The 57,671-nt window shown below is 41.5% G+C and carries 60 protein-coding genes and 2 riboswitches (1 of these 62 running past the window's edge); of the genes, 18 read left to right on the top strand and 42 right to left on the bottom strand.

What is annotated here, in order from left to right:
* The 6 genes from AB1K91_RS08535 to solA all read right to left on the bottom strand — a co-directional run.
* Positions 1-241, bottom strand: the start of a protein-coding gene (locus AB1K91_RS08535) for a nucleotidyltransferase domain-containing protein (RefSeq protein WP_413089367.1). It extends 539 nt beyond the left edge of the window; the window shows 241 of its 780 coding nt (coding positions 1-241); it begins with the start codon at positions 239-241; its stop codon lies off the left edge, out of view.
* 82 nt (positions 242-323) lie between these two features.
* Positions 324-1,754: a murein hydrolase activator EnvC family protein gene (locus tag AB1K91_RS08530; protein ID WP_413089366.1), complete on the bottom strand. Its 1,431-nt coding sequence runs from the start codon at positions 1,752-1,754 to the stop codon at positions 324-326.
* A gap of 776 nt (positions 1,755-2,530) precedes the next feature.
* Complete coding sequence (locus tag AB1K91_RS08525; protein WP_413089365.1) at positions 2,531-2,701, bottom strand: hypothetical protein; 171 nt, start codon at positions 2,699-2,701, stop codon at positions 2,531-2,533.
* Positions 2,702-2,770: 69 nt separating this feature from the next.
* Positions 2,771-3,115, bottom strand: a complete 345-nt coding sequence (locus AB1K91_RS08520; protein ID WP_413089364.1) for a GNAT family N-acetyltransferase — start codon at positions 3,113-3,115, stop codon at positions 2,771-2,773.
* 30 nt (positions 3,116-3,145) lie between these two features.
* On the bottom strand, positions 3,146-3,346 hold the full coding sequence (locus AB1K91_RS08515; RefSeq protein WP_413089362.1) for a hypothetical protein: 201 nt from the start codon (positions 3,344-3,346) through the stop codon (positions 3,146-3,148).
* Positions 3,347-3,371: 25 nt separating this feature from the next.
* Positions 3,372-4,490, bottom strand: a complete 1,119-nt coding sequence (gene solA, locus AB1K91_RS08510) for an N-methyl-L-tryptophan oxidase (RefSeq protein ID WP_413089361.1) — start codon at positions 4,488-4,490, stop codon at positions 3,372-3,374.
* A gap of 194 nt (positions 4,491-4,684) precedes the next feature.
* On the opposite strand from solA, the gene AB1K91_RS08505 reads away from it, so the two are divergent.
* The 3 genes from AB1K91_RS08505 (at position 4,685) to AB1K91_RS08495 (ending at position 5,703) form a co-directional block, all read left to right on the top strand.
* Positions 4,685-4,825, top strand: a complete 141-nt coding sequence (locus AB1K91_RS08505; RefSeq protein ID WP_413089360.1) for a hypothetical protein — start codon at positions 4,685-4,687, stop codon at positions 4,823-4,825.
* A 109-nt stretch (positions 4,826-4,934) separates the two neighbouring features.
* Positions 4,935-5,216, top strand: coding sequence for a hypothetical protein (locus tag AB1K91_RS08500; RefSeq protein ID WP_413089359.1), 282 nt, complete (start codon positions 4,935-4,937; stop codon positions 5,214-5,216).
* 100 nt (positions 5,217-5,316) lie between these two features.
* Positions 5,317-5,703 (top strand): hypothetical protein, encoded by a 387-nt coding sequence (locus AB1K91_RS08495; protein ID WP_413089358.1) that lies wholly within the window; start codon positions 5,317-5,319, stop codon positions 5,701-5,703.
* Positions 5,704-5,733: 30 nt separating this feature from the next.
* Here AB1K91_RS08495 and AB1K91_RS08490 read toward each other — a convergent pair whose 3' ends face one another.
* Positions 5,734-6,390 carry a reverse transcriptase-like protein gene (locus AB1K91_RS08490; protein WP_413089357.1) on the bottom strand — a complete coding sequence of 219 codons (657 nt, stop codon included), beginning with the start codon at positions 6,388-6,390 and terminating at the stop codon, positions 5,734-5,736.
* Between the two features lie 153 nt (positions 6,391-6,543).
* Between AB1K91_RS08490 and guaC the strand changes: the two genes are divergently transcribed.
* On the top strand, positions 6,544-7,527 hold the full coding sequence (gene guaC / locus AB1K91_RS08485) for a GMP reductase (protein WP_413089356.1): 984 nt from the start codon (positions 6,544-6,546) through the stop codon (positions 7,525-7,527).
* 164 nt (positions 7,528-7,691) lie between these two features.
* A complete protein-coding gene (locus tag AB1K91_RS08480; protein ID WP_413089355.1) occupies positions 7,692-8,009 on the top strand; it encodes an antibiotic biosynthesis monooxygenase in 318 nt (105 codons plus the stop codon).
* Between the two features lie 40 nt (positions 8,010-8,049).
* Here the strand turns inward: AB1K91_RS08480 and lacZ are convergent, their stop codons facing one another.
* From lacZ to AB1K91_RS08435, 9 genes are all read right to left on the bottom strand, one after another.
* Positions 8,050-11,091 carry a beta-galactosidase, LacZ type gene (lacZ, locus tag AB1K91_RS08475; protein WP_413089354.1) on the bottom strand — a complete coding sequence of 1,014 codons (3,042 nt, stop codon included), beginning with the start codon at positions 11,089-11,091 and terminating at the stop codon, positions 8,050-8,052.
* A 26-nt stretch (positions 11,092-11,117) separates the two neighbouring features.
* A complete protein-coding gene (locus tag AB1K91_RS08470) occupies positions 11,118-11,942 on the bottom strand; it encodes a carbohydrate ABC transporter permease (RefSeq protein WP_413089353.1) in 825 nt (274 codons plus the stop codon).
* Complete coding sequence (locus tag AB1K91_RS08465) at positions 11,939-12,787, bottom strand: carbohydrate ABC transporter permease (RefSeq protein ID WP_413089516.1); 849 nt, start codon at positions 12,785-12,787, stop codon at positions 11,939-11,941. The genes AB1K91_RS08470 and AB1K91_RS08465 overlap by 4 nt, the downstream gene beginning before the upstream one ends.
* A gap of 156 nt (positions 12,788-12,943) precedes the next feature.
* Complete coding sequence (locus AB1K91_RS08460; RefSeq protein WP_413089352.1) at positions 12,944-14,218, bottom strand: ABC transporter substrate-binding protein; 1,275 nt, start codon at positions 14,216-14,218, stop codon at positions 12,944-12,946.
* 211 nt (positions 14,219-14,429) lie between these two features.
* Positions 14,430-16,199, bottom strand: a complete 1,770-nt coding sequence (locus tag AB1K91_RS08455; protein ID WP_413089351.1) for a sensor histidine kinase — start codon at positions 16,197-16,199, stop codon at positions 14,430-14,432.
* 13 nt (positions 16,200-16,212) lie between these two features.
* A complete protein-coding gene (locus tag AB1K91_RS08450; RefSeq protein ID WP_413089515.1) occupies positions 16,213-17,676 on the bottom strand; it encodes a response regulator transcription factor in 1,464 nt (487 codons plus the stop codon).
* 484 nt (positions 17,677-18,160) lie between these two features.
* A complete protein-coding gene (locus AB1K91_RS08445) occupies positions 18,161-19,027 on the bottom strand; it encodes an SDR family oxidoreductase (protein WP_413089350.1) in 867 nt (288 codons plus the stop codon).
* A 99-nt stretch (positions 19,028-19,126) separates the two neighbouring features.
* The gene (locus AB1K91_RS08440) at positions 19,127-20,434 is read right to left on the bottom strand and encodes a CitMHS family transporter (protein WP_413089349.1); all 1,308 of its coding nucleotides are present in this window, start codon (positions 20,432-20,434) and stop codon (positions 19,127-19,129) included.
* A gap of 122 nt (positions 20,435-20,556) precedes the next feature.
* Positions 20,557-21,426: a LysR family transcriptional regulator gene (locus AB1K91_RS08435; protein ID WP_413089348.1), complete on the bottom strand. Its 870-nt coding sequence runs from the start codon at positions 21,424-21,426 to the stop codon at positions 20,557-20,559.
* A 137-nt stretch (positions 21,427-21,563) separates the two neighbouring features.
* Here AB1K91_RS08435 and AB1K91_RS08430 point away from each other — a divergent pair, with 137 nt between their 5' ends.
* Positions 21,564-22,688 (top strand): 2-methylaconitate cis-trans isomerase PrpF family protein, encoded by a 1,125-nt coding sequence (locus AB1K91_RS08430; RefSeq protein ID WP_413089347.1) that lies wholly within the window; start codon positions 21,564-21,566, stop codon positions 22,686-22,688.
* A gap of 89 nt (positions 22,689-22,777) precedes the next feature.
* Here AB1K91_RS08430 and AB1K91_RS08425 read toward each other — a convergent pair whose 3' ends face one another.
* Positions 22,778-23,227: an NUDIX hydrolase gene (locus AB1K91_RS08425; RefSeq protein ID WP_413089346.1), complete on the bottom strand. Its 450-nt coding sequence runs from the start codon at positions 23,225-23,227 to the stop codon at positions 22,778-22,780.
* A gap of 229 nt (positions 23,228-23,456) precedes the next feature.
* On the opposite strand from AB1K91_RS08425, the gene AB1K91_RS08420 reads away from it, so the two are divergent.
* Positions 23,457-23,792 (top strand): MmcQ/YjbR family DNA-binding protein, encoded by a 336-nt coding sequence (locus AB1K91_RS08420; RefSeq protein ID WP_413089345.1) that lies wholly within the window; start codon positions 23,457-23,459, stop codon positions 23,790-23,792.
* A gap of 159 nt (positions 23,793-23,951) precedes the next feature.
* On the opposite strand, the gene AB1K91_RS08415 is transcribed toward AB1K91_RS08420, so the two are convergent.
* The 4 genes from AB1K91_RS08415 to AB1K91_RS08400 all read right to left on the bottom strand — a co-directional run bounded on the left by AB1K91_RS08415 (position 23,952) and on the right by AB1K91_RS08400 (position 27,832).
* Positions 23,952-25,010, bottom strand: a complete 1,059-nt coding sequence (locus AB1K91_RS08415; RefSeq protein WP_413089344.1) for a YkvI family membrane protein — start codon at positions 25,008-25,010, stop codon at positions 23,952-23,954.
* Positions 25,011-25,091: 81 nt separating this feature from the next.
* Positions 25,092-25,715 carry a trimeric intracellular cation channel family protein gene (locus AB1K91_RS08410; protein ID WP_413089343.1) on the bottom strand — a complete coding sequence of 208 codons (624 nt, stop codon included), beginning with the start codon at positions 25,713-25,715 and terminating at the stop codon, positions 25,092-25,094.
* A 112-nt stretch (positions 25,716-25,827) separates the two neighbouring features.
* Positions 25,828-27,027 carry a M20 family metallopeptidase gene (locus tag AB1K91_RS08405; RefSeq protein ID WP_413089342.1) on the bottom strand — a complete coding sequence of 400 codons (1,200 nt, stop codon included), beginning with the start codon at positions 27,025-27,027 and terminating at the stop codon, positions 25,828-25,830.
* A 256-nt stretch (positions 27,028-27,283) separates the two neighbouring features.
* Positions 27,284-27,832: a class I SAM-dependent methyltransferase gene (locus AB1K91_RS08400; protein ID WP_413089341.1), complete on the bottom strand. Its 549-nt coding sequence runs from the start codon at positions 27,830-27,832 to the stop codon at positions 27,284-27,286.
* Positions 27,833-27,964: 132 nt separating this feature from the next.
* Here AB1K91_RS08400 and AB1K91_RS08395 point away from each other — a divergent pair, with 132 nt between their 5' ends.
* Positions 27,965-28,435 (top strand): GNAT family N-acetyltransferase, encoded by a 471-nt coding sequence (locus AB1K91_RS08395; protein ID WP_413089340.1) that lies wholly within the window; start codon positions 27,965-27,967, stop codon positions 28,433-28,435.
* A gap of 336 nt (positions 28,436-28,771) precedes the next feature.
* A complete protein-coding gene (locus AB1K91_RS08390; RefSeq protein WP_413089339.1) occupies positions 28,772-29,158 on the top strand; it encodes a nuclear transport factor 2 family protein in 387 nt (128 codons plus the stop codon).
* An 11-nt stretch (positions 29,159-29,169) separates the two neighbouring features.
* On the opposite strand, the gene AB1K91_RS08385 is transcribed toward AB1K91_RS08390, so the two are convergent.
* Positions 29,170-29,739, bottom strand: coding sequence for an HAD-IA family hydrolase (locus tag AB1K91_RS08385; protein ID WP_413089338.1), 570 nt, complete (start codon positions 29,737-29,739; stop codon positions 29,170-29,172).
* A 275-nt stretch (positions 29,740-30,014) separates the two neighbouring features.
* Here AB1K91_RS08385 and AB1K91_RS08380 point away from each other — a divergent pair, with 275 nt between their 5' ends.
* Positions 30,015-30,860 (top strand): nucleotidyltransferase, encoded by an 846-nt coding sequence (locus AB1K91_RS08380; RefSeq protein WP_413089337.1) that lies wholly within the window; start codon positions 30,015-30,017, stop codon positions 30,858-30,860.
* A gap of 82 nt (positions 30,861-30,942) precedes the next feature.
* On the opposite strand, the gene AB1K91_RS08375 is transcribed toward AB1K91_RS08380, so the two are convergent.
* From AB1K91_RS08375 to AB1K91_RS08345, 7 genes are all read right to left on the bottom strand, one after another.
* Entirely contained in the window at positions 30,943-31,965 is a 1,023-nt protein-coding gene (locus tag AB1K91_RS08375) for an NADH:flavin oxidoreductase/NADH oxidase (RefSeq protein ID WP_413089336.1), read from the bottom strand.
* Positions 31,966-32,096: 131 nt separating this feature from the next.
* Entirely contained in the window at positions 32,097-32,516 is a 420-nt protein-coding gene (locus AB1K91_RS08370) for a MarR family winged helix-turn-helix transcriptional regulator (protein ID WP_413089335.1), read from the bottom strand.
* A gap of 110 nt (positions 32,517-32,626) precedes the next feature.
* Entirely contained in the window at positions 32,627-33,526 is a 900-nt protein-coding gene (locus AB1K91_RS08365) for a macrolide 2'-phosphotransferase (protein WP_413089334.1), read from the bottom strand.
* A 102-nt stretch (positions 33,527-33,628) separates the two neighbouring features.
* Positions 33,629-34,444, bottom strand: a complete 816-nt coding sequence (locus tag AB1K91_RS08360; protein WP_413089333.1) for a MetQ/NlpA family ABC transporter substrate-binding protein — start codon at positions 34,442-34,444, stop codon at positions 33,629-33,631.
* Between the two features lie 20 nt (positions 34,445-34,464).
* The gene (locus AB1K91_RS08355; protein ID WP_413089332.1) at positions 34,465-35,124 is read right to left on the bottom strand and encodes a methionine ABC transporter permease; all 660 of its coding nucleotides are present in this window, start codon (positions 35,122-35,124) and stop codon (positions 34,465-34,467) included.
* Positions 35,096-36,127, bottom strand: coding sequence for a methionine ABC transporter ATP-binding protein (locus AB1K91_RS08350; RefSeq protein WP_413089331.1), 1,032 nt, complete (start codon positions 36,125-36,127; stop codon positions 35,096-35,098). The genes AB1K91_RS08355 and AB1K91_RS08350 overlap by 29 nt, the downstream gene beginning before the upstream one ends.
* Entirely contained in the window at positions 36,124-37,527 is a 1,404-nt protein-coding gene (locus AB1K91_RS08345; protein WP_413089330.1) for an LLM class flavin-dependent oxidoreductase, read from the bottom strand. The genes AB1K91_RS08350 and AB1K91_RS08345 overlap by 4 nt, the downstream gene beginning before the upstream one ends.
* 91 nt (positions 37,528-37,618) lie before the next feature.
* A riboswitch (SAM riboswitch) is annotated at positions 37,619-37,721 on the bottom strand.
* Positions 37,722-37,848: 127 nt separating this feature from the next.
* Positions 37,849-37,954, top strand: a riboswitch (SAM riboswitch).
* A gap of 73 nt (positions 37,955-38,027) precedes the next feature.
* Here AB1K91_RS08345 and AB1K91_RS08340 point away from each other — a divergent pair.
* Positions 38,028-39,176: an acyl-CoA dehydrogenase family protein gene (locus AB1K91_RS08340; protein WP_413089329.1), complete on the top strand. Its 1,149-nt coding sequence runs from the start codon at positions 38,028-38,030 to the stop codon at positions 39,174-39,176.
* A 121-nt stretch (positions 39,177-39,297) separates the two neighbouring features.
* On the opposite strand, the gene AB1K91_RS08335 is transcribed toward AB1K91_RS08340, so the two are convergent.
* From AB1K91_RS08335 to AB1K91_RS08300, 8 genes are all read right to left on the bottom strand, one after another.
* Complete coding sequence (locus AB1K91_RS08335; RefSeq protein WP_413089328.1) at positions 39,298-39,756, bottom strand: DUF4306 domain-containing protein; 459 nt, start codon at positions 39,754-39,756, stop codon at positions 39,298-39,300.
* Positions 39,757-39,855: 99 nt separating this feature from the next.
* On the bottom strand, positions 39,856-40,059 hold the full coding sequence (locus AB1K91_RS08330) for a TM2 domain-containing protein (protein ID WP_413089327.1): 204 nt from the start codon (positions 40,057-40,059) through the stop codon (positions 39,856-39,858).
* Positions 40,060-40,147: 88 nt separating this feature from the next.
* Positions 40,148-41,155, bottom strand: a complete 1,008-nt coding sequence (locus tag AB1K91_RS08325; RefSeq protein ID WP_413089326.1) for an ROK family transcriptional regulator — start codon at positions 41,153-41,155, stop codon at positions 40,148-40,150.
* Between the two features lie 15 nt (positions 41,156-41,170).
* A complete protein-coding gene (locus tag AB1K91_RS08320; protein ID WP_413089325.1) occupies positions 41,171-41,728 on the bottom strand; it encodes a maltose acetyltransferase domain-containing protein in 558 nt (185 codons plus the stop codon).
* Positions 41,729-41,740: 12 nt separating this feature from the next.
* Complete coding sequence (locus AB1K91_RS08315; RefSeq protein ID WP_413089514.1) at positions 41,741-42,121, bottom strand: VOC family protein; 381 nt, start codon at positions 42,119-42,121, stop codon at positions 41,741-41,743.
* A gap of 57 nt (positions 42,122-42,178) precedes the next feature.
* Positions 42,179-42,982, bottom strand: coding sequence for an HAD-IIB family hydrolase (locus AB1K91_RS08310; protein ID WP_413089324.1), 804 nt, complete (start codon positions 42,980-42,982; stop codon positions 42,179-42,181).
* Positions 42,983-43,465: 483 nt separating this feature from the next.
* Complete coding sequence (paiA, locus tag AB1K91_RS08305) at positions 43,466-43,981, bottom strand: spermidine/spermine N(1)-acetyltransferase (protein WP_413089323.1); 516 nt, start codon at positions 43,979-43,981, stop codon at positions 43,466-43,468.
* A 22-nt stretch (positions 43,982-44,003) separates the two neighbouring features.
* Positions 44,004-44,456, bottom strand: coding sequence for a MarR family winged helix-turn-helix transcriptional regulator (locus AB1K91_RS08300; protein WP_413089322.1), 453 nt, complete (start codon positions 44,454-44,456; stop codon positions 44,004-44,006).
* A gap of 977 nt (positions 44,457-45,433) precedes the next feature.
* Between AB1K91_RS08300 and AB1K91_RS08295 the strand changes: the two genes are divergently transcribed.
* A complete protein-coding gene (locus tag AB1K91_RS08295; protein ID WP_093726991.1) occupies positions 45,434-45,625 on the top strand; it encodes a DUF4177 domain-containing protein in 192 nt (63 codons plus the stop codon).
* Positions 45,626-45,686: 61 nt separating this feature from the next.
* Here AB1K91_RS08295 and AB1K91_RS08290 read toward each other — a convergent pair whose 3' ends face one another.
* Entirely contained in the window at positions 45,687-47,048 is a 1,362-nt protein-coding gene (locus AB1K91_RS08290; RefSeq protein ID WP_413089321.1) for an amino acid permease, read from the bottom strand.
* 132 nt (positions 47,049-47,180) lie between these two features.
* Here AB1K91_RS08290 and AB1K91_RS08285 point away from each other — a divergent pair, with 132 nt between their 5' ends.
* The gene (locus AB1K91_RS08285; RefSeq protein WP_413089320.1) at positions 47,181-47,525 is read left to right on the top strand and encodes a hypothetical protein; all 345 of its coding nucleotides are present in this window, start codon (positions 47,181-47,183) and stop codon (positions 47,523-47,525) included.
* Positions 47,526-47,608: 83 nt separating this feature from the next.
* Here AB1K91_RS08285 and AB1K91_RS08280 read toward each other — a convergent pair whose 3' ends face one another.
* The gene (locus tag AB1K91_RS08280) at positions 47,609-48,790 is read right to left on the bottom strand and encodes a DUF4885 domain-containing protein (protein WP_413089319.1); all 1,182 of its coding nucleotides are present in this window, start codon (positions 48,788-48,790) and stop codon (positions 47,609-47,611) included.
* 727 nt (positions 48,791-49,517) lie between these two features.
* Entirely contained in the window at positions 49,518-50,114 is a 597-nt protein-coding gene (locus AB1K91_RS08275) for a Type 1 glutamine amidotransferase-like domain-containing protein (protein WP_413089318.1), read from the bottom strand.
* A 1,100-nt stretch (positions 50,115-51,214) separates the two neighbouring features.
* On the opposite strand from AB1K91_RS08275, the gene AB1K91_RS08270 reads away from it, so the two are divergent.
* The 4 genes from AB1K91_RS08270 (at position 51,215) to AB1K91_RS08255 (ending at position 54,826) form a co-directional block, all read left to right on the top strand.
* Positions 51,215-51,823, top strand: coding sequence for a hypothetical protein (locus AB1K91_RS08270; RefSeq protein WP_413089317.1), 609 nt, complete (start codon positions 51,215-51,217; stop codon positions 51,821-51,823).
* A gap of 222 nt (positions 51,824-52,045) precedes the next feature.
* Entirely contained in the window at positions 52,046-52,654 is a 609-nt protein-coding gene (locus AB1K91_RS08265; RefSeq protein WP_413089316.1) for a hypothetical protein, read from the top strand.
* Between the two features lie 6 nt (positions 52,655-52,660).
* Positions 52,661-54,487 (top strand): DUF6792 domain-containing protein, encoded by a 1,827-nt coding sequence (locus AB1K91_RS08260; protein ID WP_413089315.1) that lies wholly within the window; start codon positions 52,661-52,663, stop codon positions 54,485-54,487.
* A gap of 3 nt (positions 54,488-54,490) precedes the next feature.
* Positions 54,491-54,826, top strand: a complete 336-nt coding sequence (locus AB1K91_RS08255) for a hypothetical protein (RefSeq protein ID WP_413089314.1) — start codon at positions 54,491-54,493, stop codon at positions 54,824-54,826.
* Between the two features lie 199 nt (positions 54,827-55,025).
* Here AB1K91_RS08255 and AB1K91_RS08250 read toward each other — a convergent pair whose 3' ends face one another.
* Complete coding sequence (locus tag AB1K91_RS08250; RefSeq protein ID WP_413089313.1) at positions 55,026-55,352, bottom strand: hypothetical protein; 327 nt, start codon at positions 55,350-55,352, stop codon at positions 55,026-55,028.
* Between the two features lie 388 nt (positions 55,353-55,740).
* Here AB1K91_RS08250 and AB1K91_RS08245 point away from each other — a divergent pair, with 388 nt between their 5' ends.
* Positions 55,741-56,520, top strand: coding sequence for an aminoglycoside 6-adenylyltransferase (locus tag AB1K91_RS08245; protein WP_413089312.1), 780 nt, complete (start codon positions 55,741-55,743; stop codon positions 56,518-56,520).
* A 97-nt stretch (positions 56,521-56,617) separates the two neighbouring features.
* Here the strand turns inward: AB1K91_RS08245 and AB1K91_RS08240 are convergent, their stop codons facing one another.
* Complete coding sequence (locus AB1K91_RS08240) at positions 56,618-57,286, bottom strand: Type 1 glutamine amidotransferase-like domain-containing protein (protein WP_413089311.1); 669 nt, start codon at positions 57,284-57,286, stop codon at positions 56,618-56,620.
* Between the last annotated feature and the right edge of the window lie 385 nt (positions 57,287-57,671).

The following is a 57,671-nucleotide window of genomic DNA, read 5'->3' as shown; positions in this document are numbered from 1 at the left end:
TCAGCTGTGGTGCGATGATGACTAGCTCTTCACTATATAGAACATCCTTATAAGCCGAAAGCAGGGCCAATCTTTTTGGCAGGAATTTTGTTACGTCTTTTTCATCAACCAAACAATATAAATCAATATCCGAATACAGATCATCTTCTCTCCGCCCGAATGACCCTTTCACGAAAACAGCTTTGACCTCCTCTTCATTTGCGAGGATATCCACCAACTCTTTCAATGCTGCTTGCTGCATCTAGCATCCCCCTTTTCCATATATTCCTACAAGCTTATACTAACTAACAAAAAAATCCAACACCCATGGGTGTTGGATTTCATCAGTTCAAATACGGTATTGGATTCACTGCATTCGATTTGCTTCCATTCCAAGGACCTGTGTGCAATTCGAAATGTAGATGCTGCCCTTGAGACATACCCGTGTTCCCCATTGTTCCAATCTGCTGACCTTGGGACACGCGCTCACCTGTACTTACATGCATAGATGTCAAATGGGCATATACCGTTGTATATGTTTTACCATCAATGGAATGGGTTACAAAAATTACATTTCCATAGCTGGAAGAATAGTAGGCCCGTGACACTGTTCCAGAGGCTGCAGCCCAAATCGGCACATTGGAACCGCGTTTGGCAATATCGATTCCGTAATGGAATGTGCCCCACCTTGGACCAAAACCAGACGTGATGCCACCCGGCGCCGGAGTGATGAAAGTAGCATTGGTCGCAGGAGCCTGAGAGGTTTGCTTCTCTTGTTTTGGCGCAGAATACGTCTGCGATGGCGATGACTTGGACGCTGTCTTCGTGTCAACCGGTTCCTGCTTCGACTCTGGTTTTGCCGCCTGTTCACTAGCAGCGGATGCAGCTGCTTTTTCCTGTTCCGCCTTTGCCGCTTCCTCTTCAGCCGCCATCCTGGCAGCTTCTTCTTGCTCTGCACGCTGACGCTCTGCTTCTTTGCGGGCTTCTTCCTCTGCCTTTTGTTTATCACGGTATGCTGCTTCAGCCGCAATCGCTTCTTCCTGCGCCGCAAGCAAATCAGCTTCCTCGCCTAAACTGATAAGCTCCTCGGATGTAACATCGTATTCTTCCATGACATCCGCAATCAGCTTGTCCTTCTCTTCCTGCTGAGTCGTCAAAGTCTGCTTTGTCTCTTCCAAAACAACTGCCTGTTTCTCTGCACGTTCAAGTTTTGTCTGATGTTCGGATTTCTTCGATTCGACGTCTTTCAAATCCTGCTGCTGCGCTTCCATCAATTCCTGATCCGCACCCATGATAGTGCTGACAGCATCTACTCGATTCAGGAAATCCGAGAAGCTCTTGGATTCCATGATGACATCCAAATAACTTACTTGCCCGCCGTTTTTCTGCAAAGAATGTATCCGATCCTTCAGTAAGCCATGCCTTTCTTCGATGCGGACTTCCAAATCGGCGATTTCACTTTTCAGCGTTTCAATATCCTGCTCCAATCCAGAAATTTCTGATTCCGTATCTTCCAGCTTGGTGTTCGTTTCACCGATTTCACCATCTATTTTTTCAAGCTCAGAGCGGAGTTTTTCTGCAGCAGCCTGTAAATCGTCCTGCTTCTCTGCTTTTTCGGATTGTTCCTTATCGTTCTCCGATTTTTTCCGTTCGACTTCATTTCGTTGTTCATCCAAATCTTCATAGGCGTATGCAACATTTCCTGATACCGGCAAGGCTAGTGCAGCAGTTCCGATCACTGCAGCCAAACTGATATGCAGCCATTTTTTTCTCAATTTTGTTCCCCCTGTGAATCTATCATTTATTGGTTTTCATAGCCCTGGTACGATTAATCTGTAATGAAATAGAAAATAAAGTAATCTCCGGAAATAGTATACTATACGAAAGTGTGACAAAACATTACAATAATATTTCAATTAAGCTATCTATAATAAAAAATATTACGTCTACTGTAGAAAAACAAAAAAGCATGCACCATTTTGTTGCCGCTAAACTTGCAACAGCGGGTCGAAATGGCCAAAGATAGTTCTCCCTGCAATGGAGGTATGTATGAATATGCCCGAGTATATATAGACTCCCCAGCACTACTTTCGCAAGTCGATAGGCATAGAGTATTTTACTGAAAATAATCAGTACGAACTTGCAACCTATTCTTTGGCTCTACTACAATAGGAAAGTATTAAATGAAGAAGCTTTTTTTCACTTGTACTTATCGGCACAATTGTGGTCAGCGGATTACTTGGATACGACGAATTGAAAAATACTGTGGCAAAAGAAGGAGACGCTGGAACTATGATTTTCACGAAAGAGCCTGGGCCATAACTAGCCAAACGCATTGAAAAAGATCGCCCTCACCGATTTTGGTGATCACGATCTTTTTTTATTGATTGTTCTTTTGAAAATTGTATAGTTAACCGCAAGAAAGGTGAATCCTAATTCGTTTTCTACCTTCTCTTTTAAACGAATGAATGCATTCATAAAAAAATAGGCAGGCATCTCCGAGAATTGGAGATGCCTGCCTATTTTATGGGATTTTGCCCTAACCCCTTTGTCAAATAATAAATAATACAACGAATGACACGATATAAATAAATGCCAAAAATATTGCTAAGATGGTGAAAGGCACCCGCATCTGCTTACTCTTTACAGCTCCGTAAACCAAGAGTCCGACAGTAAGCAAAGCAACTGCCATGATCAGAATCAAACGCACGCCTGGTGGCATGATACAGCATCTCCTTACAAATAATCTATTTCTTCATTATAACATGTTAAAGAATCCCTTTGCTTTGATTTATGTCCATTCTTTAACAAAACGGCTGCATACATGCGCTCTGCTATGCTCCTGCTTCTGCCGTTCAATGTCTGCTCCCGTGTAATGGGCGTACGTATAGATTGCTTTGAAAGGAGGCTTTAATGATCCTGTCACTTCACCATTTTCCAGAAATACTTGGAGATAAGGCGCTCCCTGCTTGAATCCTTCTTTCTTATACCAATTACATATCCAATCATCATCTCTCGTCCAAGCTTCCAAGTACGTGATACCATACTGCTGCAACTTTTCGACTGCTTTTTTCAAGAGCATTGCCGCCACACCTTTTCTTTGATGATCTGGATGTACAGCTATGTTCCATAACATGGCACCGGCTTGGTTGGAAAAGGTACAAAATTATTTGGCTCGATTTTCCATTTCTATATCCAATAAGCCAATGACAACATCATTTTCCAATACAACAAGTTCCAAAGAAGGATTATCATACTTTGGCTTTGCTTGGACTACATCATCAAAATAAGCTGTATGTAAAAATGCCAAGACTCGGCAGCGCAGCCAACTTTCTTCGTACTTTGATGCATACGCTTTTACTTCCATCTATACCTCCTGTAGTTAAACAGTTTCAGAACCTTTCCAGCCGAAAAGGCCACATATCCACTGTCGTGTCTTTGTCCATTGCCATCTCACTCAGAGCTTCGCCTACAGCACTCGCAAATTTGAATCCATGACCTGAAAAGCCAAGAGCGAACATGACTTGAGGATGCTCCGGATGATGATCGATGATGAAATCTTCATCTGGTGTCATGCTGTACATGCATATTTTCCCTTCTCGCAGGCGGAATGTCCCATTGCCCATGAACCGGGATAGGAAGCCTAACAGCTCTTCTGTGTCTCCATTGTGGAAAGGAACTCCTTTTTGGTCCGGATGGATCGGCATGCCGGTGTCATGTCGTCCGATTTTCAGTCCAGTACCATCGATATCCGGAAATCCATAATACGTACCCATTTCTGTATCAAAACTGAAACAAGGAAACTTGCTTTCTCGGAAACTCTCATCTGCATGCAGCCAAGCAAACGTCTTACGGATAACAGTAATCGGGAGCTGCAGCCCTAGCTGCAATAGCACTTCCCTACCCCACGCTCCAGCTGTCACGACCAGCTTCTTTGCCTGGTATTTCGTCTCTTGTGTTTTCACCTCGACAGTGCCTTCGTTGATTTGTACCTCTTGTACACGCTGCCCGCCCGCTAATACAGCTCCATTAGAAGCAGCCAGCGCGGCATAACCGTTCAAAATCTGATTCGTCCGCAGATAACCTCCATCCTTTTCGTAGACGCCGATATAATTGTCTGGAACGGTCAATCCCGTCCATCGTTTTTGCAGCTGTCGAGAAGAAAGTTTTTCCACTTGCAAATCGTATTTATCTCCACTCTTCCATACATTTTGGATGAAAGGGCTCCACTCTGGCCCGCTGTTCAGTACCCCTGTTCCCACTAAGATGGATTGACCGATTGTTTGCTCCAGATCCTTCCACAATTCTTTGGAACGGAGCGTAAATGGTACATATGCTTCGCCTTCTCCGTATGCATAACGGATGATCCTTGTTTCGCCATGGTGGCTGCCATGAACATGCGGAGGATGATAGCTGTCCACCATCAATACCTTCTGCCCTTTCCTTGCCAGCTGATATCCAGCACTCAATCCCATTGTTCCTGCTCCAAGTATGATGACATCGTATAACATTTGTTCACCTCTGAAATTCTGATGAATCAAGCATAAACAAAGAGGAGTTCGCAAACAAGCTCTAGAAACATAATAGTTCCGGTAAACAAGCTGCATTTTGCCTAGTATAAAGGATGCAATTATGTGCCATCATACTGGAAGTGATAACAAATCCGGGTAGTAGAGAAATCCTATGGAAGGGGAGAGCAGATAAAATGGATTATCAATTGGACAAGGCTATCAAATATATTGATAAAACACTGGCGGAGGGGCAATTTGATCCGATGATGCGGCAGGAAATGCTAGAAATGAAAAGTATGCTTGAACGAGTCGCAAATCAGGAGAAAAGTCCCTGAAACGCCTCTACATCAACGTTTTCAGCATAACTGGCACTGGTTGAATTAACAGAAACTATCCATTATAGTTATTTCTGTCATTATTTATTTAGTTCAGGAGTGATTGTGAATGGAACCTCAACAAATGCAAAATCAAAACAACGGCCAAATGAGGATCATGCAGTGGGTATGGACATTGGTACTGACGGGAATTCCAATTGTCAATATCATCATGCTGATCATTTGGGCCGCTGATCGAGCAAATCCGAGAAGGAATTATGCCATTGCCACGTTTATCGTTATGGCCGCACTTATCGTCATTTATTTCATTATCTTCATGATTTTCATGATCATTGGTGTTGCTCTAATCCCAGATACAGATCCAACCTATTCTGACACCTACTATTATTAAGAACTTGTCAGAAAGTTAGCAATTCTAACGCTAGCCTTCTAAAATCTGCGAAAATATCATATGATAGAGGTTGCAGACAATAATAGAGGAGTTTTTAGTCGTGACAGTACTTACGAAAACCGAAAGTCTGGATAAAGTTCTTGCTGAGATGAACATGCGTTCCAAGAAAAAACGTGCACGCAAAAAGTTCATCAAGCAGGCAATGCAACAGCTGGCAACTGAAAATCAAACAGTAGCAGCTGATACGCCAGCCGAAACTAAAGCAGCATATGCTTATGATAAGCTCCCTGTAGGATTCATGATCAAAACTGGTAAACAGCACTTCCCTGAAGAAGCTGTCTTCCGTTTCTATTACAATCAGAACCATCCGCAGGAGTATAAAAACAAGGAATTGCTGACAGAACGTTTCCAGACATTAGTGGAAGCAGCAACTGGTTCAACCAAAACTAGTTTGACTGAAGCTATCAATCAACAGACTTCCAAATAAAATGACCGCCCGGGCCTTTGCCTTGGGCGGTCATTTTTGAATCGTGCTGTCGATTTGAATATCATTCAAAGCTTGGCTCGCAAGCTGATCGGCTTCTTTGTTCTGCTTTCTCTCTATATGGACATATTGCACCGTAACACCGAGCCCTTTAACTTCCTCATCCACTTTATCCGCCCAATATTTCAACTCCTTTTCATACATCGGCCACTCCTCTGCCATCTGATTGACGACGATGCGGGAATCCATGTACACCTCGATTTCCTGGTCTTTCACACTCAATTCTTTTAATAAACGGATGGCAAAATGCAATGCGGCATATTCTGCTTCGTTATTGGAAATCATCTGTTCCATCGCTTGATTGCGACGAAGCCGGAATTCCTGCTGATTTTGTTCGTAATAGATAACGCAGCCTAGACCAGCTCTGCCTGTTCCTTTATCAAATCCCCCATCTGCATATATCCGGACATGATGCGGCTCTGTCTCCAATTCCTTCATGTACCTTCTCAGTTCTTTTATAGACCATTCCGTCTCATACTGATCTAAAACTTCAACTTTAGGAACCCTGCCGCTCTGCTGCATATCTTCCATGAGCAAAAGCACAGCTCCTGCCGGCAAATAATCCGATAGGAATTCTGCTTCCGTGCCTTTGGATGTGCGGTACATCATTTTCATACGTAGTTTCATCATGTCACTCCTCGTTCCTATTCTACCCCATCTGCTCATTTTTTTATTTTTTGAATAAAAACCTTTGCTTTGTTTTCAGAATTATTGTATAGTACCAAAGGGCGAACAAAACAAAAGACTACACTAAAAATAATTCGCCTTTAGAGGGGTATAACCATGGAAAATGTATTTGATTACGAAGATATTCAACTAATTCCCACAAAATGCGTAGTAGACAGCCGTTCACAATGTGATACTTCTGTTACACTTGGAAACCATACATTCCGTCTGCCTGTCGTACCGGCAAATATGCAGACGATCATTGACGAAAACATTGCCGCTTATTTGGCAAAAAATAATTATTTTTATGTGATGCATCGCTTCGAGCCAGAAACGCGGGAAGCATTCATCCGTAACATGCAGGAACAGAATCTGATTGCCTCCATCAGTGTTGGCGTCAAAGAAGAAGAATATGGATTCATCGAGTCACTGGCAAGCAAGTCTTTAATACCTGAATTCATCACGATCGACATTGCACACGGTCATTCCAATTCCGTCATCCGTATGATCCAGCATATCAAGAAACACTTGCCAGATAGCTTTGTCATCGCCGGAAACGTAGGTACGCCGGAAGCTGTACGTGAACTGGAGAATGCTGGCGCAGATGCTACGAAAGTTGGAATCGGACCTGGTAAAGTTTGTATCACGAAAATCAAAACAGGTTTCGGAACTGGCGGCTGGCAGCTTGCTGCATTGCGCTGGTGCGCAAAAGCAGCAAGCAAACCGATCATCGCCGACGGCGGTATCCGCACACACGGCGACATTGCTAAATCAATCCGCTTTGGCGCATCGATGGTCATGATCGGCTCCTTGTTTGCCGGCCATGAAGAATCTCCTGGTGAAACGGTCGAGAAAGACGGCAAACTTTATAAAGAGTACTTCGGATCTGCATCCGAGTTCCAAAAAGGTGAAAAACGCAACGTCGAAGGTAAGAAAATGTTCGTCGAGCATAAGGGATCCCTTCAGGATACATTGACAGAAATGGAACAGGACCTTCAGTCTTCCATTTCCTATGCTGGCGGTACGAAATTGGATGCCATCCGTAATGTTGATTATGTTGTCGTTAAAAACAGCATTTTCAACGGAGACAAAGTATATTAATCAAATGAAAGCTGCTGGGGAACTCCCGGCAGCTTTTTTATCTGCAAAACGTTTCAGCCCAATCATCTCGCTTCTACGCCCACTATTGATAATCATTCTCATTGACTGTTCCTCAAAATTCTGGTAGCGTTAAAGAAGAACAAGTTTGATGAGGAGGCAATCCTATGTTTGTCAATCAAGTCATTTTCGAAGGCGCAATCGACGCTGAAGATAAAATCATAAATAAAGTGAAGCATACGATGGAAGAGCTGACTGACGTAGCCGGCTTGCATTCAGCCGAGTGCTGGAACAAAGATACGAAAAAAAGCGATACAGTAGCTTACGCCATTGTAACGAAATGGGATAAAAAAGCAGATTTTGTCGCTTGGATCTCCCGGGAATCCCATGTGGCAGAGCACCGTGCCATGCGTAAAGAGAAAAAGGACCAAGCGCCTGTCATGACAAAAACTTTGCTGCAATATGAGGAAGCAAGCTTCGCTTAAATAGTATAAACCCCTTCTGCTATAACAGAAGGGGTTTTCTTCATGCTCTATTTATCGTGAATACAAAACTATGATCATCTCCAGAAGATAACCTATGCTCTGGATGTACTGGTGCCCCCCAGCTATCATCTCCTCCCACACCCATCTGCTTGCCGGATACATTCAGCACAGTATAATGAACCGGCGGCAGTTCATAGGCATGATCCGCTTGCTCGATTTCCAGCGCAGTATGCGGAGAAACATTACATGTGAGCGGCAAATCATGTGCACGCAGCTCCAGTCCTCTTCCTTTCACATTAGTGACTTTCAACCATCGCACTCCAGTCCTTGTACCGGATTCCTGTGGACGCACATACACTGTACCATTCGTTTTGACCGTATTCTGGAAGCGGCTTAGTCGTGCTCCATGATTGCGGTCTTCATAATTTTCTTCAGGTCCATTTGCAAACCATTCCAGACCACTGTAATCTGCAGAAGTACGGAATGAAAGAGCAAACGTCGGCAAATCCGGTAGTCCTTCCGCCCCTTGGCAATATGCCTTCACTCGGATGCCCCCATCAGGGAAGACCGAATATATTGTTTGAACGTGCAGCTTTTCTGCTATGGAAAAAGCATAGGTAAATGTTACATCCACTTGCTCCTCCAAAACATCCACCGTTACATCCGTACACTTTCTCGCCACACTTGCTGCCAGCCATACACCAGCAGTATAGCTGTGCTGGTATCCGTTATCATTATCTGTACTGGCTCGCCAAAATGTTGGATAAGGCGGTGTCTCGATCAATTCCTCCCCATCATAACAAAGGGATGTCAAGCTCCCTGCTGCTTTTGAGAATTCGACACTGAAATCATGCCCATGCACGCCGATATTCACATCACCTTCGACAACACGAAGCTTGCCTGCTGCTTTAGGAATATCAACTTTCTTTTCCCATACGTATTGCCCGAATGCGACTTCGAATCCTGCCTCGGCCCAACTAGACGCCTCCCTCAGTCTCATGCTGGCATCGATCGTATAGGTGCCTGGTTGTACTGTCACATTTGCTGGCAAATCGATTGTGAATTCCGCTTGCTCACCAGCTGTTACCAACTGATCGATGTTGTCTTCATAGCAAGCTATACCATCTCTTCTGACTGTCCAAACCAAATCGAAAGCAGATGTATCAGCAAAGAGGTTTTCATTGCGCAGCACGATACCCTTATCGTTTACATCCAGTTTGATATTCTGATACAAATATTTCACTTCCTGCATCTTTGGTGAAAGCTTGCGATCTGCAAACACGATGCCATCCGTGCAGAAGATATAATCTGTCGGCCGATCATGGAAATCCCCACCGTAAGCAAGGTACTCCTGCCCCTCCCGATTCTTCTTCCAAAGCGCCTGGTCGATATAATCCCAAATGAAGCCGCCCTGATACATCGGATACTTATTCTCCAAATCAGTATATTTGTACATCCCGCCCAATGAATTGTTCATCGCGTGGGTATATTCACAGTTGATGAATGGCTTTTCGGGATCACTTTCCAAATATTCGATAATATCGGCAACCTTGGCGTACATGCGGCTTTCCATGTCACTTGCTTCGTCATATTCGCGTGCGTGGAACACACCCTCATAATGGACGAGCCTGCTGGGATCCTTATCCCGGAAATAATTCGCCACATTGACGATCACCTCACCTGCATATGATTCGTTCCCGCAAGACCAAATCAGGATGGAAGGATGGTTTTTATCTCGTTCCAGCATCGAAATGGCACGATCCATGACGATATCCTGCCATTGGGCTAAATTACCCGGTATGTTCCAGGATGGTTCCACCTGCCCGAGCTTTTGCCAAGATCCATGTGTTTCAAGGTTCATCTCATCGATGACATACAATCCATATTCGTCACATAATTCATACCAGCGGGTCTGGTTCGGATAATGGGAAGTACGGACAGCATTGATATTATGCTGCTTCATCGTCTTGATATCCCACAACATATCCTCTTCGGTGACGACACGTCCTGAGCGCGCATTGAATTCATGGCGATTGACACCTTTGAAAACGATTCGTTTGCCGTTCAGGCACATCACTTTATCAATCATTTCGAAGCGGCGGAAGCCAACGGTTTGCGGAATGACCTCGACAAGCTGATCTTCCTCATTGAAGATTTGCAAGTAAAGGGAATACAGATATGGATCTTCTGCACTCCATAACTTGGGCTGATCAACTTTGAACGTAACAACAGCAGTCTGCTCCTGAAATAGCCCTTCTGCCTCCTGTATCAAGCGGCCATTTTGGTCATATAAGCTCCCCGTAATCTTCGCTCTTGCCGGGATTGTTTTTTGAAATAGCATTGCTGCCTTCAAAGAACCTTTGCTATACGTATCATCCAATCTCGCTTGCACAGACAAATCAAAAACATGCAGTTCTGGCGTCGTGTACAGATACACATCGCGAAAGATGCCGGAAAAACGCCAAAAGTCCTGATCCTCCAGCCAAGCTCCAGTGCTGCGCTGGTACACTTCGACTGCCAGTTTGTTTTCTCCAGGCTGGAGGTAGTCTGTCAGCTCGAAGTCTGCCGGTGTGAATGAATCCTCGCTATAGCCGACAAATCGACCATTCAGCCAAACATAGAAGGCAGACTCTACGCCTTGAAACGAAATATACAGCGGCATATCTTCCATATGTTCTGGTACACTAAAGTTCCGGACATAGCTGCCGACCGGGTTATCCTCCATTGGCACCTGCGGCGGACGGATATCATGCACACCATCCCAAGGATACATCGTGTTCACGTACTGCGGTTTCCCATACCCTTCCAGCTGGATATGAGCTGGAACCGAAATGGAATCCCAGTAATTGCAATCAAAATCAGTTTTATAAAAATCGACCGGCCTGGAACTTGGGTTCTTGGCATAATGAAACTTCCATTTACCATTCAGGCTTTGGCGCCATGGCATGTTCCCTTTTGCCTCTGCCTGTTCCAACGTTTCGTAGTACACATGATCCGAATGTGCAGGTACGCGATTCACCGCAAACACACTCGTATCGACAAGCCAATCTACACTTGGTTTAATATTCGTATTGATTGTCATTCGCTATTCCTCCCTCTACATATTTGTTATTTCACAGAACCCATCATTCCTGCGACGAAATGCTTCTGCATGAAGAAGAAAATGATCGCTGTCGGTAATGTTGCAATCACGATTGCCATCATGATCATGCCGTAATCTGGCGAGTAGCTGGAACCAAGATTCGAAATAAGCAACGGAATCGTTTGTTTATCTGGTGATTGCAGGACAACGAGCGGCCAGAGGTAATTATTCCAGCTGGCCATGAACGTAATGATGGCTGCCGCCGCATATGTCGTTTTCATCGTTGGTACATATATTCGGAAAAAGATGCCGATTTCCTTCAAGCCATCAATCCGCCCAGCCTCCAAAATCTCTTTCGGAAACATCTTCGTACTCTGACGGAAAAAGAAAATCAGAAAGGCTGTCGTGACTGTCGGCAACACGACTGCAGATAATGTATCGATCCCGATGAACGGCAAGACCGGCGTGATGGAACCGAACATACGGAACAGCGGAACCATCAATGCTGCAAATGGAATCATCATGGACAAAAGCAAAATATTGAAAACGACATCCTTCGCTTTGCTGCGATAGATTTCAAATCCATAACCTGCCAGGGAAGCGATCAGTAAGCTGAGCACTGTCGTCGCGACAGCGATGATCGCCGAGTTCGTCAGTGCTGGCACCAGATCAACCGACTGCAATAAATTTTTAAAGTTCTCGACAAAATGCCCGCCCGGAAGCAATTTCCCCCTTGTCACATCTGCTGACGTGTTCGTCATACTGACGACCATCCAGTAAAATGGAAAAATGGAGATGATCGCACAGATGCTGAGGAACAAATAACCAATCACTTTATTGGATAGTTTCATTTCTTATCACCTGCCGCTTTGAATTGGATGATCGAGAAGATCACAATCAGGATCACGATGGCATAGGAAACGGTCGCTGCATAGCCAAAATCAGGCGTATACTTGAAGGACAGATTATAAATATATTGCGAAATGGTCATCGTCGCATTACCCGGTCCGCCTGCTGTGATATTCATGACTTCATCGAATAATTGAAGCGTACCGATCGTCGAAGTGATCGATGTGAAAAGAATGATCGGCTTCAGCATCGGGATCGTAATCTTGAAAAACTGCTGGATAGCGGAAGCACCATCAATTTTGGCAGCTTCATAGATGGATCGGTCCACGTTTTGCAGAGCAGATAGATAAAAGATCATGTTGTAACCAGTCCATCTCCAGGTAATCGCCAAGATGATGGTGATTTTTGCCCAGAAAGGGTCTGTCAGCCATTGAATCGGTTCGGAAACCAGATTGATCTTCATCAGTGTCATATTTACGATTCCATCCGGCGCAAACAAGTATTTGAATACGACCGAATAGGCTACAAGCGACGTTACGCATGGAAGGAAAATGGCAGTACGGAAAAAGCCCTTCCATTTCAGCGTCTTATTATTCAGCACAACCGACAAGAATAACGCCAGCAAAATCATGACAGGTACTTGGATTATCAAGTAGACCACTGTATTTTTCACCGTTGTCAGAAACACAGGATCCTGGAATAAGCGGATATAATTCTCGAATCCGACAAATGACAGATTCACGCCGCTGCCAGATTGGAACGACAGTATCAACGCCTGTACCATGGGGAAGAAATAAAAGATTCCGATCAGCAGGGAAGCTAAGGTAACAAATGACCAGCCGACCATTGTATTTTTCAGCCGAAGGGAATGAGCTGGGCGCGGTGCCGGTTTTTTTGCAAGTTTTTCCGGCCCGAGCTTATCAGGGATATTCATGAAGGCGGACTCCTTTCGAAAGAAGCCCCAGAAGCCAGCATGCATTGCGGCGTCCCAGGGCCATGGATTTTACTTCGCTTGCTGTTCTGCCAGCGACTGTGCATTTTCTAAAACTGTATTCAAATCCTCCCCGTCCAGATATTTCTGGATTTCATTCGCTAGGATATCTTCGATCACATACGTGTGCAGTCCATAGTTAACCTGCGGGATTTCTTCTGTCCAAGCTGCGAAATCAGATAATATCTTCTGACCTCCGAAGAATTCATCTTCTGCCTGATATGCTTCCCCTTCAGCTGCAGGCTGGTATGTTCCCAGACCGCCGACCTCTTCGACGAACTGCTGATAATAGTCAACATCTGCCCCGAATGTCTTGCCCAAGAATTCAGCGGCCTTTTCCTTTCCAGGAACGTTCAGTACATACCAGGAGCTTCCCCCAAGGTTCGTAGCATTGACGGACTCGATGCCAGGAAGTTTTGGAAAAGGTGCGACTGCCCATTTCCCTGATTGTGATGCTTCCGCTTTGATTGAAGGGGTGATCCAGTTACCGCTTGGCACCATGGAAATATCACCATTATTGATTGCCGCGATGAACTGGCTCCAGTCGGAATGCGGCTTCACTAAGTCTGCATCAATCATTTCCTTGTACAGGCGAAATGCCTCTTTCAACGCTTCGTTATCAGCAATGTCAGGCGTTACACCGTCTTCATCCAAATACCAAGCTCCACTTGACTGAATCATCATACGCAGCAAACCAAGGTCTTTTGGATCTTGCGTGATCATTTGCTTACCCGTTGCCTCTTTGACTGCTTTTCCAATTTCAATTACTTTCTCCCAATCTGCGCTTTGCAGATCATCTATACTGTAGCCTGCTTCTTCCAAGTAGTCCGTGCGTACATACAGCCCAGCTACACCGGAATCGAACGGAACACCATATTGCTTGCCCTCGAAGCTGGTGGTTGGAATTTTATATTTTGCAAAATCATCGGTGGAGATGCTATCGTCGACTGCATAAAACATATCCGGATAGGACTGGAGGAAGCTTTGCGCCCGGTAGTCTTCAATCAAAACAATATTAGGAAGACCTTTTGTCGTTCCAGAGCTGAGACTTGTGTTCAGCTTTTGGATGATATCATCCTGGGCGTTCTCAATGATTTCGATATTCAGCTCACTGTTTTCTTCTTGATAAGCTGTTTTTGCAAGCTCCATCGCTTTTATGTTGAAGTTCGGATCCCATGCCCAAACTTTGATATCGTTCGTATCAGCATCGGCTTCCGAGCTGGATCCCGAGGAACATGCAGACAGAACGAGCAAACCAATAAATAAAAGTGCAAAAATTCTCTTCATCTCTTTTACCTCCTATTTTTGTAAGCGCTGTCTTTATGGTTTTATCGTAGCATGCACTTCACTGCTTCCGTTAGGAGATTATTAAGCTATCTTAGGATTTAATCCCTTATTTGTTAGCGCTTACATTAGAGGGTTAGGATTATTTTTCGTTAATTGGATTATTTTTTGTCTGATAATATGAACTCCAATACCTCGAAAAGCTCCGTTAATTCTAGATGATGTTTCTTTCGCTTTCTTTTGACGCAGGCAGTCTCAGTTTGACTCTCGTTCCCTGTCCCTCTTGACTAGTGATGGAAACCCCGTAGTCGGGCCCATACAATAGCTGAATTCGTTCGTGGACATTCTTCACGCCAATACCGGAAAACAGCTGCCGATTGCGATTCGTATTAGGAAGGTCTTCAGTGTGGGCGGCCATTCCGTCTCCATCATCCGCGATTTCACATAGAAGATCATCTGACTCACGCCAAACGAGCACAGAGATGGTGCCCTCAGCTGTCTTATTGAAAGCATGGAAAAATGAATTTTCGATAAAAGGCTGTAAAATCAACTTTGGAATACGGTAATCCATACAATCCGGTGCAATCATGAATTGAACCTGTATCCTATTCCCGTATCGTTTCTGATTGATCAACACATAGTTTTTCAGATTTTCTACTTCCAGCTCCACCGTGACCGCCTCATCTACATTGCCAATCGTATTTTGAAGCAGGGTAATGAACGCATCAATCGTCCTTTCTGCTTCTTCACGTTCTCCCATCATAACCAAGAACTTGATCGAAGCCATCGTATTATAGAGAAAATGCGGATTTATCTGCTGCTGCAATGCAGCCAATTCAGCACTGCGCTGCTGTCTTTGTGCCTCAATCAGTTTTTCCACATACACTTGCAGTTCATCCATCATACTGTTGAAAGCCAGTCCAATCTGTTTTGTTTCATATGTTCCTTCATATAATAGCCGTCGCTGGAGACCTTTCTTCGGTACTGCTTCAATATCCTGGACAAGTTTGGAAAGCGAGTTGGTCAAACGCTTCGTTACAAGGAATACAATGATCAGTGCAAGAAAAACAACACCTGCAAGTAATAGCACTATCTGTTTCGTATCGATTAAATTCCCGACAGCGGTTTGTTTGTCCACCATATTGACAAGGTACATATCGAAATAAGGCAGGTACTCCGCCAGCATAATCTGATTGGTATCCTGGAATTTGACTTCCCGGTACGTCTCTTTGGAAGCTTCCATATTTTTCGCTTGTTCACTAAGTTCCGGCAGCGATTCTCCAATCACGCCTGATGAGCTGCTGGAAACCACTTTGCCATTGTTGTCGACCACATAAAAGTCATTTCCTGGCTTTACGTAGTCCATATAGAAGGATCGCAGCTGGCCTTCTTTGATTGGAAAGTACACAGCACCAAAGGATTGATTTGTTTCCCGATTGTACAGAGCCTTCGCTGCAATCACATAATCATCATTTGCTTCCTGCGAATCTTGAAAATAAAGCAGCTTGTTCGGCTGGTCTGTGATCGTTTCCGTAATGTCATGTCCGCGGATCGATCCAGGAGCAACCGGCCAATACGTAAAATTCGTTGTATACGTGATTTTCTCCTGATTAGCTATGGCAATCTCAACATTCTGATCTCCCAGCCGCTCCCTGAGATGATCCACTTGCTGCATGACATGAAAAAGGCTTTGCATACGTTCATTGTCCGGTTCTTCCTTGGATAAAAATGCCTCGATCGTGCTGCTTTGATCCACATCGGAAGCCGCCATCACAATACTGTAATTCAATTCCTCAAAATCATACTGAATCTGATTGATGATCTGTGAATTTGTAATACTGAACTTTTCGACGAAAAATTGCTCGGCCATCCGGATTATCGCAAACGTCACTGCAACAGCTACCAAAATGATGAGTGCAACAGTCACAAGGAACATCTTCATGAATAAGCCGTTTGGATGAAGACGGTCTTTGATCAACTCCATCAGCCTCCCCTCCTCAACCCATTATCCGTTTTCGCCGGTATTGTGAAGGAGAATAGCCTGTTTGCTTTTTGAAAACACGACAGAAATAACTGTGATCTGAAAATCCGACTTGTTCACTGATTTTTGAGATAGGTATATCATTTTTTCTTAGCAAGATGATAGCCGCCTCTATCCTGATTCGATTCAGGTAGCCGCTGAATCCTTCTTTGCTGTGCGCAGAAAAGTAGTTGGATAAATAAGAAGGACTGAAATGAAAATGGTTCGCAATATCAGCTAATGATAGTGCCTCATGATAATGCGCTTTGATGTATTCCGTCAGCATCCGCATATGTCCTTGTCTTTCTTCATTCTTTACAATCCCCCCCACTTCCCCCAAAAAAGATTCAACCGTTTCATTGGCTCCATATACATCCTCTGCTTGGCCGACGCGCTGGAAATAATCATATTTCTTCTTCTCAAGCAACCCTGTTTCATATTTCAAATTGCCAAGGAGGACGATCAAGTTGAACATGATATTATTGAGAAAAGCTTTGTACTCGACAATATCCTGTTTATAATTTCGCACTGCCTGGTTCATATGCTGCTTCAAATAACTGAATGCCTCCTGAAAGTTATCCCGTTTGCACTCCTCGATAAAGCAGTCCATTTGAAATACATGTTCTGTAACAGGATTTGGGGGCAGGATTTCTTCCGAAAGATACACCCAATCTGGAAAATAGAATCGATAACTCTCCACTTTTTCGAGTTCCTTCTGTTTATCTTTCAGCTCCAAAATATTTTGGAAAGACTCTGTGACACAAATGCAAGCTGACTTCGGAAGATCCGAGAACATATTTGCATCAAGCTTTTTTCCACCATTCCACAAGTAAATTTTGCAATCTGCACTTAATAAGATAGGTGAAAATATCCCGTTCCGATCCGGAAAATCTTTAGGAAGATGCACGGCATTTAGATACCTGACACTTAATACTTGGAAATACTTATGCGGGAAATAAGCTGCTGCTTCTTCATTAATAGAAATATCTGATCCTTCATAAAGACGCCGCAGTTTTTCCATTAAGGTCTGATCATGTTCGCCGGTGCCAAGGTGAAAATCCTCCAACTGCCCTGCTGCAAGTCGCAATGCTTTCAGCAGCACATCTGCATTCAACTTCGGTTTCAGGATATAATCGATGACTCCGTTCTGAAAAGCTCCTCTTACATAATCGAATTCGCTGAAACTGCTAAGTACGATAAGACCGATATGCGGGTATTTTTCTTTCATGATCCTAGTCAAAGCTTCTCCGTCCATGATCGGCATCACGACATCTGTGACAACAATATGCGGATCCAGCTTCTCGATCAGCTCCAAGGCTTCTCTTCCATTGGAAGCCTCACCGACAATTGTGAATCCTTCTTGTTCCCAGTCCAGATAGTGTTTTATACCTTGCCGAATAAGAATTTCATCATCAACGATCAGCGTCCTGCACAATTCCATTGTATCCAAGCATGACACTCCTTTTTCAAGCCATTGCCCGCTTTTAGAAAGCGCTTTCTTTCATAGTGTTCCAGATAGCTCTTCCTGTCAAGGCAGCCATGATAAACCAGACCATTGTTATCTATTCTGTTATGATGAAGGAAACGAAAAAAAGGAAGGCAATCTAGTTTATAGTCGAACTTCTGCTCTGGGGGCCGGAGCTGCTTATCTTGCCATTCCGCTTGCTGCTTTGAATTGGCCGCGGCATCATGCGGCTACTGTATAGTGGTCCTTCCAGAAAGGAGATTTACATGGGGAATATTACCACAACATTCATTATTGTATTAGCTCTCGGAACTGCAATCTACTTCGGAATCCGCTCGCTTTGGCGGCGCTTTGGTCCCAAGTGATGATTGTCTCATGTGTTTTGGTATTCGCAAGGCAGGACACAATTTAAAATGCATAAAAATGAGCACCAGCATGGAAGCGGCTGGTGCTCATTTGTTCAGGAGGAAGTCCATTGCCCTCCATTGATATGGATCGTCTGGCCCGTCATATAAGAGCTCTCGTCCGAAGCAAGCATCACATACGACCATGCATGCTCAGACGGTTGACCAGGCCGCCCCATCAAACTGCTCTGGCCAAAGTCTTCGATATGATCAGCTGGAATGGAAGCTGGGATAAGCGGTGTCCATACCGGACCCGGCGCAACAGAATTCGCACGAATCCCTTTGCCCGCCAGACTCTGTGCAATACTGCGGATCCAAGCCGTGATGGCACCCTTTGTAGCGGAATAATCCATGAAGATCGGATTCCCCTGGAAGGCATTGATGGAAGAAGTCGCTATGATGGAATCGCCTTCTTGCATATGTTTTACACTAGCCTTTGTCAAATAGAACAAAGGGAAGAAATTCGTTCGGAACACCTCTTCAAACTGGGCGCTGGAAATCTCCAGCACATCGTCCACCACATATTGTATAGCTGCATTGCTGACCAGTATATTGATTTTGCCGAATTCCTCCACAGTCTTTTCGACCAAATCGATGCAATGCGACTCATCCTTAATATCCCCAGACAGCAGCAAGCATTTCCGCCCCTCTGCTTCGACTAAACGCTTTGTCTCTTCGGCGTCCTCTTGTTCGTCCAGATAGGAAATGGCAACATCTGCCCCTTCCTTGGCATACAAGATCGCCACCGCCCTGCCGATTCCCGAATCGCCGCCTGTGATGAGTGCTGCCTTGCCCTGCAGTCTGCCAGCACCTTTATAATCATACGGCTGATGCGGAAGCGGCTCCATCTGCGCTTCTATACCTGGCTGACGGCCTTGTTCCTGCTTCGGTGTACCGTCTGTTTGCATATCATTCGGTTCCATGATCATGTCTCCTTTGCTGAGTTTTGTCATGGATACATGTTCCACCTTTCACTGAATATGAAACGGAGGAGTCACAAAAGGCCAACCTTGGATACTTTTCTATCTGAATGAGATAGCACCTGTCACTATCGCTACCAAAATGATAAACAAAGAGGTCAAAACAGCCCATTTGACGGCATAACGCTGGAAGGCACCAAGGTCGATTTTCAGCATGCTGACGAGAAGGATGGTGGAGGCAACCAGCGGACTCATCAGATGAACTGGCTGCCCCAGGATCGATGCCCTGGCGATTTCGATTGGATCAACACCATAAGCTGATGCTGCTTCTGCGAAAATCGGTACCATTCCAAAGTAATAGGCATCGTTTGAAAGGACAAAGGTCAATGGCAGGCTTGTAATGGCGACAACCAATGGGAAAAGCTCTCCCATGGAAGGCGGAACGACTGCCACAATCGACCCGGCTATGGCATTCACCATTTCCGTTCCGGACAAAATACCAGCAAAAACACCCGCTGCGAATACAAGTAAAACAACAGTTATCGCATTGCTGGCATGTTCGGCGATGCGTTCCTTCTGTACCTGCAGATTTGGGTAATTGATGGACAACGCCAGTACAAATCCGATAAGGAATAAAACTGCAGGATGCATGATCCCCATGACAAGCAGCGCCAAAATAGTAATCACAAGGAATAGGTTGATCCAGCGCAGCTTTGGTCGTTTCAGCAAATCTCCTTCCAAGGCTGCTGCCATATATGGTTCTGAATCATAAGCATTTGTTTCTATTTGTGATATACCAATACGTCTGCGCTCCTTAAGCCCGAGCATGAAGGCAGTAAAGATGACGAAAATGATACCTCCAATCATTGTCGGAAGAAGCGGAAGGAAGAATTCAGACGGATCCAGCCCTAATACCGCAATAGCTCTAGTCGCTGGCCCTCCCCAAGGCGTCATGCCACTGATGATACTCAAAGCCAGCATGGCAACTGTCGCCATAACCAAAGGATTCATACCGATTCGCTTGTACAAAGGCAGCATGGCAGAGACGGTGATCATATAAGTTGTCGTTCCATCCCCATCCAAAGCAATCAGCATAGCCAGGACAGCCGAACCAATGGCAATCTTGACGGGATCGCCCTTTACCACTTCCAAGATCTTTTTTATCAAAGGATCAAATAGTCCGGCATCAATCAGGATCCCAAAAAATAAGATGGCAAACAGCAGCAGGGCTGCCGAGCTGGCTACAGTCTGCAATCCCTCCAAAATCATCTCCCCTAGACTTCCTCCGAAACCGCCAATCAAAGCAAAGAAAATCGGCGTGATCGTCAGGGCAACAATGGGAGATAGCCTCTTGGACATAATCAAGACAGTAAACACGATCATCATGGAAAACCCTAGTAGTGTCAGCATGTTCCTTCCCCCCCTCTTTGAATACGCTTTCATAAATTACTTGAAGAAGCATTTGACATAGCATATTACACAGCAGGAGATAAGTTAAATATAACTATTTTTGCAATACTCATAAGTAAATTTTATATTGTTACATGCTGTTCCTGTCTTAAGAAACTGATAAATGCCTTTACGACTTGAAGTTCAAGCGATTTTGGATCGTACATCAGCCATGTCTCCCGTAGCAAGGGTTCCCTCTTTTCATTTGTCAATCCAATACGATGCAGCTCGTCGGATTCACGAAGACATATCTCAGGTACAATGGAATATCCCAGCCCATGTTTGACCATTTCTTTACAGGTTTCCTGCCGATCCACTTCCATTGCCGTAAGCGGTGCGTGCTGCAGATGCTCATGAATCCAGCCATCGATTATTGTCTTCAACGATGTGTCTGTATTGTATTTAATGAAAGGAAGCAGCGGCAGCTGACCGATGCTGATTTTTTGTTTTGAGATAACGTACAGCTGTTCTCTTGTCAAAATCTCCTTGTTCCCTTGCCAGCGATGGTTTCCCCGCAGGATACCTAAGTGTACATCTCCTTCATCAAGTAATTTCATCACCCTTGTGCTCCAGCCTGTCTGTACATTGTATTGGACATTCGGGTAGATGGAAGAGAATTTCGCCAATAATCCCGGCAGTTTATATTGGGCGAAGTTACTGGAAACCGCCAAACGAAGCGTGCCTTGTACTTCCTTTCCCAGATTCGCCAATGCATCCTTTGTGTCTTGCAGTTTTCGCAGCATCTCCACAGCGTAATCCGCAAGATATTCCCCCTCAGCCGTCAATGTAATTCCCCTGTTCCGCTTGGTAAACAGCTTTACATGAAAGCTCTCTTCTATCTTTTGAATTCTGTACGTCAAAGAAGGCTGAGATGTGAATAATCTCTCGGCTGCTTTTGTGACACTCTTTTCCTCTCCTAACAGCTTTAATAAAATCCAATCTTTCTCATCCATTATGCAACCTCCTAGGTACTTTCTCACAGTTATAAAAAAAATCTTAACTAGAGGAAAAATAATTGTATTTTATTTTATCAGTGCTCGGGACTATGCTGTCAGTATAAACCAATTCCTGCAAAAAAGGATGTGAGCAGATGGATAAAATTCCTGTTGTCTATATGCGCGGCGGTACAAGCAAAGGTGTTTTTCTTCATGAGAGAGACATGCCTGCGGAAAGGAAAGACTGGACACCATTCCTTCTCGACTTGATGGGAAGCCCGGATAAACGGCAAATTGATGGATTGGGAGGAGCCAATTCGCTGACCAGCAAAGCTGCCATCATACGAAAAGCAGAACAAGAGGAAGACTTCGATGTCTACTACACCTTTGCTCAAGTAAGTATTACAGATGAAACAGTTGATATGAAAGGAAACTGCGGTAATATTTCTTCAGCGGTAGGTCCATTTGCCATTCAGGAAGGACTTGTAGCTATAACCGAACCGGTGACGACTGTAAGAATATGGAATACTAATACACAAAAATTGATTGTTGCGGAAGTAGCGGTAATGGATGGTGAAGTTCAAACTTTGGGGTCGACATCCATACCTGGAGTACCAGGCTATGGCTCTGAAATAGCCTTGACATTCTGTAATGCCGAAGGATCCGTGACGGGTGAATTACTGCCTACAGGAAATAGTACCGATGTACTGGATACCAGTTTTGGCACTATTGCTTGTTCCATCGTTGATGCAGCCAATCCTCTGGTTTTTATTGAAGCTGCTTCTCTTGGCTTGGAAGAAACCATCCTGCCTGCTACGTTTACGGAAGCAAAACTGCAGCAATGCGAGGAAATACGCGCTGCCGCTGCTGAACACTGCGGTTTTGCCAGGAGGGGTCAAGCTACCAAACTGTCTCCGGCAGTACCGAAATTAGCGTTGATAGGAAAACCGAAAGAATATACCGATATGAACGATAACTTCTATTCCGTTCAAGATATGGACATACATGTGCGTATGCTATCCATGCAAAAGCCCCATGAAGCACTAGCCATAACTGGTGCAATTTGTACGACCGCCGCTTGCGCCATTCCTGGCACGCTGCCACAAAAAATTGCAAGAAAGACAGCCGGCAACAACCTGCGCATTGCCCATCCATCAGGTATCACCGAAACAGCATACGCCAATCTAACAGAGATAAAAGTAATCCGCACGGCCAGAAGAATTATGGAAGGTAATGCTTATGTAAAACATAACTACAACATAAGAGAAGCAACCCTTTGAAGAAGCAAGAAAAGCTGTCTATTGTGACAGCTTTTCTTTAGGTACAAGTTGCTACCCATTTGGAGAAAATCATAGTCTACCTTGTCACTTCAGCTTTTCTCAACACTGGAGTACACTTTTGAGGTGAGCTTATCTGCGGCCAGTGAAATATTCTTCTTTAAATAAGAAGGAGTATCATGATGTACCAATATATCCTCTGTGGTCATCCAGTTAATCTCCCCGACCTCATCCTCGCTCTTTGCATAAGGTTCCCCAGTTATACGCTGACAAAGGAATACAATATCAATCACATGTACCCCTCCTTCCGTGACAAAAGAGGAACTGTTCACATAAGTCAGGCCTTCCACTTCAATTCCAATCTCTTCGAATATTTCCCGTTTCAATGTCCTTTCCAAGATATCAGAAGATGCATCTTCCAATTCACACTTACCACCGACCAAGGAAAGACATCCCGCTGCATGTTCTTCTTTTTCACCTCTTCTGATCAACAACCACTTACCATCGTGGTTGATAGCACCTTCAACGTTGACAATAAACATCAGAACTAACTCCTTTAAATTCAATTTGATATAATGAACTTACCATACGCTCTCTTTTGCTGGATGGAATTCACATCCATTGAATTGGCCAAAGCCAAGCAAGAGCGTGATTATATTCGAAATGAATCTCCATTTAAAGCTCATTAAGCGTTACAGAACCAGCTAAAGGAGATGAAAATTAAATCAACCATCTATTGAGAAATTTCACCTGTACGAAAAGAGGGACAACATGAGGACGAGAGATGAAGCAATCGCATACTGTTTAAGCCTTGGTGATGCTTACCTTGATAAGCCTTTTCAAGACCAGAATTGGTCGGTTGTGCGGCATGAATCAAACAAGAAAATATTTGCCTGGATTTTTGAAAAGAATTCGTATATCTGGATCAATGTAAAGTGTGAACCTGGTTTCCTTTATTTCTGGAGGGATAAGTACAATTCCATCGTCCCCGGCTTTCATTTAAATAAGGATCATTGGAATTCCATCATACTTGATGGGACCGTTCCAGAAGAGGATATCTACGACATGATTGAGCGAAGTTATACACTGACAGAATCCAAGAAGTAACGATATATCTTTAAGAAGAGGAAAAAGAGGGGTACATATGACTTTACCCCAATTTCTTCGGTTTCATATGGTCCTGGTTGACCGTTCAAATTCCTTTTCGTATAAAATGAAGTACTCTTCGGTTAGAGACCACCTTACTGATGGAATTCCCAACCCACTTCAATTTCTTGTACCTTCTCTCTTGATCATATATGGAGCTATAACTAAAGCCGCCATCAATACGATACCTAGGTAGCCAATCAATGGATAAAAATAGCTTACTAAGTCGGTGAATCCGACATAACTTGCCAAATATCCGATAACCATGGTGACAATGAAAACAGTCCTAAATTTATTTGTTCCGATTTTCGCAAATCTAGCTGTAAAAGAAAAGAACATTCCAATAGCTGTATTGTAAATCATCCCAAATATGACAATTGCCATGATAATGCCTAGTACAGGCGATAAATTACTTACAATCCCTAACATAGGCATGTCCAAACTGCCGACTTCTTCGATTTTTGAGAATATAGCCAAGTGGCTTAAAATAATGAGGACCCCTAGAACAAGTCCTCCTGCCAATCCGCCGATTGCGGCTGTTTTGGGTTTCTTTTCCGCACCTCCCATTACAATGGACATCGAAGCTCCTACTGCAATATTGAAGGAAACATAGTTGATACTGGATATAAACCAATTTGGCAGCGTAGTTGGTATGGATTGTGCTTCTTGATCAAGGGTGGCGACAGGTCCTTGCATCGTTATCAAGCTATAAATGGAAATAAGCACAACAAAGAAAATCAGGAATGGTGTTATGCTTCCAATGATGGAAACCACACGATTGACTTTTAATAATCCTGTTAAAATCACTAGTATGGTCATTACCGTCGTACCCACAAAGTATGGCAGTCCAAACTGTTGATTCAGATTGGAGCCAGCACCTGCAATCATGACGACCCCGACTCCAAATAGTGTAAAAATAATGACATAGTCAATCACTGTTCCTAGGTAACGGCCGCTTATTCTGTGAATGGCTTCTTTATGCGATGTTGTTTTTGTCCGACTACCCAGCCAAACAAGAACCATACCAAGATAGGAAAAAAGAACAGTTGCCGTAATGGCTCCCAGAATACCCATCAATCCAAAACTGGTAAAGTATTGTAAGACTTCTTGTCCAGAAGCAAACCCAGCGCCTACTATAACCCCTATAAAAGCGCTTCCAATTCTTAAGATATCTTTCATTTTGATTCTCCTTTAAAACACAATTGAATGAAGTATACACTTCAGCATACTATACTTTTTGGTGTTTTTCGATGATGTTTATCAATTATCCCTGTTCATTTTCGTATCCATTTCAAAATGATGAGGCAAATTCCACTCATAGTGGACGGATAACATCCTCAGCAGGACGATGGCGATCAAGAGAAAATAGGTTATGAAGGGGCCCTGTATCCAATCCAATCCGATGATTAAACCTGCTGATGCTGCCCATAGAGCATAAATTTCCGAGCGAAAGATCATCGGTTTTCGGCCTGCAAATACATCTCGTATCATCCCGCCTCCTGCACCTGTCAAAGTAGCTGCTATGATAACGGCAATCAACGGTGAATCGATGGAAACTGCGTAGTTTGCACCTTGGATGGCGAATGCGGCTAAGCCAATCGCATCAAAGAAGACCACCCACTTTTTCCATCGATCAATCCAATTATTCGGCAGCACAAAGACAATGGTAATAACCAAAAAAGCAATGACAAAAAGATAATCCTGCTTCCAAATGTTTTCTGTAGGGATGCCGATCAAGAGATTACGAATAAGACCGCCCCCGAATGCAGTTGTAAACCCTAATACGTAAATACCTAAAATATCGTACTCCTCTTCCCTTGCAACAAGCGCACCGCTTATCGCAAAAGCGAAGGTACCAAGAATGTTAAGGATCTCCCATGTCAAGGCAATCTGCTCCTTTTATCTTCTAATGAAAAATAGTCCGCTTAATCCAGTCAATGAATTAAACGGACTCCTATACTTTCCTAAACCCAAAGCAAAAACTATTTTCAGTTCTTCACTCTGATTTATTGGAGCCACAGTAAGATACAACAACAGCAGCCATGGCCTTGGCACTTATGATAAGACTTTTTTCATTTATATCGAATTTCGGGTGATGATGCGGGTACCATTCCTGTGTTTCTGGCATGGCCCCTACATAGAAGAAGCAGCCCGGCTTTTCTTTCAGGTAATAAGCGAAATCTTCCGATGGCGGCAGCGGGCCTGTTTCCTCCACGGATTCCACTTCTGGGATAGAAGCCTCTACCAAGGCATTTCGCACATGTTCAGTCACTTCGGGGTCATTATATAGCACTGGATAATCATTCTCATAGTCCAAGGTTGTCTCAACTCCATAGGAGGATTCCAACCCTTTTGCAAACTGTCGAACTTGCGCCTCAACGATTTCCCGTGCTTCTTGGGACATCGTACGAACATCCCCTTCCAGCGTCACGGAATCTTTGATCACATTAAATTGGCCTTTTCCGTCAAATGAGCCGATCGTTACAACCGCTGTATCAAAAGGATCAACTCTGCGACTTACAATGGTTTGACAGTTCATCACAAATGCACTTGCTGCAACAATGGCGTCATTCGCCATATGCGGAGATGAACCATGTCCCCCTTTCCCTTGAATGGTCAGCTTAAAGTGAGACCGTCCGGTTTGGGTATTGCCGCTTTTATAATAAATATGACCTGTCTCCATCATGGACATGACATGAATCCCAATCACTGCATCCACCCCATCCAAGACCCCTGCGTCAATCATACCAATCGCTCCTCCAGGAGGCATTTCCTCAGCTGGCTGATGAATGATTTTTATCATCCCTGTCAATTGATCTTTTACCTCTGCTAATGTCTCGGCTAATACAAGCATATATGCGGTGTGCCCATCATGACCGCATGCATGCATGACACCTTCATTTTCAGAAGCATATGGGTGGCCTGTTTCTTCTTGAATCGGCAGCGCGTCAAAATCCGCTCGAATCGCAATCGTTTTACCTGGCTCAGCACCTTTTATCGTAACTGCTATACCTCTGTGTCCACCTACATTCGTTTCCACTGCATCCACCGGAACTTCCCGATAAAAATCCTTGATATAAGCAGCTGTCTTTTCCTCTTCGAACGAAAGCTCCGGATGTGCATGAAGATGGCGTCGAATATCAATGACACGTTCTTTTTTTGCATCTAATCTTTCCATTATATCTTTGATGAGCATTGGATGATCTCCTTTTTAAAGCCTTGTTTTCACCGTATAAATTGATATATCATAAGCTGTAACTATACCCTTCATAAGCTAAAGCTATACAAAGTGATGATAAAGATAGCTCAAAACTTATCATTCAGCTTAAATTTATAGGAAAAACTCAAAATTGCAATCAATTCCACCAAACATATGAAATCTTAATCAGCGATTTCATCTGTATCATGTCTCCTGAACCTTGTGATGCAGCTTTACCAATATCGGCCATCTGTTAGATTTTATATGCATCAGCTATCAATGATGGAAAGCTCAGGTTCCTGCCCTGATTTCTAGGATCATATTTTTTCGAACGAAAAATCACACCATCTCTTCCATCCCAGTATTCCTCATGAAAATTGCCATCTTCATCAAAATACTCAAGTAATCTAATCTTGAACCCTGCTGCTTCAAACATCTTGGTAAATGTCCGATAGGTATATACGAATTTATGACCGGCTGCAGGGTGATCCTTAGGTCCGGGACCACCAACCTTCACGATATTCTGGTAGCTTTCATCTGGAAAATATCCATCAGGAACAGCGCATCGAATATAACCATCCGGCTGTAAAAAACGTAAGCAAGTCTTTGCTGCCTTTACACCTTCTTCATATGTGAGATGCTCCCATACATGCTCGGCTAAAATGGCTTTTAAGGACTCTTCGTCGAACCTATTCTCCCATGTTCTCTCGTCCAATAAGTCCAATTCTTCCTCCTGTGTATGAATCCAGCCAGGGTTATTCATGTATGAACCAGCACCGATAACTACTTTTATATCTATCATAATCATCCCCATTCCTATCGACAATGACATTCAATCTAATAAATATGAATTTTTGTATAATTAGTTTATCATATAAATAGGAAGAAGTTGTAAATATAGTAAGCATTCAAAATAACAAGAGGTACATAACTAATGGAATTCTTTATTAGAAGACGAACGAATGAGGACATCAATGAATTCATCCCTTGGACTTATGAGGGAATATATTCATCCTACGATAATAACATTCAGCAGGAAAAAATCGACGCGCTAAAAAAAAGCGTAAACCTAGAGCGGGCATTCACCGTTATCGATGACCAAAACAATCTTGTTGGCAATTGTGAATTTTATGATGTAAAAGAAGATGAAAATCAGATATTGGTGGTCGGTCTCCAAATGAAGCCATCACTGACGGGACAAGGTAACGGTACAGAATTTTTCAGGGCGATCATTGAACAAGGTAGACAGCTGCTTAAATATGATCATCTGGAATTAGCAGTCGCAGACTTTAATAAACGGGCAATCAGAACCTATGAAAAAGAGGGATTTGTTAAGAGAGGTGAATTTGAAAATAAGATCAGAGGAGCTGATTATAACTTTATCATTATGGCTAAAGACTGGTAATAAGCCTACGTTATAAAATCACTCCCGGATTTCCTATGAAAGCTCTGGTTATTTTCTATCCTAGCCGAGATATAACCTGCTACCCTTGATGTTATTCATTCAGATTGCAAATTCGGATTATTCTATTAAAAACCGTGGAATAGACACTTTTGTTCTTCTCTTAGCGATATTATATATACCCCAAGTATCCTTATTATCGTCCAGAATTCTATTACAATCTGATAAATTCAGTTTATCATAGTCTGCCTTTACGTAACCTGAGTAAATACTCTTTTTACTTACTGAAAACAAGTCGATTTGAAATTTAACAATAACCTTAGATTGGAGCGAGAAACAATGGAAGACTTCCATATATTCCTTAATCGCTATCTATCGAAGTGGAAAGCTTCCGATTTAACATTTATGGAAAAAGTAATCGATGATTCCTTCCTTGGAATCGAAATAAGGGATGGAATCATCTCCACACATGAAAAAGAAGAATCTATCGCAGGATGGCATCAAGCCTTTGATTATTTCAAGGGTAAAGAGATGGAATGGATCCTTACACCAATTTCTCTCCTGCCACTTAATGAAAAAGAGGCCATGGCCATCATAAGGGCAACCATGACTCTCGAGGGTATTCTAATCGATACTTCAAACTTGTTCTTCCAAACGTTCAAAAGGAAAGACAGTGAATGGAAATTAATTCGCACCTATGAAGAAACAGGCATTTCAAATACATGAGTTTCAACTATTTAGCGACCTAGAAAATCCAGTTCAAAGAAATCATCATAATTCTGTATATGATAATCAGCTATGCAGCTTTCACCCTGATACATGCAAGTTGCGATACCAAGATCTTTAGCAGGCAGCAAGTCTAATTCCCTGTCCCCGATGACTAAATCAATACGATGTTTTTCATGCAAATACTTATACGCTGCACAATCAGGCTTACGCGGGAAGCCATCATCGATTGTTACCATGTCAGAAAAGTACTTGTCCCAACCATAATATTGCAGGATAGCCAAAACACCTTCTCTATGCTTATGTGTCATAATGACATTTTTATTCGCATACTGAAGTATTTTTTCGACATGATTAAACGGTTTTAAATCCTGAGGCAATAATTTTTTTATGAGACTTTTTATTTCTGCATCTTTCTCTTGCGCAATGTTATAGTGCTCAATTGCGTGAGAATAAGAGATTTTTAAATTCCTATAAATCTCTTCCTTATCGATTGCTTCCCCTAACACGGAAGAAAATGCATTGGTATAAGCAGGATATGTATTAAATAATGTTCCATCGAAGTCCCATAGTATATTCAAGAGAAACACCCTTTCATGCATCCATAAGTTGCCAAATTTATTTTTAAGTGTATCATAGTTTTTATTTTGAACTAAATAATTACAGCCCGCACTTATTACAAGGCGGATTTCCCGTGCTTGGGAAGAGAGCTGGTCAGGGCCATGCCTCCAATAGATATCAACCCCTGCGGCTGTGAAGATGTTAGTTGGAACTGAACAAAAACGACAAGGAAGAATGCAACAAATTCAATACACCGTCACTTTAATATTGAATGTTAAACGAAGGAGATGCTTAATTGGTACCAATAAAAAAAATCGGACATTTTTGCGCAAACGGCGTCAAGGGTTACATAGTCAATGAGGCAAGAAAAGAATGGATTGATCCAGTATATGATGACCTGATAAAGAGGGTGGTTCAAGTTTATAAGGACCAGTTAGGGCCAAACCTTCATAGCATATATATCAGGGGATCTATTCCGCGTGGCTTGGGAATAGTCGGTGTTTCTGATTTAGATACACTATGCATCACGAATAATAAAATGGATGAGCTGGATTTATCTTGGGCTAACAAAGCTGAAAACGAAATAAACCAGGCCTTCAGCTGTGTGAATGGGGTGGAGTTGAGCTTTTACCACATCGAGGAAATTTGTAATTCGAGGACCTTTTCCATCATTCCATTTATGATTAAAACACATAGCATATGTGTATATGGAAATGATGCAGGACATCACTTGCCTTCTTATAGAGCTGATAGAACGCTCGCCAACGATCATATCATAAACCTACAGCAATACATCGAATCAGCAAAAAAAGACCTTCAAGGCAATGAAGATAAAGAAGATATTTTAGATTGTTGTATTTGGATCATGAAAATCATCATCAGAGCTGGTCTTGCCCTGACAATGGAGAAAGAAAAACAATATACCCGAGATTTATATCCTGCATATAAAGCATTTGCCAAGCATTTTCCTGATCAAGAACAAAATATGAGACAGGCACTAGATTATGCAATCAACCCCATTCCAGATGCGGAACAATTATTTTCATTTTTGGATGAAATGGGTGAATGGATGGTAAATGAGTCCGAAAAGTGGTTGATGATCCACAACCCAGATAGATTGAGAAAAATGAATCTGGACTAGTGAGACATCTAGTGTAAAGCCCTTCTCCATTTTAAAATGCCCACCTGCTGCATCAGGTGGGCGCACATAAGTATAAGGTTACTTAAAATCCAGCTTCATACTGCTTCGGTACATTCGTCTCTTTTCTCAGCTGCTTAGCGGCTTCCAAAGTCCAATATGGATTTCTGAGCATACCTCTGCCAACTTGTACAAGATCTGCATCTTCATTTCCGATGACAGCATTGGCCAAGATTGGATCATCCAGTCTTCCGACAGCCATAACCGGGACTTGGAGTGCTTCCTTGATTTGACGCGCTAGCGGCACTTGATATGCTGCATGCGTACCAGGTCTTCCCCACGCGGCAATTTGTCCTTCCCCGCCAGAGGATACGTCAAAGACGTCTGCCCCTGCCTCTTTATAGGCTTTCGAGAACTCGATACTTTCCTTAATGTCATAGCCGCCCTCGACATATTCTTTTGCTGAAATTCGCACAATCAGCGGCATATCTGCTGGCATTTCGGCTTTAGCTGCTTGGATGACTTCCCGACCGAATTTCGTCAGATCCTGCCCATACTCATCTTCCCGTTTATTGGTAAGCGGGGAATGGAATTGGTGGATGAGGTAACCGTGAGCGCCGTGTATTTCAATGGCATCGAAGCCTGCCTGTACGGCCCGTCTAACTGCTGAACGGAATTTCTCGACCATGCCTTTTACTTCTTCTGTAGTCAAGGCTCTTGGTGTTTTGGAATTCTCATCAAATGGAATTGCAGATGGCGCCACGGGTTCAGCTGCATCTTCTGCTTTACGTCCAGCGTGTGCAATCTGAATACCAATTTTCGCTCCATGGCTATGAACGGCTTCCACCATTCTTGCGAGAGCTGGAACTTGATCATCTGACCATAATCCCAAATCATAATCCGTGATTCGTCCATCAGGCTCCACATCTGTCATTTCCACAATGATGAAGCCTGCTCCGCCCACTGCTCGGCTGACATAATGCTGATAATGCCACTCATTGGCAATACCGTCTTTCTTTTCAACGGAATACTGACACATCGGCGGCATGACGACTCTGTTTTTCAGTTCCAGGTTTTTGATTTTATATGTACTGAACAAGTTTTTCATCTTAAAAACTCCTTAGTCAACAAATTATATGCATAACGCATACATTCAATTTACAGTCATCCATTCCTCATGTCAAATAAAAGGCACAAGTAAAAAAAGTACCTCTTGAGGTACTTTTAACATCCTGCATCTTATAGTTTCTGCAGTAATTGCTTTAGTATTCGTTCAGAATCTATCTGAGCTAAATTATTACTTATTACTTCATAAAAGGAATGAAGACCGCGATTTAATTTATCTTCCCCTAAGACCGTCAACTGGGTATACGTCCCTCTGCGATCATCTGTACACATATGTTTTTGCAGAGCGCCGCAGTTTTTTGCTTCCATATTCCCAACCAACCTGGAGAGAGCACTCTGGCTCAAACCGATCAATTCCTGAAGCTGCTGCAGCCGGAGTTTTTTCTCGGGAGCCTTTGAGAGATGATACAATACATAAAACTCTTTTATCGATAGACTGTATTCTTTTTGCAGAACAGTTTCGAGGTCCTTCTTTATTTTTAATTGTAAATTATCCAGAGCTAACCAATCATCCATGAACTCATGGTTTATCATAAGAAATTCCACCCATTCGTATCTCACATGCTATACGTTTTACTATACTGTAATTGGAAGTGGAGCTCAAATTTATTTCTCGAGTATAGATAGATGATATCAGTCTCACTTTAAGAATTGGCTATTTCCAATACTTCTCTCGCCATTTGCTCATACTCTTCTAACCCTGAAATGATTGCAAATTCAGCAATTGCCACTGGATAAGCAGCATTAAGCTCAATGATGTGTTCTTTCATATTAGGCCAATAAATCCCTCCTGCTTGCTTGTAATAGGCGATTAATTTCTCTAATTCTGGTTTTCCGAATATTCGATATTGGAAAACAAAGTCATTTGCTACATCCGTTACTTTTGCTTCGGTCCAGTCAATCAAACCAGTTACGTTTGCGTCTTTATCAATCATCGTGTGTCCTGCATGCAAATCTCCATGTATGAGACCTGTTCTCTCTGGCCATAAATCCTTATTATTGACCCAGTTTTGCCAACGTCTCCATAAGGATTCTCCTACTCCAAATCTTTCTTTAACCTTCCCCATACGATCCATCATTGATTCCCTTGCTTCGTCTGCTGTATGAACTATCAATCCTGCTTTAGATGCCTCTTCTATCGGTATGGTGTGTAGAGAAGCTAAAGTTTTGGCTAATGTCTGATGAAATTGTTCTGGAACATTTTCATGATTCATCTCCCATACATAGTTTTGGATCTCTGGGTCAATGGTACCCGCTGGAACGCCAGTCAATTTTCTGTACGCAATTAAATCATCTTCATAGACCGACCAAAATGGAAATTGAAAATCGACATATTTGTTGATTATGTCCAGTGTTTTCTTTTCTACGATCGTCCTCTTCATGACATCATCACGTCTTGGAAACCTCAGTACCCATTCATTCCCCTTGATATCTTCAGCGTAAGCAACCTTAAAATCCAAACCAGACTCATTGAATATTATCGAGTCTTCTTTTACATTCAAACCATAACCCTTTGCAATCTCAACGGCTTGCAGTTTATTCAAGACAATCACTCTCCTTTTTCACTAGACTTCGGAGTATTCGAGAGTTCCTATACTAAACATACACAAAAAGGAGAGGGAAATTCCCCCCCCCGTCTTAAAAAATTATTGCCCCATCCACGCAGGTTTATGAAATTCAGCAAATTCTTCCTCTATCACTTTGGCAAAACCCTCTGATTCAACAGCTTCTTTTATATCCTGAACAAATTGTTCATCTTTGTTTTCAGTTGAGACGACAACTCGATTCTGGATATCCTCCGGTAATTCATCAAGTGCTAATGCTGTAGATAAATCGATTCCAGCAGATATAGCGAAGTTACCGTTGATAGCTGCCAAGTCTACAGATTCTAATGTTCGTGGCAGCTGAGCTGCTTCAACTGGTTCGAAGTTTAAATTCTTTGGATTGCTTGTGACGTCTTTTTCGGTTACGCGCAATGGATCGGCATTTTCATCAATTTCTATTAGACCGTTATCTCTTAGTACAGTCAGGCCTCGGCCAAGATTAGTCGGATCATTAGCCAGTGCAACTGTGCTTCCGTCTTTTATTTCATCAAGTGTTTCGAATTCGTTTGAATAGATGCCGATAGGTGCTGTTGGAACTGTGATAACGCTAGTCAGGTCCATATTATTTTCTTCGGCGAAGGCGTCCATATATACTTTATGCTGAAATAGATTGGCATCCAGTGAACCAGTTGCTAACGATTTGTTCGGCTGAACGTAGTCATTGAACTCCTTTACTTCTACCGTATAACCTTTATCCTCTAAATACGGCTTTACGCCTTTTTCAAGCATGTCGCTATAGGGGATTGTTGCGCCTAAAACGATTTGTTTATCAGACGAGGCACTGCTTTCTCCGGAACCACATCCTGCTAAAATTGCTGTAAAAATCGCCGCAAACAATACAAGAAGAGCTTTTTTCATTTTTCCAACCCCCTGAGAGTTCATCTTTTTGATACGACTCTTGCTACTAAATCACCTAAGTATTGCACAACTTGAACGAGTACGATCAACACAATAACGGTGGTGAACATAATTGTATTATCATAGCGATAATACCCATACCGTATAGCCAGATCACCGATTCCGCCTCCGCCTATTGTGCCGGCCATGGCAGAATACCCAATAAGACTGATAGCTGTTATCGTCAGTCCAGTTATTAAGCCAGGCTTTACTTCCGGGAGAATGATACTTTTGATAATCATCCACGGAGAAGCACCAACAGCAATAGCAGCTTCAATCACACCCTTGTCTATGTCCTTGGCAGAGGACTCTACGAGTCTTGCATAAAACGGGATGGCCGCAACAGATAAAGATACAGAGGCAGCTAAAGGACCAATCGTCGTATTAAGGAGAAATTGTGTGAACGGCAGTAAGAAGACGAGCAGAATCACAAAAGGAACGGATCGAATGAGATTGATAACCAGCCCTGCCACTCTTTTTACTAGTACGTTTTCCAAAAATAATCCGCGATCTGTTACAAATAACAAAATCCCAAAGGGCAATCCGATCAAGATCGCTACTGCCAAGGCGATAGAAACCATTAAGAGCGTCTCGAGAAATGCTTGGTTCAACTCAGGCAAGATGGCGATCACGCGATCCATCACTGAACACCTCCACCTTGCTTACTTTCTCTCTGAGATAAGCAATTGCTTTATTTACTTCCGCTTCATTTCCGTTCAATTCCATTACAAAAATCCCTAATGGCTTGCTTTGGATGTACTCTACTTTACCGTGCAGAATATTGCCGCGTATCTGAAAGGCCTGCAACATATCCGATACAACTGCTTCTGCAGCGATACTGCCTTTGAATTGCAGCCTGACCAACTTTCCGTTTATTTCTCCCAATAACTCTTCCGGAAGATCAAAATTAAGTACTGTCTGGATAAAAGATACGGTCAGGGGGTTAGCTGGGTCAGAGAAGATATCATAGGTGGAACCTTGCTCGACTACTTTCCCATCCTGCATCACTGCACAGCGGCTGCAGATTTCTTTTACAACCTCCATCTCGTGCGTGATGACAACGATGGTCAGGCCAAGTTCTTTGTTTATTTTCTTTAGTAAAGATAAAATTGATTTTGTCGTACCAGGATCCAATGCCGAAGTTGCTTCGTCGCACAAAAGAATTTTTGGCTGATTCGCAAGCGCACGAGCAATACTGACCCGCTGCTTCTGACCGCCGCTAAGCTGCGCTGGATACTGATCCTTTCGATCCTCCAGCCCCACCAGGGCAAGCAGCTCTTCTACTCGCTGCTTGATCTGCTTTTTGTCTGCTCCTGCAGCTCGTAATGCAAATGCCACATTTTCAAATACCGTCTTTGATGAGACGAGATGAAAACCTTGAAAAATCATCCCGATCGACTGTCTGGCTTTCCGCAGATCCTTTGGTGACAACTCGTGCAAATCAACTCCGTCGACAAAGACTTTTCCAGACGTTGGCTTTTCCAATAAATTAATGCACCGCAGCAGTGTACTCTTGCCAGCACCGCTGTACCCAACAATTCCAAATACTTCACCAGCTTCGACGGTTAGTGTCACATCGTCAACACCAATGATTTGCTTGCCCTTGCTGCTGTACTTCTTTGTAATGTTCTCCAGTTTTATCACCTTTCATCTCCCTCTCCTATCGGTATTTTCAGTGCTCTGTAGTTACTTGCAGGATGTCCAGACGGCAGTCTGCTTGATTCATAGTCAAACAATTTCTCTCTCAATGTTCCTGGTTTATAGGATTGTTTATATAGTCCGCGTTCTTGAAGAATCGGAATAACCAGATCAATAAAGGACTCCAGATCCCCTGGTGTAACAAGATGATTCAAATTAAACCCGTCCACTCCTGACTCTTCGAATTGAAGCTGAATTGCATCTGCCACCTCTACCGGATTCCCTACTATCAAACTCTCATCAGGTGTATCAAATCGCTTTAATGCTTCTCCTACTGTCAGTTGCCTGGATGCATCTTTCGTCAACGAGGCTGCCTTATAGTGACCTCCTTCTGTTGATTTGCCGTATGTAAACGGCTCGTCAGGATCTAGTTCTTCGTATTCAGCAATATCATAGCCGCTTGCACCAAATTGCGCCTTGGCTGCATCAGAGCTCCAATGACTCGTGTATTCCTGGTACTTGTGCTGCGCTTCTTCTGTTGTTTTCGCTACAATAACGCTTAGGAAGGAGAAGATTTTCAGATGATCTGGATTCCGTCCATGCTTAGCAGCCCTCTCCCTTATATCATCTGCATAATAACGGATGCGATCTGGGGTAGGACCTCCCACGAATACACATTCCGCATGCTTGGAAGCAAATTCCCGTCCGCGCTCAGATGTACCTGCTTGATAGATTACCGGAGTCCGTTGCGGAGAAGGCTCACTCAAATGCGGTCCCTCGACTTGGAAATAATGACCCTCATGATGTATTTCATGTACCTTTTCAGGGTCTATTAATACTTGGTTTTCCTGATCTTCCACAACTGCATCTTCCTCCCAGCTCCTTTCCCATAGCTTATAAGAAACGTCTAAGAATTCATCGGCAATCCCATACCGCTCATCGTGCTTGATCATGTCGGTCAAACCAAAATTGCGGGCAGCGTTTGGAAGATACGAGGTCACGACATTCCAAGCAACTCTCCCCTTTGTCAGATGATCCAATGTGGAAAAACGCCGAGCATTCCCAAATGGCGGTTCATATGTAGTGCTTACCGTGACCGCGAAACCTAAATTCTCTGTGACACTGGCCATCGCTGAAACCAATAAAGCAGGGTCGTTCAACGGAACCTGCAGGCCGTCCCGTATAGAAGGAGCTTTACTATTACGATAGACATCGTATACACCCAGAACATCTGCAAAGAAAATCGCATCGAACTTGCCGCGCTCCAATAGCTTCGCCAGATCAATCCAATAATCCAAATCCTTATATTGCCGATGCCGCTTACTCTCTGGGTGCTTCCATAACCCATGCGAATTGTGCATCGCACTATTCATATCAAATGCATTCAGAATGATTTGTTTTCCCACTTTTTATCCCTCCATTTTTACAAATAAAAGACCCCTTCTCGGATAAGAAGAGGTCTGGCTGAGCCGACGCAGGCGTACAACGTCCACTCTCTTCTCATCTTTCAAGCTAGTAGCTTGCTGGAATTGGCACAGTACTGCAGCAGTCTGTTGCCGAGGCTTCAAAGGGCCAGTCCCTCCACCTCTCTGGATAAGAAATGCTTATTGAATTAAAGCTCAATATACAGGACAGTCCTCTACCTGTCAATCGAGTTTTTGAAACTAATTTGATAATTGACAACATTCTGTTTAATGATTTATATTTATGCCGACAACCTAATGAATCACTTATCTAGAGTCAGGGTAGGAACTGGTCCTGCGACCCTGCAGCAACCGCTTTAACAAAGCAAGGTGCTAATTCCAGCAGACAGATATGTCTGAGAGATGAGAGAGAATATGTACATAAACGTATCCTCTTTCTCTTAGAAAGAGGTTTTTTATTTTATTGGATGAGGAGAATGAAGATGCGAGAGACTGCCGAAAAAACTGAATTGTTCGATCAAGTGAAACAGCAAGCAATAAAATTAGCTGCAATGTTTAAAGAACGTGCCGCCCATACTGATTCAACCGGTGAATTTCCGTACGAAAACTTCCAAGCTTTAAAAGAAAGCAACTTTTTGTCATTGACTGTCCCTCCAGAATATGGCGGCAAAGGATTGAATCTCTCAGAGTACTTACAGATCCAAGAAATACTTGCCCAAGGAGATGCTGCAACAGCCCTGTCATTCGGCTGGCAGCTTGGTGTCATTTTGGAAAATGCCGAAAACCGGAAGTGGGATGAACATAGCTTTCAAGATCTAAGCTATAAAATCGTGCACGATAAGATTCTGCTGAATTTAGCACAGACGGAAAACGCTACCGGCAGCCCTTCAAGAGGAGCGGCTCCTACCACTATCGCAAGTTCGGAAGGAACAAAATGGAAAATCAATGGACGCAAATCCTTTGCTTCGATAGCTGCAGCATTGGACTATAGCATTGTCACGGCGACGATTCACCCTTCCGGCAACAAAGGCTTCTTTTTGATTGATCATTCCTTGGAAGGTGTCGCTGTGGAGGAAACTTGGGACAGTATCGCGATGAGAGGCACAAGGAGTGACGACATCATATTGGATGATGTACTCGTGGATCAAGAGGCGCTGCTTGTGGAAGAAAACAAAGGTACAGTAACTCCAAGAGGCTGGTACTTGCAAATCGCAGCTGTTTATCTCGGTATTGCTGCAGCTGCAAGAGATTATACAATTCAGTTTGCATCCGAATTACGACCTGCTTCCTTGCCTGGTCCAATCAAGGAAGTCCCGGAGGTCAGAAGGAAAATCGGTGAAATAGAACTAGCTCTCTTCAATGCCAGGGAAGTTCTTTATGCGACCGCCAGGAAGTGGATCGATTACCCAGAAAAAAGATCCGCAATGAGTCCAGATCTGGCAGCCGCAAAACACATAGTCACGAATAATGCGAATCATGTTGTTGATCTTTGCATGCGAATCGCTGGCGCCAGAAGTTTATCTGCTAATAATCCTTTACAGCGACACTTCCGGGATGTACGGGCAGGTTTGCATAATCCTCCGACGGATGATGCAGTTGTTTATACGCTGGCTGATCATGCATTGAAATAATAACAATTTTTTTGTCCTTGCATCCAACAATCGGCATAGGAGCAAAGCGTCCTTTATTCCCTTTACGACACTCCCTAAAACAAGGAAGAAGCCGCCTTATGAGTATAGGCGGCTTCTTCCATTAAGCTGTACGACGATTTCTAGCGATTGAAACGCCGCCATATATAGTTAAGAATAGCCCCATGAATAAAAAAGAGTGACGGTATACAGCGGATCCTAAGCTTTGAGCCGAAAAGAAAGCAACCGATAAACTGATACCCAAAATCCCCAACAGCACTAGCAGGATACTTATAGAATTTTTATCTCGGTTAATAATCGGCAGAGATAAAACGAATAGCATAACTCCGCTGATAAGGGTCAGGATTGGATAAAAAGGATAGAACTTTATAGCGTATACAAAGTAATCCAAGAAAACGATATCTGTTGGGAAAGATGGATTAGCGATCAATAAATGGGTAAAAGGTGTAGAGTGTTCCCAATCAAACGGATCATCTAAAATATTACTTCCCTCATAAAAAGACAAAGCAAGAAAAAACACACTGAAGAAACCTGCTAAAAGGAATGCGATATACCTTTTCAACCACTTATCCCCCTATTCCTCCTACACTAACAGGCACGGATAAAAATGCTATCAAAAAGTCGGCAATTGCCCTTCTGCGGCGGCCGTTGTCTGTAGGATTCACCTGTTATACTTCGCATCGAAATCTTCATCCGACTGAAATAAATATATAAGACCTTCAATAAATCCAATGATACCCGGAATGACTGTCCATGAAAATAAAAAGTACACAATCCCCATCCCAATATCCCCCAGATAAAACTTATGAATCCCTAAATTGCCCAATAAAATCCCAAGCACACCTGCAACAATCTTGTTTTTCATGGCTGCTCCTTTAGATAAAATATTATTGAGTCACTTTATGAGTATACTACATTGGAAATTTCGAACATCGATATAAGCCTTGACGAAGTTAAGAATTGATATCCAAACGTATTAAATTCAATTTCGCTAACTCCCAAAGCCCTTCCTTATAATCTTTATCCCAATCACTAATGTACAACTCAGGCAGATGATCATTTGGAAAATATCTCTTTAAATTTTCAGAAGCCTTATTCAAGAATTCTTCACTGGCCTCTCCTTGATGGAAAACGATATGCGAAGGATTTAATAATGCACTGATGGTCTGGATCAATTTTGAAACTAATGAGATGGACTTTTCATCATCTTTGTCAAAGTCACTTTTTGTAATGACTCTGCTATCATCATTTAAAGGAATGAATGAGATTTCCCCGCTGAACATTGTGTGCCCCTTTACTAATTCACCATTGATCAGGATACCGGCACCTGGTCCATTCGCACCCATATATATGTACACAACGGAAGCTTCAAGGGATAGTCCGTTTCGTTTTTGATATCCGAGTACTGCAGCATTCATGTCGTTTTCGATTGTTATATCGACCGGCAGATTCGAGATAGCTTTTATATTTTGATTTGCATATAGGGAATAATCCGGAATATAGCTTATCACGTCCCCGTTCACAGCTCCTGGTATGCCCATCGCGATGGTTTTTATAGAAGGGTCCTCTGCGAGTTTTGTTTTAAAGAATGCAGCTAAAAGAGAGGGGTCATGCTTTAATAAGCTTTCTGCAGTATCTTCCAGGATCTTCTCATTATTTGCATCCGTAATGACATACTTCGTTTCCTCTTTTTCAAGATATATCAATAATGCATGGGCGAAGTTGGGATTATAAGCATAGCTGCGAGCCCTTCTTCCCCCTGCCGATGGTGTAAGGCCCAAGGAGAGTACTTCTCCTCGGTTCACCATCTCCTCGATAAATTTGCTTGCAGTGGGAAAGCTTATCGAAAGAGCTTCGGCAATTTCTGCCTTGGACATCCTGTGATGTTCCAACAGCAAACGTCTTATTCCCCTTACTATATTTGTCTTCACTTGTTCCTGCATCGTCATCTGATCATCCAACGTGAACACTTCCTCTTATACTTCTATATGCTTTAGAACGCGCGCAGGATTACCACCGACCACAACATTGTCAGGAACACTCTTCGTCACAACAGATCCTGAGGCAATGACGACATTATTGGCAATGGAAACTCCTGGATTAATCACTGCACGCCCGCCGATCCATACATTATCTCCAATGGTAACCGGCTTGCCAAATTCCAATCCGGAATTACGTTCTGCCGGCTCCAAAGGGTGTGCTGCCGTATAGATGTGAACACCCGGCCCGAGCATACAATCATCACCGATTCGTATTTTACATACATCCACCATAACACAATCGTAATTCGCATAAAAATTCTTCCCGACAAAAATATGAAACCCATAATCACAGCGGAAATTCGGCATGATGGTTGTTGTATCATCAGCCGCCCCCAAAAGCTGCCTCAGGATTTCCTTGCGATGCTTTTCTTCATATCCTCTTGTATAGTTGTATTGGTATAGGAGTTCTTGCGCTTCCAATCTGTCCTGTACTAGTTCTTTGTCCGCAGAAAGGTATAACTCACCTGCGGCCATTTTTACTTTCTCCGTCATGTTTTATCCCCTCTATATAGTGATTTCGATAGTGTTCCCTTCTGGGTCTTCAATGACGCTCTCATAGTAGCCATCTCCTGTAGTGCGCGGATTACCCTTGATTGTATAACCGTCTGTCCTAAGTTTTTCAGTTAATCTATCAACCTCTTCTTTACTGCCAACAGAAAATGCTGTATGCGCCCACCCTAAGTAATCGGGAAGCGATTGCTCGTTAATCGTCTCCTTCTTCATCAATTCCAATCGTGCTCCGCTCGAAAAGGTGAGGAAATAAGATGAAAAACCTTTCTTTTCATTCACATATAAGCCGTTACTTTTTGCACCAAAATAATGTGTATAAAACTGCCTCATTTCCTCGATATCTTTCACCCAAATAGCAATATGTTCAATTTTCAACATCAAGACCCCTCTCCATACTTATTAAACTAGTTTAATAAGTATACAAAATAAATTTTAGTTCATCAAATGAATCATCTTTTTAATGGTAAGCAATACACCATTTTCTTCATTTGCCTTCGTTACGAAACTAGCTGCTGCTTTTGTATTCTCACACGCATTTGCAACCGCAAAACTGTAATCTGCAATATTCATCAATTCCACATCATTCTCTCCATCACCAAATGACATCGTTTCTGCCTTCGTCGCTCCCACAAGTTCCTGTAATATTTGAACGGTTTTTCCTTTATGGACGTCTGCTGCTGTAATATCAAGCCAAGCTGGCTCAGAAGCAACCATATAGACAGGTTCAGAATATGTCTGATCCAGCAAATGCTGTTTTAGTTTGACCGACCTGTGCCGCTTATCATATACGGTTATTTTGACAAGTTCGGATGGAATGGCAGTTAAATCATTTAATTTTCTCAATTCTTTATAAGAACCTCGAACAATTTTATATTCTGCTTCCGATATATCTGACCGTACATACGCCGTTTCCCCAGTACATGCAATAACAACTAACCCAAGGTCATACACTTGGATATGGCGTATGAGGTCAATTCCCAATTTTTTGTCGAGTGGAAAATCCCTTATCAGTTCGCCATCATTTTTGATGCGAGTGGCGCTATCCCCCAACACCCAGATATCCGAATGACCTTCAAATAGTTCTTCCACTCTTTCACACTGTTTCCCTGTACAAGCAGCAAAGATAACGCCATTTTCTTTCATCATTTTATATGTTTCGCTGAATAGCTCCCTGTCGAAACTCCCTTTATTATTCAAAAAAGTCCCGTCCAAGTCTGTGACAACCAATTTTAACATATTGCCTCTCTCCTTCGTCAGTTGTAAGTACGAATGAAGCATACATCCTGGAATCGATCTCATGTCAATAAAAATATAATTTTACAAACCTTGGTTGCAAACAACACATAATGTACACAAGGCATATTTATAATGAGAATAATGAAAAAAATAAAGGAGACGTAAGATGTTATTGCTTTTATTTGGTTTGCTTATTGTAGTCGTTATAACCTTCACAACGCCTAAAGACCTGTTTCATTCTCCTGACGAAATTTCTACATCCGTCACGCAAAAAGCAAAAATTGACGCTGAAAATTATATAAAATCCACTCGAACCAACAATCGCTTCTGAATCAACTACATTCAAGGGTATACTTGTTCTATCCTCTGTTCTAAGTTCCTTTTTATAAAAAAAGCATGCGTTGAGGCATGCTTTTTTCAGTGTTCTTAAAAAACCAACGTGTCGTGTTCGAATTTGTATGTTACTTACTGTAATTGCTCACATTAAAGCGTTTTAGTCAGTATGAAATCCGTTTGTTGTTCGTCCCCCATATAAAAAGAATGCGCACCAGTTTTAACAAATCCATTTTTGTTATAAAAAGCTATTGCATTTGGATTCTTTTCCCATACCCCTAGCCAAATGGTCTTTTTTCCCAGTCCAGTTGCTAGATCTATCGCCTTGTTCATCAGGTATCTACCTATCCCCTGTTTTTGAAATATCGTTCTTACATAAATTCTTTCAATTTCAAAGGACTCGTCATCCTTTTTTTCGGACTGGGCATCACCTGTGTTTACTTTAAGGTAACCAGCAAGTTCTTCATCCTTATAGATGAAAAAGAACCCCGATAAGCTATTGGATAATTCTTTTTCCAACTGATTGATGGCGAACGCCTTGTCCAAGTAAGCTTTCATATTCTCAGGCGAATTCTGATCTTTAAATGTATCGTGGAATGTTTCGATACTAATCTCCTGCAGCATCAATACATCTTCAAGGCTGCATTTTCTTATATTTATCGTCATTTACAATAACTCCTTTATGCATTCAATAGTCTCGCGTATTTCCTTTTTTAACGTATTCCCAGTCTATTTCCACGTTCTTTCTCACTCTTTGCAAAAGATGATAGATAGTTTCTATTTCACTTTCAGAAAATCCAGCTAGTGCGACCATATTCGAATGATCATTTTCTTTGATAATCGAATGATAAACCTCTTTCCCTTTCTCTGTCGGGAATAGTTTTTTGATTTTCTGGTTATGCTTATCATCCCGCTTTTCAATAAAACCATTGATTTCAAGTTTCTTTATGGCACGCGCTGCGGTTGTTCTATCCACTTTGATCATTTCGGCCAACTTCTCTTGTATGATTCCGGGATTCTCAACTATGCGGACAAGATATAAATATTGCCCCTTGGCAAGGTCAAATTCTTTAAATTCTATATTGCTGATAGAATCCAAGGCCCTGGCAATCATCCCGATTTCCCGTAGGATTTCTTTCATATAGCCACCTCTCTTGGATTGCTGTGCAGGATGTAATAGTAATGCATTTTTGTTGTATTTGCAACAAAAATGCATGTAAACATATTGCATCGGTGTAGATGGCTATTGAAATAGTATATGAGCGTGAAAGCGTACACGCATGCTAAAAAATGTAAATTGAATCCTTATAAATAAAAAGGTTTAACTTCATACTAACAGGGGATACAAGTATAGTTAGGGGGATAGTGGAAGTGCGCTTAAATGAAAAGAAATTAATTTATAGGGAGCTAGTCCGATTGATGCGTGATATTGAAAGATGCCCAAGTGACCATATCAAAAAAAATATTAACCAAGACATCATATTATTAAAAAAAGCAATTCAATATAAAAAATAACTCCTCCATTTTCGTGTGAATAAAATGGAGGGTATTTTTTTATTAAAATGCCCCGTTAACCACAACTCGCAGAGAGCAGAGATTGGATAGTATTCACACTGAAGCCGATTTCCAATGGCATTGCTATCTTTGCTAGCTGTTTTATACCAGTTAGCCCCTTGTTTACAACATCATTCGCATTAGCTCTTTGTGTCTGGCAGCTAGTATACGAACACCTTCCATTGCAATTTCGGTTCTCAGTATAATAGTATTTGTTATCTTATTTCTATTAGATTCACCCGTACACTCAATTGAACTTTAGTCATTAAGTAACTTTTCCTATTTCAATTAACCATTCGCAAGTATGTCATCTAATTCGGCCGCCAAACTCAGTAATTAATCGGACTTGATATTGTCCAGGCTAAAGAGTTAGTTAATAAATTTAAGTAGTATTAAACCCTATTCATGCGAAGGGGTTTTCCGTACCAACTGTTCAATGAGATTCTTCTTCAAAATCTCTCTAAATTCAAGCTTGCTCCTACCGCTTTCCTACACACAAGACTATTTGTTAGCTTTTAGAAACTATCAATCATTTCATTCGTATATCACTTAGAGGTGATTCTAATGTTCGAATACAAATTTGTTAAAGTAGAATTGGGTACTTGGAACAGTAAACCTAAAGAAGATTATCAGGACATCATCAACAAACATGCAGCCAGCGGATGGAGATTCATTCAGATATTCGCTCCTTCGACCAAGGGATACGGTTCAGCCGCTTATTTTGAATTGATATTCGAAAAAAACCTTCGCCCTTAGTTCATTTTCAGCGGTAATCTCATTAAAAAAATGCGTGTCCCTATACTAGGGCACGCATTTTTCATTTTTTCTTCAGCTTATATCCTATCACAAGTATAAGTATCCATAATGGCATTATATAAAGAGCCAAACGATAATCCGGCATGAAGCCTATGATGACAAGCACCGCTACAAGGAATAGGAGTACGACATAATTGGATACAGGATACAGCGGCAGCTTAAAGGATAGCTTGCGTGCTGCTTCCTTCCCTATGCGCTTCCGAAATGCCAAGTGAATGGTAACAATCATAATCCAGTTGATGATACCTGCAACCGTCGCAGTAGCCATCACGTAGCCGAATACCTTTTCCGGGAATAAGTAATTAATGATGACAGCAATTCCAGCCACTCCCGATGAAAGTAAAATACCTGGTACTGGTGCACCTGTCCGTTTCCCGACATGCTGCAGGAACCGTGGCGCGTTGCCTTGCTTCGCTAAGGAATACAGCATGCGTCCATTACTGTACAGACCACTATTGTGTGCCGACACAGCTGCAGTCAAGACAACAAGATTCAATATTCCAGCTGCTGCGGGTATACCGATACCATCGAGTATTTGGACAAATGGACTGCTTTCCCCATCAATTTGATTCCATGGAAAGATAGACGTAATGACAATCATTGTCCCTACATAAAAGATTAAAATGCGGTAAACAACTTGATTAATTGCCTTGGGAATCGTCTTCTTTGGTGTTTCAACCTCACCCGCTGTTATACCTACCAGTTCAACGCCACCGAAGCTGAACATCACGGGTACAATGGAAAGAAGAACGCCTATCATCCCATTGGGCAAGAATCCTCCTTCATCAAAAAGATTGGAGAATCCAGTCGGTACACCATCATTTCCAATACCAGTGAAGATGATTACCAAGCCCAGGACTATCATGCCAATGATGGCTATCACTTTGATCAGAGCGAAATAGAACTCGAATTCACCATATAACTTGACACTTAATAGGTTTATGCAAGTAATCAAGACCAGGAAGCCGAATGCTGTCAGCCAAGCCGGCACTTCCGGAAACCAATATTGGACATATATACCGACGACCGTCAATTCAGCCATCGTTACAGCTATATAATTAAACCAATAGTTCCATCCGGAGAAGAATCCGAAAAAGTCTCCTAAGTTCTCATAAGCATAATAACTGATGGAACCGGAATTTGGCGTATCGACAGAAAGTTCGCCCAGAGCCCGCATGATCAGGAAAATCATCAAGCCCCCAGCCAGATAAGCAAGCGGGATAGCCGGACCTGCTAATCCTATGGAAGACGCAGAGCCATAAAATAGGCCGGTTCCAATTGCCCCGCCCAGTGCAATCATCTGCACATGGCGATTTTTCAAACCTTTTTGTAAATCATTTATCGATCGGTTGTTTCTTTCCATATCAAAGCCCCTTGCTCTCAACTTACCCACGTTGTTCTATTTTGATTTGATAGCAAACTGCTTACAAATATACCATCTGTAACAATTGTACAAACCGTAAAAGAGAGTAGTGAAACATATGGATTATATCATATGTTATACCAATTGAGCTTGATGATCATCCCTTTCCTGGTAGTAACCCTGGTGCTTCCGAATTTCCACTGTTTTTATAACGGAAATCCGACTTGCAACTTCCATCGTTCTGGGCGAAGTGAAATGATTGATTACAACACGGCGGATAAAGAGCGCTATGATGAATCCAATCAGTGCATCGTGAACAAAAACACGTTGTGTGATCCTGCAGTCCTCGCATGTGCTATTTCGGTAAGCTTGGTCGGCTCAGGGGAGCCGTTCATGATTTTTCATACCACCAGCAAGGAAACTAACGGCAACTGCTGCTCCAATGCTCTGGATCAAAACCGTTACATAATTCACTAAAATTAATCACTCTTGCATCATCATAGTGGAATAATTTAAATAGGAACTTAAATCTAGAAAAAGCCGTTTCAATGAACAGCTTTCTAATAATTCACACCCGTTTTATGCTTTAAAGTTTCAAGCCAATTGGTATCTCCGGTGCCATAGCCCTTGCTTTGTCCCACATCCCGTAAAGATCCATTGCTGTAAGCAATCGATAGGATGAAATCCGGAATGTTATCATACCCGGCTTCTGCTATTTTACTGAGCTCCGAACTATAGTAAGCTATCGCATAGGAAGCAGTATGCTTTTGTACAGGATCTTTTTCAAGCCCTTCTTTATATACTTCTAATAAATCACGTCCATCAGGTGTTACGTAACGCCCATCGACCACTTTTAAATCCTTCAGCCGATAACCTGTGACGTCATACATTTCACGTGCGGCTTGATATTTTTTATATGCCTCTTCGGAAAATTGTGCTGAATCACTGCTTTGGCTTTTCATGATATGTAAGAATAGCTCTTTGCCGTTGTCACCAGATTGCAGCACTTGCTCTATTTGCTCGATGAGTGCCTCATCATCTGTTCCGCTGACCCGCACCTTATAGTCAATCGGTGTAATCGTAAATGTAAGCTCTGTCCCCTGCGGTATGTGAATCTTGTTTCTGTTCCACAATACTTGCAGCTGCTGGTTCACCTGACTTCGCTGATACACTTTGGCATTCTCAGCCTCCACTTCCCCATTAAACCTGATATTGCGAAATGCAGCATCCTGCAGGTTATAGTTTTGCGCTTTCCCTTTGAATAGCCATTCTGTTTCATTATCGTAAGCTGCCTGTCTTTCAGCAGCCGTCAGATCACTTCTGAAATAGGGCGACTTTGAATTTTGATACTTATCCTTGATATAGCCTAATGGATCAGACTTTGTTCTGTTAATCGCATTCACCCTGCTGTATTTTTCATCTAATATTTTGATTCTGATATCACCCTCAGATTCATAGGGGTTATTGGATTTAATTATCGTTACTCCTCCTGTATCTGTCACTGTTCGATCATTCGCTGATTGATACAATTTGCTGAAAGTTCCATTGTTTCCCGCTACACTGGTCTTAGAGTAGTTGATCTGATTGATACCCTTCTCAGGGGATTGTGTCTCAAGTCTGTATGCCTTTTCCATCACTGGCTGTGTATCTGAAGATGTACTTTTCCCGCTGTCAGATGATACCTTTTTTAAGATATTCTGTATCATTACTTGGGTGCGGATATATTGATGATTCAAACGCATTCGATTCCCTCCTGACTAATTCTCTCTTTTTATCGGCATACCATTTGTAAATATTAACCTTATAAAACATTTCATAGAAATCCCGTAAGAGGTAGTCAAGATCTTTGCGGATGAATTTGTCATTTCTCAGCGACTTTTTACCGGAGGCCCTTTCGTCTTTCTACGCGTGATTCATCGTTCATTGTTAATGGACTCCGTTTAGTATTTCGGAGGCACTACCAAACAGAAACTTAGCACCGCAACCCCACTATATGTATCGTGGCAATCAGCAGCAAGCATTGAGTAAATAAATCTCTTTGGAAGCACGTGGTCTTGCATTTGTAATTCAATATTTTATTTCAAAAAGACAGTGGCAGATTATAATAAATCTGCCACTGTCTTTTATTGTTAATTATCCATGTCTTTCAACTTTGCAAAATCTCTATCAGTTTGATTACAGTTTCTACGTTGAAGCTTTATTCCTAAATGGATCCTCAATTAGCTCAACGTTTGCTTCTTGACGATCATAGCCGATTAATCCGATGAACCAGCGAAGGGCATTTTATTCAGTAATAAATGTGACGGATAACCAATCAGATTTCTAAGGAGAAAATAGATAATATAGGATGGAATTTTAAAATTCTCATCCCTTTTAAACTTATTTTGTGTAACGCTTTTTTACTTTTATAAAGTGAATTTACCGATAGAAATAGTTTTCATTCCTTTATTTGTAAAGACATACGCAGGCTCAGTTCCAATTACCTTTGTCCTTAATAAAGATAGCTGTTTCCTCAGGCAATGCAATCACTGGACAATCAAAGTCTTTCACAAATTTAGTAACTAAAAACTGTTCATTCTTCCTAAAATGGCACCAAACAGAATATTTCCCGATCATCCCCATACCTTGAAAGTCACTTACATTAGCTGTATTTCTATCTAAATGGGCACAGGTCATAATATTTTCACCTAAAATAATTGCACCCGCACTTCCACCATATACAATACCTCCGTTATTTAAATATAGCCTTAATAGTCGGTAAAACTTACTATCCTTAATCTTTTTTAATAACGTAAAAGTATTTCCACCGCCAATATATATAGCTGAAAAATCACTGAGATCTTCCATACACTTATTATTCACACTGCTCCATAGAACAATATTCTCCATGCCCAAAGGAGTAAACACTTTTCTTATCCAATTAAAACAGTCATTATAATCCGCTTCATCCATTGCAATAGGTATATACAATAAGGGTTTTTCTTTGTCGATTTCATTTACAAACATTCTATCTATGGTTATTGTTTGTTTCTCATTTCCCCCTCCTGACAGAAATAAAGTACCCATAAAGCACCCCTTATCACTATAATTGTTTTAAACACGATAACTAACTACTATTTTCTGTCTTTCTAGCTTATTTCCTTTAAAAATAAAACATCCTCGCTCCTCTGCTGTACACTAATTACGTCCGTTTATGATTCCTCGTTCATACTCGTCATCAAGCTATTAGCATTATTACCGAAATGCTATGAAACACAATGATTTCCCGGACCCAATCATACATGTTAATGATAGACCCCTAGTAAAGGTCAATCTCAGTTTGGTCACAAATACTTCGAGATTTATCCTCTCTTCAAATATAATAATATCTTCATACAAGTAAAGAGGAAGGAATCAGTCATGCCGGACAACGTTAGCGTTCCCATCGAATCAAGAGACATTACGATGATATCCAATATGCTTTATAAGGGACAAACCGTTGCATAAAAGGCATATTTCACTATGCATTAAAGTATGGCTACATAAGTATAGATGTATCATTAAATCCATCACATTTCTATAACTGCAAATTTAAAATGTAAAAACCCTATAACCGTAATGGCTATAGGGTTTATTAAATGATGATTCCGATTGGACTCGAACCAACGACCCCTCCCCTGTCAATTTTGTTATAAGCGTAAATAGCGTATTTTAAGGGATTTTTCTGTCCATATAGTCCATTAATTCCGTTAAAATCAGCTCAAAAAATTAATTACGTTAGCATTGACGTTAGCAAATGGCCATTCATCCATCTGTATTAGTAAAATAAGAAAAACAGAACCAATACAGTTATCCTCAATAAGTCTCGTCTTCTTCTACTATGATTCAATACATATTGCAAATACAGGCTTAACTATTTGAAGAATAATTTGTCATATGCTGCTTTTGGCCATTTAAATAAAACGTATTCTTACAACGCCGTATGCTCACATCTTCATACTCAATGGTAATTATACCCAAGACGAAAGAACGGTCTTTTGTAAATATCCACTATATCCCTGTGATTGTAGTATCTGTTTTTGTATAATTTTATGCAGTAAGCATCATAAGAGCGGAGGTATTACTCTGTGAAGACTAAATTTCTAATACAAATATTATTGACAGCGTTTGTGTTAGGAGGATGTAGTATGTCAAATGGAAAAGGATCTGCTTCACCTTCCGAGATGGATTCACAAGATTTACCTAATGTACCTGCATTTCAAGATGAATTTACTCGCGATTTCCTACAATCAACTGAACCGGTTCGAGAAGGATTTTACCCGTTTGAAGCGAAGTCCGGGAAATTTACAATGGAAATCCCAGGAGATATGAATATAGTTGAGAGAAGTTATAATAAATCCTCAAAAAATGACAGTGAATTTCTCACTATATCTCATACTGATGAAAGCCTTGACGTATTCACCAATATACAATTAAAATACTATGGTTTTATGAGTGACGTGGAGTCAACTAAGGAAGGACTGTCCGCTAAGATAAATGAAGAACTTCAATTTCAGTCAAAAAACACTGAATTTGAGGGACAGAACATTGAAGTTGCTAATTATTCATCTGGTCCTTTCCCTGGATTTGCTACATTGATTTGGAATGACAATGATGAAAATATACAAACTTTCACTGATATGACTTGTAGCGAAGATATAGACACTGATGATTGTAGTAAGCTGGTTGAGTCTGAGAAGGAAAGGATATCAATAATTTTCCAATCGATAAAGCTGTCGCTGAGTAAAAGTAAGTAATTTGCTATATGCCGTTGATAAATACACTATCCTGATTAGTTAGCAATAATACCCAAGACAAAAGTATGATTTTTTGTGAATTTCCACTATATCCCTGTAATTGTAGCAGCTGGTTTTGTATAATCCTATGCAGTAAGCATCATAAGAGCGGAGGTACACTCTGTGAAAACTAAAATTCTAATACTAATATTATTAACGGCGTTTGTGTTAGGAGGATGTAGTATGTCGAATGGTAAAGGCTCTGCTTCGCCATCCGAGATGGATCCAAAAGACTTGCCGGATGTTCCGGCATTTCAGGATGAATTTACTCGTGACTTCCTTCAATCAACTGAGCCTGTACGAGAAGGCTATTACCCACTCAAAGGATTGACCGGAAAATTCACGATGGACTTCCCGGAGAATATGTATATTGGAGATAAGAGTTATGACAGAGGAAAAAATAACAGTAGTGAACGGCTAATCATTTCTCATAAAGATGAAACTCTTGATCTGTATACGGAAATCAGGTTGACATATTACGGCTTTATGGATAGCGAAGAATCTATTAAAAGTGGGGTTTCTTCTAAAGCGGGTGAAGAATTAGAATTTCGACCATTGAAATCAAACTTTGATAATCAGTCGATAGAGGTTGCTGAATCAAAAGACGAGATTTATCCAGGGGTTATGGCCGTCATATGGAATGAAAATCGTGAAAATATACAGTTATTCTCAATGATGACTTGTAGTGACAATCTAAGTGAAGATGAATGTTCTAAACTTGTTGAGGATGAAAAGGAAAGGGTTATAAATATATTTCAATCTATAAAGCTGACTCATAGTGAAGGCGAGTGATTTGTTATGTCGCTGGATAAGATTACTTCTACGAGTACTTGGATGCGTCTTGTTAACGCGGAATACGATAACTTAAATCCTGAAGAGTTGGAGATCAAGTTCAAAACGCTATACTTAGAAGAAACCGGAGAATTGTTTGAAGGGGAAATTGACATTTTCCATTCATCAGAATCTAAAGCCGTATTACAAACATCAGGTTATGACGGAACAGCGCTTAAGATTACAGAAGGCGGAGAAGAAAAACTTTATATTATAAATCAAGGGTCTACCGATGGTGCGGACTGGAGCGAAAATATTAAAGGACCTTTTGCGGGGCAATCTAAGGCGCAAGCTGAAGCCACCAAGGAATTCGTAGGTGATGCCAAAAAACAACTAGGGGTAGCAGAGGAATCTGAAATCATTTCTTTAGGGCACTCGCTAGGACACCATAACAGTGTGGTGACTGGTATAGTTGATGATACATTCGATGAAATATATGGTGTTAATGGATTACAGCTACCGCCTGTAGAGGTCTATTACTACGATTTGGAATTTGCCAAAGCAGTTAAAAGTCACTTTGGGTTAAAAGGGCAGGATGCTATTTTTGATGTGCCAACAAAGGAACTAGCTGAGTTCACTAAAGACTATTACAAAGATGCACCTGTAGAGATTCATCAAAAGATTTCAGAAGATGATCCGCTTTATGCTGTAACAGAAAAAGCGGGGTTTGTTACCTTTGGAGATGTAGAGATGATAGATACAAATCCAGAAGTGGCAGAAATAAAAGAACTTATCGATGATATTCCTGATGATGTAATCGCAAGCTTTAGAGACCTGGCGATTGATTATTCAATTGCTGACAATAAAGGCGGCGTAAATGAAGTTGCTTCTCAACTTCTTGGGGTGAAATTGGAATACCTCGAAGGAATTGAAGGTGGTCTGGATATCTTTAAGTGGTATGCATTTGATCACGCTGAATTCGACGAGACGATAAAGGCATTAAAAGAAAACTTACCGCCATTATTAGAAAAGACAAAGATAATAACCCAAAATGCTGAGACTATATTCGGCCGGCTCTATGAAGCAGGATATATAACCGAAGACCAAAAGAATATAATGATAGAAGAGATAGCAAACTTAGATAAAGGCCTAGCAGAGGCTTATGCTGCTATTAATGAAAATGCAGTCATAAACGAAGAACTGAATGAAATTTCCCTTTACGGTGACTACCGCTTGTATAAAGCGTATGAAAGACTCAGAGAATCCTTTACTGGTTCTATTGAAAATATTCTAGACAGCGGAATATTAGAGAGACTGGAATCCATTAAAGGGAGTCACAGTATAGAAGAGATGCTTAATGCTCTAACAGGTGGCAATAAAAGCTATTCCGGGAAAGACTTAATCTACACAACTACTGGTGCTGGTGGAGAGCCCATTGAAGTAAATATGTCCGCTGCTTTAAGATTATACCGCGAAGGTGCGCTAATATTTGAAGATAAAATGTCTGCTATAGCAAAACTGGAAAAGACCGTTCACGAAGAGATACAGTTAGCTTTCAAGGAAGAACGAAAAAAAGTACTCGACGAAATATATCACATCGAAAGTAATCCCAAAGGGTACGCATATAGTCGAGGGTGGATGCACAGATACCCCCTTTATGAAGTTGAATCGCTAAAGGTAATAGATAACGTGTTTCCACTAGAAAAAGCTGATTTGGATGAACAGATATATGAAATGAAGTCGAGTGTAGATAGCGGCTATAAGCTCATAGAAGACTATAGAAAAGCTGTAGAAGATTTATTTGCGGAAGAGGAAAAGCTATCTCAAATGTTTGATTTGGTAAGGGGGATCTAATGGATGGAATTCACTGACTATAAAACAGTCCAAATAATTCCGGAAGATGATCACGGTCATAAGATTAAGATGTTGAAGAACCTTGCTGATGAAATTCAGAGCCAAGACGAAAGGTTTTATTCCCTGGTGAAGAATACAATTGAAGGAGAAGGCCAAAAAGGTAAGATGGCTGCACGAATAGGACTTGCCGCGACACTTCGAAAGCAGAAAGAACAAGGCTTATATATGTCCCTTGCTATGAAGATAATTCAAGTCGTAGGTAACTTTAGCGAGCAAGTAGAAAGTAACAAACAACAGAAGATAGTTATTAGGTACAAAGAAAGCGCAAAAATAAAATAGATACCTTAAACAAAAACAGCAACTGTCTCTTTATGAAACAACTTTGCTGTTTTTTAAAATCATAAATAACTTCTCTCTTCGATTTCGCTTCTCTTATGGACGCTTTAGCACCTTTTCCATAATTAAATATTTAATAGTAACTAACGGATAAATCAAATCTCTTCGGGAGCTTTTTGTTTGGAAAAATGCAACTCCTCCTTTACGCCAGGATGGCATATGGAATACCAAATAGCAAAGCAGCAACAATTACAAAGCCTGACATAACAAACCCCTGTGTCTTCCAAAAAGACTTCTTCTCCTCCTTTGATTTAAAAGGAAACATAGCTAGGAAACAAATTATAAAAGTCAATAATCCCGCAGCTAAAATTGTAATTGATCCCATTAGGAACATCCCCAGAAGTATCCCATCTGCAATAAATTCTAATTTTTGTATTCCATCATCTATTGATTTGAATACCTCATTCAAGCCATAGTCTTCCCCTTCAATTACTACAGATTGCACGATAAATCTATCAAATAACCCCATAAAGATTCCTCCATAAAGCTAAATAAATTACTGATGCAAAAAAATCGACTATTAAATCCTAATCCTATTAATTTAAAAAATAATCTTCTACTATAAGTATATCAAAAATGGTGTTGTTAAGTTTATCCTTTCTGAAGAAGCTAAAGAGGAAAGAAACCTTCTCTTATCATCAATAGATGAATATGATGAGGACAGGAATACACCTTCGATTTATGTATTTAGAGAGAGTTCCTACCAATACTCTAAAGTACCAAAAGGGAATTTAATTCCAAGTGTGGAAACCTATGATAGACTTAGGTTATCTAAGTAAGGTAAAAATATTACTGCTTTATCAAACCAGTGTAGCAGAAAAGGTTAATAAGAAAAGCAAAAATTAGGGGGCGAATATATGTATAGTCCGCAAGTTTGGGATAGATTTTATAACGATACCATTACTAATTTGACATCTTCTGATCTGGTTGAAGGTATTGTTAGGATAGGTTCTGGGGTAATAGGCTACAACGACGAATATTCTGATATCGATTTAATGGTTTCAACTACTGATATAACCAATGTTGGAGATTTAAAGGATTATGTTCATCAATGCTTAGCTCAGCTTGGTGCTGTCTACATAAAGGAAAAAAGACATAGAGAAAATGTTTATATCATTATCGCCATTTTAGAAAATGGATTAGAGTTTAACGTTTCCACCTTACCCACATCTTATTTGGGCGTAAGGTCTCCTTTATGGAAAGTGATTGTAGATAAAACAGGACAGGTATCAGAGGAAATGAAGATGGAACAAGAGCGTTTCACCTCACAAAATATAAAATATGATATGAATGAGGATATTCCATTTGAATTTGTATTTAATATGAGGAGATTTAATATAGAACTAAAACGGAACAACTTAATCTATGCAATGAAAATGTTAGAGATGATGCGTGATTATGTGCTTGAAATAGAGGCACATAACGAAGGTAAAAAGCTCCACCAGTTCAAAGCGTATGAAACATTAAATCCTGGTTTTATAGAAGCGTTTCTTGATTCTTATCCTAACGAAGTTACTATTGAAAGATTATTGATTTCAGCCGATAAATTAAAAGATTTGTTCTTAAACACAATCTATAAAAGTGAATTGTTCATTATTGAGGATGGACTTATTAACCTCTTAAATAGAAACGTTTGATACAATTCTGCAAGTAGGCTCATTAAATAGACAAAGTTCTTATTGGATGAGATTAAAAATCTCATCCTTTTATTTCTTAATATATAACCTTTCACTTTTATAATGAGAAATCACCTATAGAAATAGTTTTTAATCCTTTCTCCGTAAAAATATATGCAGGCTCTGTTCCGATTACCTTTGTTTCGGAGCCGTTAATAAAGATAGCCGTTTCTTCTGGCAATGCAATTACTGAAGAATCATATTCTTCCACAAACCTATTAATTAAGTGATCATTATCCTTCTTAAAATGACACCAGACAGAGTAATTTCCTACCATCCCTATACCTTTAAAATTATTTACTTTTACTGTGTTAGAATCTAAATGTGCACTAGTCATTATATTATTGCCAAAAATAATCGCTCCCGCACTTCCACCATAAACAACTCCTCCATCATCTAAATAACTCTTTAGAACTTTATCAAACTTACTTTCCATTATCCTTTTCAGTAAGATAAAAGTATTCCCTCCTCCAATGTATATGGCTGAGAAATCATTAAGATCTTCAACTCTTTTTTTATGCACATTAGTCCATAAAACGACTTCATTAATACCTAAAGGATTAAATGTATCATTTATCCATCTGAAACAATCTTTATAATCTGCCGCATCCATTGCAATAGGTAGATACAATAATGGCCTTTCTCTTTCAATTTCACTTACAAATATTCTATCTATAGTAACCGTTTGTTCCGCACTTCCGCCTCCTGACAGAAATAACTTACCCATACAGCACCCCCGCATACTGATATGCTTTATAATTAGATCACTAAGCACTTATTGCCTTAGATACCGCTGCTTAATATTATCTTCTGTCTTTCTTGTTTATTTCCTTTAAGATTAAAACAACTGGACTCCGTTGCACTCTAATTACTTCGTATTGTATAGGTCCATTATATTTCATCGTTCACCAATTAATATATTTATGGTAGCAAAATGTTAGCATTTCCCCCTCTAACACCCTTGTACTACTCTTTACCCAAAACACAAAAAAGGCTAGAACCCTTGTCTACCAGGGATTCCAGCCTTTTTTCAATTAGTGATTCCGATTGGACTCGAACCAACGACCCCTACCCTGTCAAGTATTCGGTCTATCCTCCGATACCCTAAACGG

Source organism: Terribacillus jepli (genome assembly GCF_047228925.1).
Taxonomy (GTDB): domain Bacteria; phylum Bacillota; class Bacilli; order Bacillales; family Amphibacillaceae; genus Terribacillus.
Note: the sequence above shows the minus strand (reverse complement) of the source record. Positions and strands in the feature narration are given on the sequence as shown.

What these genes read in the sequence shown, in the direction of transcription:
- AB1K91_RS08525 (WP_413089365.1), bottom strand. Translation starts at nt 2,701, where the DNA reads ATGCCACCAGGCGTGCGTTTGATTCTGATCATGGCAGTTGCTTTGCTT.
- AB1K91_RS08520 (WP_413089364.1), bottom strand. Translation starts at nt 3,115, where the DNA reads ATGTTATGGAACATAGCTGTACATCCAGATCATCAAAGAAAAGGTGTG.
- AB1K91_RS08515 (WP_413089362.1), bottom strand. Translation starts at nt 3,346, where the DNA reads ATGGAAGTAAAAGCGTATGCATCAAAGTACGAAGAAAGTTGGCTGCGC.
- solA (WP_413089361.1), bottom strand. Translation starts at nt 4,490, where the DNA reads ATGTTATACGATGTCATCATACTTGGAGCAGGAACAATGGGATTGAGT.
- AB1K91_RS08505 (WP_413089360.1), top strand. Translation starts at nt 4,685, where the DNA reads ATGGATTATCAATTGGACAAGGCTATCAAATATATTGATAAAACACTG.
- AB1K91_RS08500 (WP_413089359.1), top strand. Translation starts at nt 4,935, where the DNA reads ATGGAACCTCAACAAATGCAAAATCAAAACAACGGCCAAATGAGGATC.
- AB1K91_RS08490 (WP_413089357.1), bottom strand. Translation starts at nt 6,390, where the DNA reads ATGATGAAACTACGTATGAAAATGATGTACCGCACATCCAAAGGCACG.
- guaC (WP_413089356.1), top strand. Translation starts at nt 6,544, where the DNA reads ATGGAAAATGTATTTGATTACGAAGATATTCAACTAATTCCCACAAAA.
- AB1K91_RS08480 (WP_413089355.1), top strand. Translation starts at nt 7,692, where the DNA reads ATGTTTGTCAATCAAGTCATTTTCGAAGGCGCAATCGACGCTGAAGAT.
- lacZ (WP_413089354.1), bottom strand. Translation starts at nt 11,091, where the DNA reads ATGACAATCAATACGAATATTAAACCAAGTGTAGATTGGCTTGTCGAT.
- AB1K91_RS08470 (WP_413089353.1), bottom strand. Translation starts at nt 11,942, where the DNA reads ATGAAACTATCCAATAAAGTGATTGGTTATTTGTTCCTCAGCATCTGT.
- AB1K91_RS08465 (WP_413089516.1), bottom strand. Translation starts at nt 12,787, where the DNA reads ATGGTCGGCTGGTCATTTGTTACCTTAGCTTCCCTGCTGATCGGAATC.
- AB1K91_RS08460 (WP_413089352.1), bottom strand. Translation starts at nt 14,218, where the DNA reads ATGAAGAGAATTTTTGCACTTTTATTTATTGGTTTGCTCGTTCTGTCT.
- AB1K91_RS08455 (WP_413089351.1), bottom strand. Translation starts at nt 16,199, where the DNA reads ATGGAGTTGATCAAAGACCGTCTTCATCCAAACGGCTTATTCATGAAG.
- AB1K91_RS08450 (WP_413089515.1), bottom strand. Translation starts at nt 17,676, where the DNA reads ATGGAATTGTGCAGGACGCTGATCGTTGATGATGAAATTCTTATTCGG.
- AB1K91_RS08445 (WP_413089350.1), bottom strand. Translation starts at nt 19,027, where the DNA reads ATGGAACCGAATGATATGCAAACAGACGGTACACCGAAGCAGGAACAA.
- AB1K91_RS08440 (WP_413089349.1), bottom strand. Translation starts at nt 20,434, where the DNA reads ATGCTGACACTACTAGGGTTTTCCATGATGATCGTGTTTACTGTCTTG.
- AB1K91_RS08435 (WP_413089348.1), bottom strand. Translation starts at nt 21,426, where the DNA reads ATGGATGAGAAAGATTGGATTTTATTAAAGCTGTTAGGAGAGGAAAAG.
- AB1K91_RS08430 (WP_413089347.1), top strand. Translation starts at nt 21,564, where the DNA reads ATGGATAAAATTCCTGTTGTCTATATGCGCGGCGGTACAAGCAAAGGT.
- AB1K91_RS08425 (WP_413089346.1), bottom strand. Translation starts at nt 23,227, where the DNA reads ATGTTTATTGTCAACGTTGAAGGTGCTATCAACCACGATGGTAAGTGG.
- AB1K91_RS08420 (WP_413089345.1), top strand. Translation starts at nt 23,457, where the DNA reads ATGAGGACGAGAGATGAAGCAATCGCATACTGTTTAAGCCTTGGTGAT.
- AB1K91_RS08415 (WP_413089344.1), bottom strand. Translation starts at nt 25,010, where the DNA reads ATGAAAGATATCTTAAGAATTGGAAGCGCTTTTATAGGGGTTATAGTA.
- AB1K91_RS08405 (WP_413089342.1), bottom strand. Translation starts at nt 27,027, where the DNA reads ATGCTCATCAAAGATATAATGGAAAGATTAGATGCAAAAAAAGAACGT.
- AB1K91_RS08400 (WP_413089341.1), bottom strand. Translation starts at nt 27,832, where the DNA reads ATGATAGATATAAAAGTAGTTATCGGTGCTGGTTCATACATGAATAAC.
- AB1K91_RS08395 (WP_413089340.1), top strand. Translation starts at nt 27,965, where the DNA reads ATGGAATTCTTTATTAGAAGACGAACGAATGAGGACATCAATGAATTC.
- AB1K91_RS08390 (WP_413089339.1), top strand. Translation starts at nt 28,772, where the DNA reads ATGGAAGACTTCCATATATTCCTTAATCGCTATCTATCGAAGTGGAAA.
- AB1K91_RS08375 (WP_413089336.1), bottom strand. Translation starts at nt 31,965, where the DNA reads ATGAAAAACTTGTTCAGTACATATAAAATCAAAAACCTGGAACTGAAA.
- AB1K91_RS08370 (WP_413089335.1), bottom strand. Translation starts at nt 32,516, where the DNA reads ATGATAAACCATGAGTTCATGGATGATTGGTTAGCTCTGGATAATTTA.
- AB1K91_RS08360 (WP_413089333.1), bottom strand. Translation starts at nt 34,444, where the DNA reads ATGAAAAAAGCTCTTCTTGTATTGTTTGCGGCGATTTTTACAGCAATT.
- AB1K91_RS08355 (WP_413089332.1), bottom strand. Translation starts at nt 35,124, where the DNA reads ATGGATCGCGTGATCGCCATCTTGCCTGAGTTGAACCAAGCATTTCTC.
- AB1K91_RS08340 (WP_413089329.1), top strand. Translation starts at nt 38,028, where the DNA reads ATGCGAGAGACTGCCGAAAAAACTGAATTGTTCGATCAAGTGAAACAG.
- AB1K91_RS08330 (WP_413089327.1), bottom strand. Translation starts at nt 40,059, where the DNA reads ATGAAAAACAAGATTGTTGCAGGTGTGCTTGGGATTTTATTGGGCAAT.
- AB1K91_RS08320 (WP_413089325.1), bottom strand. Translation starts at nt 41,728, where the DNA reads ATGACGGAGAAAGTAAAAATGGCCGCAGGTGAGTTATACCTTTCTGCG.
- AB1K91_RS08310 (WP_413089324.1), bottom strand. Translation starts at nt 42,982, where the DNA reads ATGTTAAAATTGGTTGTCACAGACTTGGACGGGACTTTTTTGAATAAT.
- paiA (WP_413089323.1), bottom strand. Translation starts at nt 43,981, where the DNA reads ATGACGATAAATATAAGAAAATGCAGCCTTGAAGATGTATTGATGCTG.
- AB1K91_RS08300 (WP_413089322.1), bottom strand. Translation starts at nt 44,456, where the DNA reads ATGAAAGAAATCCTACGGGAAATCGGGATGATTGCCAGGGCCTTGGAT.
- AB1K91_RS08295 (WP_093726991.1), top strand. Translation starts at nt 45,434, where the DNA reads ATGTTCGAATACAAATTTGTTAAAGTAGAATTGGGTACTTGGAACAGT.
- AB1K91_RS08290 (WP_413089321.1), bottom strand. Translation starts at nt 47,048, where the DNA reads ATGGAAAGAAACAACCGATCGATAAATGATTTACAAAAAGGTTTGAAA.
- AB1K91_RS08285 (WP_413089320.1), top strand. Translation starts at nt 47,181, where the DNA reads ATGTTATACCAATTGAGCTTGATGATCATCCCTTTCCTGGTAGTAACC.
- AB1K91_RS08280 (WP_413089319.1), bottom strand. Translation starts at nt 48,790, where the DNA reads ATGCGTTTGAATCATCAATATATCCGCACCCAAGTAATGATACAGAAT.
- AB1K91_RS08275 (WP_413089318.1), bottom strand. Translation starts at nt 50,114, where the DNA reads ATGGGTACTTTATTTCTGTCAGGAGGGGGAAATGAGAAACAAACAATA.
- AB1K91_RS08270 (WP_413089317.1), top strand. Translation starts at nt 51,215, where the DNA reads ATGTCAAATGGAAAAGGATCTGCTTCACCTTCCGAGATGGATTCACAA.
- AB1K91_RS08265 (WP_413089316.1), top strand. Translation starts at nt 52,046, where the DNA reads ATGTCGAATGGTAAAGGCTCTGCTTCGCCATCCGAGATGGATCCAAAA.
- AB1K91_RS08260 (WP_413089315.1), top strand. Translation starts at nt 52,661, where the DNA reads ATGTCGCTGGATAAGATTACTTCTACGAGTACTTGGATGCGTCTTGTT.
- AB1K91_RS08255 (WP_413089314.1), top strand. Translation starts at nt 54,491, where the DNA reads ATGGAATTCACTGACTATAAAACAGTCCAAATAATTCCGGAAGATGAT.
- AB1K91_RS08250 (WP_413089313.1), bottom strand. Translation starts at nt 55,352, where the DNA reads ATGGGGTTATTTGATAGATTTATCGTGCAATCTGTAGTAATTGAAGGG.
- AB1K91_RS08245 (WP_413089312.1), top strand. Translation starts at nt 55,741, where the DNA reads ATGTATAGTCCGCAAGTTTGGGATAGATTTTATAACGATACCATTACT.
- AB1K91_RS08240 (WP_413089311.1), bottom strand. Translation starts at nt 57,286, where the DNA reads ATGGGTAAGTTATTTCTGTCAGGAGGCGGAAGTGCGGAACAAACGGTT.